This window comes from Planctopirus sp. SH287 (assembly GCF_056500625.1).
Genome location: NZ_CM151403.1, coordinates 4169044 through 4226714, shown reverse-complemented (window position 1 = coordinate 4226714; position 57671 = coordinate 4169044). Strand labels below are relative to the sequence as shown.

Here is a 57671-nt window from a genome sequence, read left to right as displayed (position 1 = left end):
TCAGTGAGTTGGCAGATCCGATGATGCAGGCAGTCGTGTGTGATCGTCAGTGCAATCGAATGGTACGGCCCAACACCTTTGAGGATTTGCGGAAAACGATAATCAGCAAAGACAAGAGTTCCGGGTTGAGAGGCCCGACGGAACTTTCCTGCACCGAAATCAACTTCTAGCTGGCGAGACTGATCACCTTGCACCAGTAATGACAGGAAATACTCCAGGGACGTCGTGCCATCCGAGCAGGCCTCTGCAGCGACAGTCTGATGCAACTTCCAGCCAACACTCGGGTTCTCATAGCTTTCAATCGACATGATCCGGTCACGGATGATGTTCGACCTGGTCGTTGCTTCTGTGAACGTCGAGAAAACAGAAGAAGGAGTGGCCATCTCTTCGAAATTCCTGAGTGCCTCTATCGAAATGACGGCATGTCTGATCGTTAAGACTCATTGCAAAGCACATGATCGCCGGGAATGTCATATGTGCCATAATTCAGTGTGGCAAGACACCATACAACTTAAGAAGAGGCATTAAAAACCGCAAAGCGATGTTTGTCAAAAACAACAAACATCGCACGCAGATTGCTATTTCAGAGAAAAGCGTGTCCAGGCACTCTCTCTGTTGTTGTTATTTATCGACAGGAACTGTTTCTGGCTCCTGGGGTGTCTTCTCCTTCACTTGTTTCGGAGAGGCCGGCTTGAGTATCGACAAGACCTGGGTCGCTTTTTCCTTATCACCGAGTACCATGTAAAGATAAGTCAGCGAGACAACGGAGTTTTGCTTCACATCCCCAGTTAACTTGGGAATCATGGCTTCCAGTGTGGCTGCTAACTTTTCCAGATAGGCCTTGGGGAGCGGACTCTTCTTGTGAACTTTCTGAACCTGGGCACAGAATCGACCCAGTTCCTTCTGGTTGTTTTCGTAACGAACCAGTAATTCTTCGGCCAATTGCGTCGTTTTATCAGAATCGCCCGCTAATGCGACCGTATAGAGGTTCATCTGAATCAGGCTTTCTTTTAACAAATCCCGTGTGTCGGGTTTGTGAGCATAAGTTTCGTCGACCATGGGCAGTGCCTGATCCAGTTCGCCTTTCTTGACCATTTGAGTGACATTGGCCGTGAATTCCTTGAGATGCTGTGCGTCTTCCCATTCGATTTGAAATGCCTGGCGATCCCATGTCCCCGCGACAATAGCCGCCAATGGTTCATCAATCTTGTAAGGGTGACCGATCCATTCAATAAGCCCCGTTTTCCCAACAACGAAAGCCGTCGGAATCGTGTTGAGGTTGGCGGCATCCATATATGAGCTATAGACCGACTCATCAGGATCAGTTGTTAAACTATAAGCGGAGGTCAGTTCCCGGTAGGTCTTGTCGCTATCCTTTTGCGGCAACTTCTTTTCAAGAAACTTGGTGACTTTTTCTAAAGGCTCGTTGCTGACGCTGATGACCTGGACGTTCTTGCCGGCGTATTTGGTTTGAAGTTCCGCCAGGTGAGGCATCATCCCCACACAAGGCAGGCACCATGTGGCCCAGAACTCCACCACATAGACATGGCCTTCTTCAAACTGAGTGATCTCTGTCCGCCCAGGAGCTGCGGGACTGATCCAGTGCTCGATCTCTAATGATGGAGCAGGGCTGGAGATGGTCAGTTTTTGCTGGGAAGAAACTTTCTCTGGAGTCGTCTCAGCGGCAAACACAGAGACCGAGCGAAACGCTGTCATCAGGCAAATGGCGACGATGGGAAAAGACTTCATTCTGGTTCCTGAGTGATGAGCAAGACTGTTGTGGCGATTTGAAGCGGTTCAATGGGGTGAGACAGAATTCTGGAATCCCTCCCCGCTTTTCAGCAACTCATATTCCTTGAGCCGGCGTGGATCGACTGTTTGCTGGTGCCTCAAAGCAGAAGGTGAAACAACGCAACCCATTGATATAGATTGCGTTGAGTGCAGACAACGAGACTGGGTCAGCAAGGGGGGAATTCTGTGAGAATACGAACTGCAGCAAACGTACACGCGAAGAACTTGCGCGCCTGTGCTCATTTCGCAGGATGACACTGCCTATGAAAGAGACGTCTTTCGCTCGCTTCCGGCCATCCCGTCACCAGACAGGCTTTTACTAATAGGGGACGTTCATCGGACTTTACCCCTTGTATTTTGCGCTTTTTTGAGGGGCGTGTGGGGGCGGTTGTTCATTTGCGTTTGGGGATTATGCCGCCAGATTGGTGGTTGTTAAGGGGTTGATTTTAGTGGTTGGTGAAGTGGGTTGCAGGATCCCAGTCGCGTTGGTGCATTGCGCTGCGCTTCATGCACCCTACATCATTACATAAATATTGCTATGGTTGCGGGTTGGCTAGCTCGGGTGGCAGGGGGATTTCCTGAGAGAGGGCGTGGATGACGAGGTTGATTGCCAGTTTTACGGCATCTTCTGGAATATAGCCTTCGCAACTCACTGTCGATTGCCGCTCCAGTGCGCAGCTGATGTCGTATTTACTATAGATCACTGCCAGTCGGCCATCAATTTCAATGGCTTCTAAATAGGGTTCCGCCTCCAGAACTTGCGAACGTAAAGCTTGCCCTGGGACTGAGGAATTGACTCGCCGCCGGAGCTTGGTGATGTCCTGACCGGATTTCGCGGAAAAAACTTCATGAGTCACTGGAATTCGCGTGAGCGGATGACCGGGGAACGCTTTTTTCATCGCGTCACGGAACGATTCATCGAAGCCTTTCGCACCGCAACAGGCATCAGCCAGCAGTACGCCACCCCGTGAAAGATAGGTTCTTAAACCTTCAATCTCTGGAGGTGAAAGCTCAAAAGTTGTCCGTCCGTGCATATAGATTAATGGATACCGATAGAGATTCGGATCAGAGAGTGGCATTTGCCGAATCTTCGGGTTCGTATTGATGCCAGCAGATTTATCTAACGCGGTTAAAAGATTGCGGACTGCAGCCGGGGCGGCATCCCATTGACCCGAGTGCTGGATTCTGGCAATTTGCAGGAACGAACGCTCAATGCGATCGGTTCTTGCCGCTAGCTGGGCCTGCTCTTGAGAATCGAGTTTATTGGGCGGCTCGCGGCCTGTGGCATAGGCAATGACATTGGTGCCGATTTGCGTGGCGCGAATGATGCGTGCTTTGAAATTGGGATTGCGGGTTTTCGCATCATAGCGGCTCCAGAAATGCCAATAGCATCCGACATCTTCCGGGCAAAAAATCACCGGGGTGCGACAACCTGCATCGACGCCCCATAGCTCGACTCCCTCAGGATCGAGTAAAAATTCACTCCGATAGACCGGATGGTCAAACGTCAGTTTTTTTAAGAGACCTTCGCCGGGAGGAAAGAGGCGGGGAGTTAGTTGTCTGAAGCTTTCTTCAAACGGCCCGCTCTGGCAGCCGGCCACGGCAAAAATAAATCCCCCCTGTTCCACATACTCTTTTAATAATTCGACTTCGGCATCAGTGAAGTTAAGACGATCCTGGCCGGTAATATAAAGAACTGGCGCCTGAGCCATCGAAGCGACGCTTTGGGCCGCCACGGCTTTGGAAAGATCCACTTCCTGCGCGATCAGGAGTTTCGGCCAGAGAGGGCGGCCGCTGAGGTATTCGGTCAAATTGCGGGCATCGCGGGGATGTCGGTTCCAGTCGTCGGTGAGAGTATGTCCTGGCTGGTTCGGATCGGGTGGCCCGAATTTCAACTTGTTAATCAGTACGGGTGACAACCCTTTGGAGAGAAACAGGAGCGCAAAGGCTGTGCCGACAGTGGGTTCGGACTCATAGATACCGACGCCGACCCAGGACCCTTTCCATTGATCCTGGATTTTGAGGAGAAGTTCGGCTCCTTCCCGATACCAGTCATGTTGTCCAAAAAAGCGTTGACCACTGAGACGTCCCGCGCGTTCAACGCCATAGAGATAGTAAAGCAGCCATGTGCCCGAATTGGGATTTCGCCGGGTGGTGAAGCGGGTGGCCAGCCAGCGCAGCCCGCGATCCAGGGCTTCATTGGGTTTGGCGGAGTCACAACAAGGGGGCAATCCATCGGGGCCAATTTTCCCGTCGTCAACCAGCATCTGCTCGACAATGGCCAACGTGGCCACACCGGCTACGGTCATGCTGCCTGTGCTTTCTCCGTCGCCGGTGTAATTCCATCCGCCGTCAGGGTTCTGCTGGCTTGACCAGTGTGTCCGAATGCGTTCCCACGTTTTGCGATCAATCTCCACGCCCGCTTCCGCTGCTTCGCGAAGTCCCAGTACGGCGTATTGCGCGTTGCTGCGGTCTCCTCCCAGATTGATTCCCATGCCAGGAGCGCTATAAGTCCACGAGCCGCTATTGCCTTCGCGAATCTGAGAAGATTCCAGCCGGTGTGCCCAGCGTGTGATTCGGGGAAGATCGTTGTTGGAGCTGTCTTTGGCAGCCACCAACGCCATGATCACCAGAGAGATATCGTAAGTTTGTGAAAGCTCGTCATCTGTCAGTTTTCGCAGATATTGAAGGGCTTTTTTCATTTTGGGATGGCTGGCTTCCATACCCGAATTGAGTAACGCCAGCGTGCAAAGTGCAGAGACTCCGGCGCGATGGCTGAGGTTACCACCGGCATCAAACGAACCATCAGCCTTTTGTTTTGACAGCAGAAATTCGCGGCCGGCATCAATCGCTTCAATGACGCGATGAGCAGTCAGTTCCTGAGCTGCCGCCGTTCCTGCCCACCGATTACCGGGAGCAAATAACCCAAGTCCTGCCGCGGCAATCATCAGGAAGATTTTTGTCAACCGTCGATGTCGCACTCCAGGAGGGAGTTTTGCGTGAGAAGGCCACATGACGGAGTTCCTGAACCTGCCTTGGGATGAAACCGTTCGTGGTCACGATAGCGACCTGTTTCCCAGCGCGGCAAACAGCAGTTGCAACAAAATAAACGGAGAGATCCTGATCTGTAGCGACGAAAGGCGTGCGGTTGGCCGCCGAACATTCCCGAAAGAGCAAGCATTCCCGGAAAGGGTCAAGCGGTCGTTTCCGCACGGGGGTGCGGGGTCACCGCGTTATCAAAGAGATGCTGGTAACCTGCTTTTTCCAGTTGATCACATTCGTAGCGGTGGAGTTTGGTCAGCACATAGACCAACGTGCCCACCACAGCCCCAATCATGGTCAGCATGAAGAAAATGCTCAGCATATAGGCGCGGGGCTGCTCGCTCTGCTGTTCGGCCAGCAGTTTACAGGACGGGCACGCCCAGGCCGAGGTCGACAATGTCGAACTCCACCAGGCAATCGTCATGACCAAAATGGCGAGCTTCTGTCCGGAGGCGCGGCTCATTCGCATCCTTTTCCCTTCTTCGGCTAAACTCCTCTTCAAGAGTATAGCTGTGTCAGGCTTCCTCGCGTAGGTCTTCGTTCACTTTGGTGGTCGACTTCCTGCGAGATGCCAAAATTCACCGAAATTGCGAAAGTTTGTTCCATGAAGCTGGTGCTCGTGATTCCCGATGGCTGCGCCGATGAACCACAGCCATGCCTGGATGGTAAAACTCCGCTCCAGGCCGCCCAGGTTCCCCATATGGATGAGGTCGCCCGCCTGGGGGTCGTGGGTGAAGCCGACCATGTCCCGCTGCCGTTGCCATCGGGAAGCGACGTGGGCACGATGAGCCTGTTTGGATATGACCCCCTGTTGTTCCACACAGGCCGGGCACCTCTCGAAGCAGCGGCTCAGGGGATTTCGCTGGAAGCGGAAGACTGGTGCGTGCGCTGCAATCTTGTAACCACCAGCGATGGAGTGATGAAAAGTTTTACTGCGGGACAGATTCCCAGTGAGTTGGCTGCGTCACTGCTCAAAGAGATGCAGGCGGCACTTCCTAAGGATTCCCCCTGGGAGTTTTTTCCCGGCGTCAGTTACCGCAATTTATTGAAGTTTCACGGACAAGGGCGTCCCGCTCCGTTCGATCAGAGCACACAGACCACGCCTCCTCACGATGTGACCGACCAGCCTTTTGCTCCTCACCTTCCTCATAGCAAAGGGGCACAGGAACTCCTGCAACTGATGGAATGGAGCAAATCGTTCTGCCAGCAGCATGCCGGAAATCTGGCGAGGGGAGAATCAGCCGCGACTCAAATCTGGCTCTGGGGACAAGGGCAACGGCCGGCCCTGGAAGCTTTTACTTCCAAGTATGGGCCAAAGGGGGCTGTTATTACCGCGGTGGATCTGCTTCGCGGTATTGGCCGATTGATTGGCTGGGATGTGATTGAAGTGCCGGGTGCGACTGGCTATCTCGATACCGATTACCGTGCCAAAGGCGCCTATGCGATCGACGCCCTGAAGAACGGAATGGAACTGGTTGTTGTGCATGTCGAGGCGACCGATGAGGCGTCTCATGAAGGACACGCCCATGAAAAGGTCAAAGCCCTGGAAGAGATTGACCGGCATATTGTCGGGCCAGTCCATGAGTATTTGAAATCACAGGGCGAGTACCGTTTGCTGGTCTGTCCGGATCATCCGACGTTCCTCCGAACAAAAACACATAGTCATGGCTACTCGCCGTTTGCACTCTGCGGCACCCGGGTTCCCCAGGATTCTGCCAGCACTTATGACGAAATCGAAGCCGCGCAGGTTGGAAAACGACTGGCCCGCGGCTGCGACTTAATGAGCCTGCTCGTTAAAGGCTTACCGTCATCTACGTAGAGGGCATGCCAATGCGCCAGTAATACTGAAGCGCGGATAGTTAAATGCCCCTCACTCCAACCTTTCCCGGAAGCGTGGCCTTCTGGCGGCGTAAGCCCCATGCGTAGATAAACAACTGACTTTCATACGCCGCCCCGAACCCCGCAAGGGGGCCGAGTGAGGGGGGCGTGGCTCTCGGTGAAGGGGAGCACGTTGCTGTCAATGAGGGGTTTTCTATAGTCTGTGGACGTTGTCTGTAGCCTGTAGAGAACGGATGGTTCATAAGACCCTCACCCCGGCCCCCGCCAGCGGGAGAGGGAGTCATCAAACCTTCACCCGGAAGCCTGCTCTCTGGCGGCGTAGCTCTAATGGTTGTAAGATTGTTAGAGCATTGTAGACTCCTCGAATCGCTGGTGCATGACAACACCTGCAAGAATGGACACCTCAAGAACGGATAGAGCACTCGATGAGAAGCCTGCTCCTGCTGATTGCCCTGGTCGGGATGATTCAACCCGTCTGCGCCGAGATTGGAATCGTCTCACCTGAACAGGCCCAGGCGTTAATTGCTCATGCTGACCCGGCAAAACGGCCCATCGTGCTGGATACTCGCGGAGGCTACAAAGATTACTTCCGGGGGCATCTCCCCACAGCGCATCATCTCAATTTCGATACATTGCGCGGAACAGATCGTGGAGTCCCCGTTCAGTACCTGCCAGACGAATTAACCAAAGCATTACTCGTGCGAGCAGGCGTCGATCGCAACCGGACTCATATTATCTATGCTACGGGTGAGCAACTTCCCAATGACGAGATCCTGAGCGCCAGCATGGTGGCGTATGTCCTTGAGAAATTTGGTGTGCAAGACATTCTTATTGTCGATGGTGGTCTTCCCGCCTGGAAGGCAGCCAAGCTTCCCGTCACACAGGAATACTATGGCAACGCCCCTGGAACGTTACCTGAGCAGGGATCCCCGGAGATTGCGTTGAATGTGAACGACGTGCTGGCTCGCAAGGGGCAACCGGGAGTCGTGCTCGTGGATGCCCGTCCGAAGAATGAGTATCTGGGCGACGATGATATCTGGGTGCGAAAGGGGCATATCCCTGGGGCGATCAGCTTCCATTGGGCCAGACTCATGAATGATAGCAACACCCATCAGTTCAAGCCGTTTGCTCAAGTCAAGAGCGAGTTGGAAGCTGCGGGGCTGACTCCCGATAAGGAGATTCTGGTCTACTGCGGCACTTCACGGGAAGGGAGCCTGCTGAGGTTCTATCTCAAACATGTTGCTAAATATCCCAATGTGCGTCTCTATGAAGGTTCATGGAAAGAATATGCGTCGATGAAGCAGCTTCCCGCCGAGTTGCAAGAACATGTGGCAGCGACTCCTGCCGGCAAAAGATAAGCATGACTTGAATCTCTCAGGAAGATCTCATGCTGATGGTGTTGCTGATTCTGGCGGTGGGTTTTGTTGCGTTCACGAATGGTGCGAATGCCAACTTCAAAGGAGTTGCGTCGCTCTATGGGAGCGGCACAACCACTTTGCGTCAGGCTCTCTACTGGGGGACTGCGACGACGTTTGCAGGTTCGATAGCCGCCGCCTTTCTGACGGAAGGCCTGCTCCAATCGTTTAGTGGCAAAGGGATTGTGCCTGATGCGCTGGTGCAGTCGCCGTCGTTTTTAAGTGCCGTTGCTTTGGGGGCTGCCTTGACCAGTTTTCTGGCGACGCGACTGGGATTTCCCGTCTCAACAACTCACGCACTTGTGGGCGCTTTATTTGGGGCGGGGCTGGCGGGAAGTGGCTCGAATGTGCAGTTGGCGGCTCTGGGGAAGAATTTCCTGTACCCGCTGTTTTTCAGTCCAGCCATTGCCATTGTGCTGGGCGGAGCTGTTTATCTGATTCTCAAAAGGATGAGGCTGGCTCCGGATCATCGGACTCGGACGCTGGATTTTCTGCATTTTGCCAGTGCGGGGGCAGCCAGCTTTGCAAGGGGATTAAACGATACTCCCAAAATGGTGGCTTTGCTGCTGATTGTTCCAGGCTTGCATCTTCATTGGGGTTATCTGGGAGTCGGTGTGTTGATGGCCTTGGGTGGGTTACTCGATGCCGATCGCGTGGCAGAAACACTGGGTAAGAAGGTGACGGCAATGAATCCCGGTCAAGGGTTTGCCGCCAGCCTGACGACCGCCGGCCTGGTGACCACTGCCAGCTTTCATCACCTTCCCGTTAGCACGACTCATGTGAGTGTGGGGTCATTACTGGGGATCGGCATAACGACTCACCAGGCACGCTGGCGAACCGTAGGAGAAATCTTACTGGCCTGGATAAGCACGGTTCCAGTGGGGGCACTGCTGGGGGCGTTCGTCTATACGATTCTTTCCCGCTTGTAAGGGGTGCTGGTTGTTGAGACGAATTGACTGCGTGTCTCCATGGGCATGAGTCAACTTCCGGCGAGAATCTGGAACATTCTTGCGAAGCGGGTCTGGAGACGCGCTCTGGAAAGAGTTTCTGGCTACCATGCAGGGTTCGCGGTTTTCATCGCCGTGAATTGTGCCTCTGGTCTTTGGAAATGATTGCGTCTGGAAAATGACTGTGCCTGCTCCTATTGTGCTGGTTCCGACTGTTGTTGATGCGTCTCTTGTTGGACAAACTGTGGCGGCTGGTCTGCGGAAGTTGCTTCCCGATCTGAGCTGGAGTGTGATCCACAAATTGCTGGAACAGCGCCGTGTGCTGACCAATCAATTTCCCTGCATCGATGGTGCCCGCCGACTGTCTGAACGCGATGAAATTGAAGTGTTGATCGTCCCCGCGCCACTAGCTCCCGATGAAAATCATGTGGAGCTGATTTATGTCGATGAGGCACTTGTAGTGGCGTTCAAGCCCTCTGGTATGGTGACGGAACGTCGGCATGATGACTTGCCAAACTCGCCCATGCTTCGCTGGCAGGAATTAACGCTCGATGAAGCGGTCAGTATTAAATTGATGGGAGGTCGACCGTTTTCCGCAGGGGGAGTTCCCCACAATAAAATGCGTCCCGGCCCACGCGGCAACGACCGGCCATTTTCGGGACGCAATGAAGGAAATCGATTTTCATCATCTCGCTCGCAGCCTTCAAAGAAGCCCGCGTTTTCCACCAAGGCGCCCCCTTGTCATGTTCGAGCCGCTCATCGACTTGATCGCCAGACCAGCGGATTAGTGGTGCTCACGAGGACTCCTGAAGCCGCCAGATCGCTATTAATTCAGTTCAAGTCACACGACATCCTGCGCGAGTATGAAGCGCTGGCTTGGGGGCATCTCTCTCCAAGGCGGATGGTGACGGAGCTGGCGCGTGATCGCGGCGACGGGCTTCGTGGCAGTGCCGGCGAAACTCATCCAGAACACCCCTCGCGCCCGATGATCTCCAGCCAGGCGAGTCATCCCACAAGTCAGCGAAAAGGGAAGTCGCAGGTCGCCATCACTAATGTGGTGGCTTGCCAGTCGGGACTGCTCCAGCTTGACGAATCACCTTCACTACCGGCCAGCCGCGTGACGTGCCGATTGGAAACAGGCCGAACGCACCAGATTCGAATTCATCTTTCCGAGGCTGGGCATGCGATTGTGGGAGACTTTGTTTATGGCGAACGTTCTGCGTTTCGTCCGCCTCGGCTGTTTCTTCATTCTCGCCAATTAGGGTTCTTGCATCCGGTCACCAACCGTCATGTGGAGTATATGGCCCCCTGGTCGAATGAGGATCAGGCCTGGATGGAGGCCCATTTCATTCATACGCCAAGGGAGACAGCCGTGGTGACGGAATTGTCGCAAGATTTGTCGTCTGATGTCTCTGGTTCAGGTGTCTCTGGTTCTTCTGCCACCGAATCCTGAACATCGAAATAACAGCGAGCGATAACGACCAGTGGCTCATCATCAGGAGAGATGACGAGCCACCGGGTTTGTTCACAGTCGGTGAAACGTCAGGCGTGATTGGCTGGCTTGTGGGCCAGGCCGCTAATACCAAGTGCCGCTTAGAGGTTCGTGGTAATCGAGCCAGCGAGTTTGGCCTTGGGAACGACGCCAACAAACTTGTCGACGATAATGCCACCCTTGAACACCAGGATGGTGGGGATGGAACTGATCCCGTGCATCGAAGGGACGCGTGGGTTTTCGTCGGTGTTCAGCTTGCCGATCTTGACCTTGCCGGCGTATTCGGTGGCGAGTTCATCAATCGTTGGGCCAAGCATACGGCAAGGGCCGCACCAGGGAGCCCAGAAATCAACGAGGGTCAACGAACCACTGTCCAACACTTCGGATTGGAAGTTCGCATCGGTAATTTCAACTACGTTGTCGCCAGCCATTTCATTCATCCTTTCAGATAACCGGCTGCGTCAAAGCAAACCGGCGTTTCGGCTTTCACATGGGCCGATTTTTCATAACACTCACCTGCCATCGATGACCACATGGAAGGAATCGTCGATCGTGAGAGAGTCTCACACGATGGCGTGCCTTGTGGCCACGTTTCACCAAGTCATCACCTAAAGACCATGACATGGGGCAGAAAGAACAAGTTCACTTATCGTTTTAACATTCTCTGGGGAATAAAGCATTTCCTGCCATCGGCAGGTGCTTTTTCCTCAGAGCCTTGTCAAGTATAGGGTTACCACAAATACTGTCAATTCGCCAACCTTCCCGTCCTTGAAGGGAAATCGCGACTGATCTGAGTCTCTTTCCGATTGGCTCCACTGACTCCACATTATTCAGTACACGTTTGACGGGAAAATCTTACGCATGCCGGCGGCTTCCCCTTCAAAATCTGCGCGTCAGGTGACTGGCCGCCCTACCAGCGATCCGTCGATAACCAGCGACCGGCGAAAAAATGTCGGGCTGGCGATCGTCTGGCTGATTCTTCTGATGGTGTCGATAGCGGCTGGTCTGGATTTTCTGGTGGAGACCTGGCAACCCAACCTGGCACTTCTGCAAGCGGGCCTGCTGCTGATCCTGCCGCTAGTCGTGCAGGTGAGAGAACCGGGGGCAGAGATCACGTCTACTACTGGTCAACGCTTACCAAAAGTCAGCTCAACGGATTCAACAAAAGAGACGCCGCGAAAAGAACTTTCACTGGCGATGAGTCAGGGACTGCTAGCAACCATTGCTTTCGTATTTATTGCCAGCTTTGGCATGCCTCTGTTAGGGACACCTCCTTCTTATCACGATGAATATAGCTATCTCTTTGAAGCCGAGACGATGGCGAAGGGAGCCTGGACGGCACCAGCCGCACCGATCTTTCCGGCACTCTTCGATCAGGTGCATGTCCTCAACGAAGGAACGGCAGACAGCGGGCGAATGGCCAGTCGCTATTATCCGGGAACCAGCCTATGGATGCTTCCCTGGTTAATCACCGGATTGCCAATACTGGGGCATTGGGTCGCTCAGATCTGGCTAGTGCTGGCGATTCATCTGTTGGGCCGTGAATTGAATGTTCCGCGAGCCGGTTTCATGGCGGCACTGCTGCTGGCGATGTCGCCTGGGCTGGCCACTTTCGGCAACCTGCTGTTGTCTCATCATCCCACGCTGGCAGGCTTGGCACTCTTCTGGTTATTTATCTGCCGCTGGCTGAGAAGACTTCATCCTGCGGAGGCCTTTGTGGCCATGACTGGTTTGGCGTTCGCGATGCTATGTCGACCTGCCACCGCGTTCGCCGTGGGGCTGCCTTTTGCCCTGCCGGTTTGTGCCTGGATTGTGTCATCAAAGACATTGCGGATCAGGCCAATGGTTGAACCACTTCCTGCCAGTTTGAGGCAACGATTAATAACTATCGTCGCTTTTACAGGGCCACTAATTCTGGGATGGGGCGTGATGCTGTCATATAATCATGCCACAACGGGGGCATTCTGGCAGTCGCCCTATCAGCTCTATACTTCGGTCTATACCCCGCGGCATGTGTTTGGCTTTGAAAACGGCACTCGGGGTGATCTCTCGACCAGTCCTAAAATCTGGGAAGACTATGACCAGTGGGCCGAGAATTTGACGCTCCCTCTCGCCGTTCAGAATGTGGCCATCCGACTGGCGGCCAGTTTCTTTTGGACGTTTGACCCGCTGATGGCGCTGGCATCGCTCCTGTTGGTCTGGTTCTGGTGGCCAGCCCGTGTCGCGCGCGAGTCGTCTCCAGGTCGAGTATTGAGTGAAGAAGAAAAGTCGTCATCGGTTGACCGTCGGTGGTGGTGGCTGTTCGCAGGGATTTTTACATTACATTTGATGCACTTTCCTTACTGGTATGCGGGGATTATGGGATGGCATTACACCTTTGAAACGGCCCCATTATGGGCGCTGGCGATGGGTTTGATGGTGGTGGCGCTGTGGGATCATTGGGCACGTCTGCATCGACCTGTGGCAAGGCAGTGGTTGTTGGTGATGCTGGTGCTGGCGTGGTTGGGGGCCAATGTTTCTGTTCCGGGAGTGTGGACAGGTCGCCGGGAGTTGGCTTATGGCTCGATTGAATTTCCTAAAGTCCGTGTCTATCAAGCCGTTGACGACTGGTTAGCCCGCTCTCTCCCAGATGAGCCGGCGATCGTGCTTTTCGAGCAGAGTCCGGGTGAAATCGCGATTGACCATGTCACCAACACTCCCGGCTGGACGGATAAAGTCATTCGCGGGAGATACCGCCCCCAGATCTTTGACGCTTCTAATCCGGAGGAGATTAAACGATTAGCAGCTGCATTTCCGGGCCGCAGCCTCTGGTACGCCGATCCTCAAAAGCAAAGACTCATCCCCTTCAGCTCCGAACATCCGCTTGTATTATAGGTGATGAAAAAACGGTCGGTGAGGCTGGTGCGTCATGTACACGCCCGCAAGGGCTAGCCCGGATATCTCACCAGGGCGTGGGGGTGGTGTTTTTTTGCTGGTTGGTAATCGGTTGGAGGGCTGGTGGGGGCCGATCGTTGGGGATTTCGTGATCGCGGAGCGGAATTGCAACGGATTTCCGGCGGGTTCATGGTTTTTTACTCTGCTCAGCGCAGAACTTCTCCCCGCTCTTCGCTGTCGAAACAGGTCTTCGACCGAAGAGGCCTTGGCAAACTCCTGATTTCTAAGCCATAGGCTGGTTACACTCGCAGAGGTGTCCGTTCCTGACGCCGGAGGTTGCCAAGGATCTCTCGGAACAGCGCCTGATACGGATACGCCTGCGACAACGACAGCACCACCCGTCGCACACTCACACTGATTCGTCCACCGATCTTGAGCAGCCTGGCCCGAATCGTGTTGACCTGAGCTGTCGCCAGCGACGTGCCTTTCAGGCCGAACTCCTTGAGCGCTTTATGCAGCACATACGCCATGGTCGAGAACAGCACCCGCAACTGATTACTGCGCATGGCGTGGGTACTCGTGCGGTCGGCGAACAGGAACAACTGCTGTTCTTTAATCCGGTTCTCCATCTCGCCGCGAGCACAATACAGATCCTCGTATAGCGGCCGGGCAGCCATGCGTCTTTCCGGCAGACTCGTCACCACGAACCGGGGGTTGCTCCCTTTCGATAAGTGCTCAGCCTTGCCCACCACCCGGCGGGCCTGCGACCAGCTTTTCCGGGTGCGATACTCAAAGTCTTTGAACACCCGGGAAGAGGCCTGAGTCTGCTCGAACAGAGCTTGCGCCTCGTGCAATTCTTTCCCGATGATGTTCAGCAATCTCTTGTTCTTGGCCAGGCCGAAGACATAATCCACGCGGTTTTGTTCACACCAGTGCAGGATCGCTTCGCGACAGAAGCCGCTGTCGCCACGCACAATGATCCGCACCTGAGGCCAGGCAGCACGCAGCTTGGGAACGATCTTCGCCAAGACCTCCACGGTGCCCGCACAGGCGTCGATATTCGAGGGTTTGAGTAAGGCCAGGAGCGGCCAGCCATCACAAAAACAGTACAGCGGCAGGTAGCAATAATTCTGGTAGTACCCGTGAAAGAACTTGCCAAGCTGATCGCCGTGAATGGGGTTGTCTGTGGCGTCGAAGTCGAGAATCAGTTCTGGCGGTACGCACAGTTTGGCCTTCATCCGAATGAAGATATCGACCAGCGTTTCCTGCAACTGGTCGATGCTGGCGACAATCTTCTTGTAGCGACTTTTCGCACTGGCTCCGGGCGGTGTGAGTTCCAGCCGGTTGAGCGTGCTCTTGCCCGCCAGCGGCTTGCCGTGATCTTGTGGATGGAGGCGATTGTGGCCAGTGATATCCTTTCGTCCACAGAGCAGCGCCAGGAGAGGATCATGGCGAAGTTGTTCGTGATCGTTGAGGTCTTCATACCCCAAAGCCAGCCCCATCACCCGCTGGAGCAGGAGTTCTTCCACGGTGAATTCAATGAGTTCTTCATCGCGATGATCGGTGAAACACCCGGCCAACTGGCGGACGATGCCGAACCGCTCTTCGACTTCGCGGAGTAAGAGCCCCCCGGCATCGGAAGTGATCTTCCCGCCGTCAAAATCAGCGACCACTTCCCGGCGATCGTGGTGCTGAAAGAGCAGCTGCTGCGTGTTACACTCTGTCATGACGAGACGTCCTTGTGCTGGCGTGGTGAGTTGTGTGGTAACAACACTTTACGCAAATCCAGGCGTCTCGTTTATGCTGCGCTGTGAGAAATCCGGGCTAGTCTATTTGTCTAAATAGAATTTATTGCCTCTCAAATGAACGAATTTTGTCCATAAGAAGGTCGAAATCTGTGGAGGGGTTGTGCTCAATGATAAGGCCGCTTTGATTGCTACGCCTTTCCTTCCGATGCTGGCGAGAGTGCTTGATTGCTGTTTCTACTTTCAGGTAAGTCTGAGGGAAAGCATTCATGGATTTTGTGTATGAGGGAATATGCTTTTTCAACTGCTTGACGGCAGCATTTCCGTCAGCAAGCTGTTGCAGATAAGGTTCAAAATGAAGAATGAGCCAGTATTCAAAAGACGGATTGGAAGCCGCGACTTTCATGCCTGATTGCAGGGCGCGATCACAAGCTGCAAGAATATCCTTTCGTCTTTGCCTGTTTTGTGGCCCTTCGGTATCGAAGACCACCCAGATTTCTTCAAATTGGTTTTTGTCGTCATCTGCGCTTTCTTCCAGACGTTTTTCCTGCGCTTTTTTCGCAGCGTCAATCACACTTTTCGGGGACGACCCTTGATGTTCAGCCAGGACAATCATGTTGCGAAGCCGTAAATGATTCTTCCAACCTTGAAGGTAGTCTCGCGCAGACTTCTCGTCTTCCAACGCGATCAGGATCGGGCGGCGCTGCTCGATCATGGGGTTTGGTCGAGTGAACGGCCTTTCTGCCCATTGCTTTTTGGAACTACTTTTTTTGGGCAACTTCTACTCCTGGCTATTCCAAGTCTGAAGGCCAAAATAGTCCTCTGAAAAATAGGGGGCCGCACCATATCGCCCCTTGAGATAGCCTTTCTCAAAGGGATCGTCGTCACGAACATCTTTCACATCTTGAAGTGAATAGAGATTGGTGGCTCCGCCAGGATCTTTCTCTGTGAACCAGATCTGGTCTTTGCGAAAAAGTTTCCCTGATAGCAATGTCGCATCGTGAGTCGAAAAGATGAACTGTGACCCGTTAGGGTTCAGTGCGGGGGCATGGATGATCTTGATTAACTCACGAACGAGTGCAGGGTGGAGTGTTGCACTGAATTCGTCGATCAAGATCAATTCCCCTTTCTGCAAAGCATCATAAAGCGGGAGGAGCATCGAGAAAAAGCGACGAGTTCCTGTCGATTCCTGATGAATGTCAAATTCGATGTTGGTTCCATCAGAGCCGCTATGAATAAATGATGTTTCATAAGACTCTCTAATTGCTACAGCAGGCGAGTTATTGCTATTAGCATCTATGAGATGGCTGGCAGGGTTACGAGAAAAAGGAATTTCTTTTCGAGTCGTCTTCAATCCTGCAATGCCGAAATCTGCGTGCCGAATGACGAGATTACACCAGCCCTGAAATGCTAAATCACTATGTAACCGCCGCGAGGTGTTTTCTTCGATGGCTCGCAGAGATCGTGGCGCAATAGTGGTTCCAATCCTCAGTTGAAAATTTTGAGCCAGCCATTGAGTGACGGGAGCAAGCTGAGGATGCTCCAACACTGCTGCTATAGCCATAAAGGGAGCATCTTCAGACGTTAATCTCTCCAGTACAGCTTTCTGGCCTTTCAGGTATGTCGAATTGAATTTGAAAAGTTGACGATCACGCCGAAATAAGCTTTGTGGTCGACGTTGAGGAAAAGTGATCAACTCTTCCCGAACGATATTTCCATCAACCTCAACGGCAATTTCATAGGCGTACAGGATATCTTCAACGAGAAATCGAACGCGAAAGATTGTTGGCAGACTAGAACATGCGGAATCAAGTTCAAAATAAGGGAGATATTGCCCGGAGGAGAGTCGGCGATTCATGGGAGAATCGAGCAACTCGCTCAGCGAATTCATGGCCTCGAAGAGATTGCTTTTGCCGGAAGCATTGGGACCAAACACGACTGCCGATTTCAATAGCCGAAAATCGTACTTGGGCACCTCAATGGTGTTTTCCATTAAAGCATCTGATTTTGAAGCCACCATGCTGAGGACACGCGGCTCTCGATACGACTTGAAATTTTCGACTGAAAAGTCGACAAGCATGATGAGCCACCCAATTCGACGCTGGTTTTCGAGGAAATCCCCCGAAACAAACACCGAAATTATGAAGCCCAACTCTGTCGCAGCAAGCCCGATTGCCTGCTACGCCTGGGGAATTCGCCAAGAATTACAACATTTCCGGAATAACCAGACAGATTTGCACTTTTTGTCCGGTCTGCAAATGCAGCAGGAATTCATCAAAAAGCGGAGGAAGCGACGGGGGTTAATCGTCGTTTCCTGTGTCCAGCACTGTCAGGAAGGCCTTTTGTGGGATTTCCACGGCGCCGAATTGTTTCATGCGCTTCTTGCCCTCTTTCTGCTTTTCCAGCAGTTTGCGCTTACGGCTGATGTCACCGCCGTAGCATTTGGCGGTCACATCTTTACGCACGGCGGAGATGGTTTCACGGGCAATAATGCGGGCACCCACAGCGGCCTGAATGGGGATCTCGAACTGATGTCGTGAGATCTCTTCCTTGAGCCTTTTGCAGAGTGACCGACCGCGGCGTTCGGCCTGTGAACGGTGGACGATGGTTGAGAGAGCGTCGACACGCTCTCCTTTCACAAGGATGTCCATTTTTACGAGGTCAGCGGCTCGATAGCCAATCACCTCGTAGTTCATTGTCCCATAGCCCTGAGTAATACTTTTCAGCTTGTCGTACATATCGAATACGATTTCTGCCAGCGGCAACTCCCAGACCAATTGGGCACGTTGCGGGCCGAGGAACTCGGTGGTGATATAGACGCCTCGGCGGTCAGCACACATCTGCATGACGACGCCGATCTTGTCGCTGGGCAGAATGAAGGCGACCTTCGCGATCGGCTCGCGGAATTCCTGCACAAAGCCCGCATCAGGGACTTCCTGCGGGTTATCGATAAAGGTTTCTTCGCCGTTCGTGCGAAGGATTTGATAGGTGACGTTGGGAGCCGTCTGGATCAGGTCGACGTTGGCTTCTTTTTCGAGTCGCTGCTGGATGATCTCCATATGGAGCATCCCCAGAAACCCGCAGCGGAAACCGAAGCCGAGAGCCTCGCTGGTATCGGCGGCAAAGCTGAAGCTGGCGTCGTTGAGGCTCATGCGCCCCAGTTCTTCGCGCAAGTGCTCGAAGTCTGAAGCATCGATGGGATACATCCCGCAGAAGACCATCTGCTGTGGAATTTCATACCCTGGCAGCGGCCCCGAAGGACGGCGGAGAAAATCGCAGACGGTATCGCCCACGTGGACGTTGCCCAGCACTTTAATGCCAGTAATGATGTAACCGACCTGCCCAGGCCCCAACTCTTCACAGGGAAGCATATGCGGGCGGAACTGGCCAATTTCAAGAATTTCATGGGCGGTGGCCGCCTTCATGAAGTAGATCTTCTGGCCTTTAGCAATCGTTCCTTCTTTAACGCGGATATAGGTAATCACGCCGCGATAGTGATCGTATTTACTATCGAAGACGAGTGCCCGCAAAGGATCTTCCGGCTTCCCTTTGGGAGCGGGGATCCGTTCAATAATTGCACGAAAGACGTCTTCAATACCGATGCCGGCTTTGGCGGAAACCTTCAGGGCATCGGTTGTATCGAGGCCCACCACGGTCTCGATTTCTTCCATCACTTCAGGAATACGTGTGACGGGTAAGTCGATCTTGTTGAGAACGGGAACAATTTCCAGATCGCAGCCAATGGCTGCATAAGCATTGGCGACGGTCTGAGCCTGGACACCTTGAAAGGCGTCAACCACCAGGAGCGCCCCTTCGCATGCCGCCAGGCTCCGGGAGACTTCGTAGTGAAAGTCCACGTGGCCGGGAGTGTCGATCAGGTTGATCTCGTATTCCTGCCCCTCGAATTGATAGCGAATAGCCACGGCCCGTGCTTTGACGGTGATGCCGCGTTCTCGTTCGACATCGAGATCATCAAGGATCTGCTCACGGAATTCTCGTTGTGTGATGGCCCCGCTCTTGAGCAGGAGTTGATCCGCGAGGGTGCTCTTGCCGTGATCGATGTGGGCGATGATCGAGAAATTACGAATGTTACGCTGGTCGAACATGGACTGCCTGAGCTGATGCGAAGGAAAACTGGACTTATGTGTGCAACCGAATTCACCACAGTGAGTTACGGTATGATTCCCGGAACATTTTCAAATTGTCATGTTGTCTGGGGATGAAATGCCCGGCATGCGATCACGACTCTTCTCTGTTCTTATCTGTTTAGAAGTGTCGCGAGCGCATGACGTGGGGTCAAGCCGTAGCCCTGCGGCAGAGCGCGCATTGCCGTAGAGGCCAGTAATCTCCTCTGTTGAAAGTGGAAAAGGCGAACTTGAGTGATGGATTAAAAACAAGATCCAGAGACGGGAGCCTCTGGATCTTGTTGATCGAAATAACGTATCAATACTTGCATTGCTGTTCGGCGTCATCAGAGCCATTCAGCAGATTCATGGAAAAGTCGATTGACTGTCTACTCGACGTTATTGGCAGGAACCAGTTCGGTCTGGTTACCGTTGAGTTTGCTTTCTGCTCCAACGGTTGTGGCAATTCCTTTGAGTGGGGCACGCTCCTGGTTGGCAATGGCGGTTGATGGCTGGCCTGAGCGTTGACGCAGGATGGTGCGGGCCACAGCTCGCAGATCATCGCCTTCCAATCGCTTCAGGTTGCCCAATTCCAGGAGAGGAGACAGAATTTGGAGTGATTCCGTCACCGATTTTTCAAGGCTGGCAAATTCGATAAACTGTTGACGCATGGCACCCAGGCTTTGAACATGACGACCGATTTCCAGCTCGAAATCGGTGATCAATTCCAGGTTTTCCGCAGCATCTGCCAGCAATTCGGTGCGGCCGGCCATTTCACCGGAGAGACGATCCAATCGTTCGGCGTTGGTTTCCGCTTGGGTGAGGGTCTCCAGTTCATGGATTTTTCTGGAAACAGCCACCAGACGCTGAGCTTCTTTCAGGGATGTTTCGCCGGAAACGGGGAGATTCGCAATTGTTGACTCAAGGTCGATGAGAGTCGTGCTGATTCGCTGTGCCACATCAATCTGGCTGGCGGCATCGAGCAAACCGGTGTTCAACTGGGCGACTTCCTGAGCGATCACTTGTGACTTCTCAAGCTGCTCACTCTGAGAAATGAGATCCTGATTTAATCGAGCCTGCTTTTTTAACACGCCTTCAGTGGCTACCAATTGGTCTTTTTGTGCGATTGTCCAATTCTGGATGGATTCATAGCGTTCCAGCACGCCTGCGGCCGCTGACGTGTTGCGGCCCAGTTGCACCATATCGTTCTGGAGGGTGGCTCCCTGCTGGAAAGCGACCTGAGCTTCTTTAGTCACAGGAGCCAATCCAGCCAGTTCATTGGTTAGTGAGGTCAATTGTGAGAGGCTGTGGTGAGCCGCATCAAATTGACGAGATTCTGTCATCACAGAGCTGTGAAGTTCATTCCACTGACGAAGAGCCAGTTTGGCCGCTGTCAGGTGTTCACGCTGTGCCTTGAGTTCTGTCAGCAGGCTGGTCGTGTATCCGGTGTCGACGGATTCGTTTGTCAGAGTTTCGACCTGGCTTTGGACGGTTTGCAGGCTCCGCTTCAGAGACCCGACTTCCAGTTGCATGGGGCGCGCGACCAGAAAGTGCATTCCGGCCAGACCTGCCACCACTCCCACAATCAACATGGCCCATGCCAGCCGTTGCTGATCCTGAATCTGCTGTTCCATGGCCCGTAATTTACCTTGTTCAGACATATACACAATCACATCTCCGTTGATTAAGAATGAAGACGGACGACTGGGAAGCACAGACCAGTGTCGCCGCTATTGAGGTTGACGGAGGATGTATCGGCAGTTTCTGCCACTGCGGTTGACCGTTTGGCAGATATGCTGAAAGATTAACAATTAGAATGGATGGGTAATTTTGGTCGACTTTGAAAACAGGGTGAGTTTTGTGATATCCGATAGGCGTTAAACTCTGGAAAAAAAGGACTTAGCAATGAACGCGGGATGCGGCTCCCTTGAAGTGCGGCGGGCTGTCCCTGCCGATACGGAAGTGATCGTTCGTTTTAATTTGGCCATGGCCAGGGAGTCTGAATCGCGTCTGCTTGACCCTGAAAGGCTCAAACAGGGAGTTCAGCGAATGATTGGAGAACCCGCACGAGGAGACTACTTCGTGGCTCAGAGACCTGAGGGGGAAGTGGTTGGGCAGTTGATGTGCACGCGCGAATGGAGTGACTGGCGCAATGGTGATTTCTGGTGGGTTCAGAGCGTTTATGTCGTGCCGGAATACCGCCAGCAGGGTGTTTTCCGCGAGCTTTTCAATGCCGTGAGCGAAGCGGCCAGGTCATCACCGCATTGCATCGGATTGCGACTCTATGTCGAGCGGGACAATGCGGTGGCGCAGGCGGTTTATAAAAAGCTGGGCTGGGAAACAACAGATTATCTGATGCTTGAACAGGATTGGTCGAATCAGGATTGTCAGGCTTAGAGGCTATCCGAAAACGCTCAAATCCTTCTCCCTGAGGGAGAAGGTGGCCGCAGGCCGGATGAGGGGATTGGTATTGGCTTTGGAAACACGGCTGGTTCATCAGACCCTCACCCCGGCCCTCTCCCGCAGGCGGGAGAGGGAGTAGTTCCGGATTGCCAAGCTTAGTCTCGCTGGGGACTACTGCATCGTTAAGCCCCAAGATAAAACCGTGACTGGACAGAACCGGGGTTTGGAGAGGCATCCACCAATCAAAATTAACCAAAGCTGTCCGAACCGACGGCCATCATTTCCCGGCTATCATCGCGCCGCTTGGGGCGGTTGCCGGGTAGATCGATTCCTGAATCTTCACCATGATCATTTTGAGCAAACAGATCATTGAAGAGGGGTGGAGAATCGACTTCAAGCGGGGGAAGCGACTTGTCGTCGCGAGATTTCTTCGGGAGAGAGGGGCCGCGAGGCGTGGGATGGAGATTTTCTGCGAAATTCGTGATTTCGACATCACTCTCAGGCATCGACAGCGGGAGTTCCGAACTGACTGGTGATGTTGCAGACGCACGCAATGGAGACGGGATGAGGCCGGCTGTCTGCACTTGTTTGTGATCAACCAGTTGCGGGCGATTGTGCAGCTTGAACCGCACGTCCCCGATCATCACTTCGTCGCCCAATCGCAGGCGATGCTCTTTGCGAATGCGAGCGCCGTTAATCGCGACGCCATTCGTGCTGCCCAGATCACGAATGATCCAGCGATCGTTGACCTGAGCAAAGCAGCAGTGTTTTCGGGACACTTTGCGGCTGTGCGTCAAGACAACGTCACAATCGGCCTGACGACCGACAAGAACAATCGCTTTCTCGAGCGGAACGACAGAACCGCCTTGGTCGAGTGGAATCAGGAAAGCCGGCATGGCATTACCTTAAGCCAACAGGTCAAAACTCCGAGTTGCCCGCCTTGGCACCATATTAAGTTCTAGCGCATCAGGATTCGCTGTGACAGTGGAAATTGGTATTGATTCAAGAAATCCACAGATCTTTCACCGAATGCTCCGCGCATTCATCCCGACAGAAGCATGGCATTTTTACGACAGAATGTCACCTTCTGCGACACACATTCCCTTAGCAATCTGAATGCCAATTGCATCATATCTGACTTGGGAGTCGTTCGTCATCAGGAAAACGGTCACTTCTCTTGTGAAATCTGTGAGAAGTGGACAGGCGGCAACGGCAGATTTGGTTGACCCTGTTGTGAAAGAGCAGTTATTCCCCTCCGATCAATGGCGATTCAAACAGATGCCTCAATCCCTGTTGCCGGCTGGGAGGTGGGGGGCAGGGATCTCATAGAGGCGACTGAGAGCTTGCGTCACAATCCCTTTCCTCTTAATGGATTGTGTTTTTTCTTTATCACCACCTAGCGAGTGACCGAGTCCGCGGAGCGGAATTGAAAGTTCTCCCGAGGGGATCGCGATAGAGGCAATGAACTGCTCCCATCCTGCCTGGAGAATCGATGATAGTCGGCTTCCCTGTCTCTCCAGACTGTCGGCAAAATCATCTACACGTTCACCGTCATAACCCCAATCAATCGCCGTTTCCCGTTTCTTCGAGGAGTTGGCGATCATAACGTCTGTCCAGCGTTCAAGTTGCTGGCGGTAATGATTCACCTGCGTAAAGGTCAGTTTTCGAGTCTCTGGCAGGACATCGGCGACAAAATCGTCAGAATTCGCCTGTTCCATTTGATTTTGGAGGGTTCGATACGTCCAGGTCATCAATTGTTGCTGCGATCTCCATGAGGAGACAATCAGTCGCTCGACCGCGATCAGATCGTCGGTCATCGCTGACTGATGATCGGCCAATGTGGTGGCTGCCCAGACACGCAGCACGGCATCAGTTATGAGAATGTGGGCTGCCAACTCTGCCGGATGTGATTGATCATCCTTTGCGGCAATGGCAGTGACGCGGACGATTTCCGCTTGCCAGGATTTCTGGCAGGCTCGCATCGCCATCCAGACCTGGTCTGTCTGTAATGTCCGCTCGCCCGAAGGCAACAGCGTCCAACGAAGCAGACTGTTCAATAATATGCGATGGCTACTCGCCCGTGCTGAGTCGCTTCCGTTCAACGCATCCCCCTCCTTTCGTTTAGTTCAGAGCTGTTTTTCACTGGATTGTGACGCTTTGCCCTGATGTCGTTTTCGGTTCCATCGCTTTCTACTACGGCGACGACCTGCGTCAGGAAGCTGACACGATCGACGAATCTGTACATTATGGAACCACATTAAGCACTATTGAGAATGCTTGAGAGTCATTGCAATTGCCAGAAAAAAGTAGGCATTCATCAAATATTTGATGTTGACAAATGGCCACAAATCCTCCGCTTCGATTTCATCTTCCGGATGATCAAAGCCCACCGGGCGGATGTTGCCGGGCTGACGAAATTTAGCGAAACCGAGGAGCAAATTTTCATGCTGCACAAAGGGGTTTGACCAAAAAGAGTTTGGTGAGTAGCTTGCCGCGATAGATGCAGGAAATTTGTTCACCACGCATGAAAGGGCTGAAGCATGTTTGATCTGAATTTCGCTTTGTTGGCACAAAACGACGCGGGGGGGCAAGAAGCCGCGGCGGCAGTTGGAATGGTCTTTTCGCTGGTTTACCTGGTCATTCTCGTCTTAATGATTATTGGCCTCTGGAAGGTCTTCGTTAAAGCGGGCAAGCCCGGTTGGGCAGCGATTATTCCGATCTATAACGGGATCGTGCTACTGGAAATTGTGGGGCGCCCCATTTGGTGGATACTGCTGATGCTCATCCCATGCGTGAACATCATTTTCAGCGTGATTGTCTGTATTGATCTTGCAAAAGCCTTTGGAAAAGACGTGGCGTGGGCGATTGGAATCATTCTCCTGCCATTCGTCTTCATCCCGCTGCTGGGCTTTGGTGATGCGAAATATGTCGGGCCAGTTGCCCGCTAAATCGCTCGAGTTATTTACCTGATCGATCCCGTCCAAAAAAACAGCCAGCTGATGATCGACTGATCGTCAGCTGGCTGTTTTTGTCAGGCCCAATGGTTGTTGCAGCAGAACCAGGGATTGTCGCAGAAAACCCCGTCAGTGCGCACACTCAAGATAAGAGGCAACGTCACTCATACCGGGATAGAACAATGGCGATGGAGGGACTCGAACCCACGACACACGGCTTATGAAGCCGCTGCTCTAACCGACTGAGCTACATCGCCAAACGCACTTCAGGAGCAGCGAAAACGATCAAGAAAATCCTCTTCCGCCCTGAGTTGTCAGTGAGAATGGTATTCCAAGTGCCCTACGCCTCGCAAGGCAGCCAAGGGTGACTCATGCTGATCCAGAAATTGTTTCTCAACTCAAGATGTTACAATGACTTAGGATTCGTAAGCTGAGAAAATTGATGTCAGTAAATGCTTTTCCTCTCTCCGGACAATGACAAACAGCCTGCGGTTCACCTGAGGGACTGCTGAAAAACTGGTAAGTTGCCGCACCATCTGGCGGCGCTCAAGTGAGACCGGCTTAAGTGTTCTGGACATGGATCTCGAAATGAATTCAGAGGAGTGAATGAGGACTGATGATGGCTCCCCTTTACTTTGCCTATGGTTCAAACCTCAATCTTGCGGATCTGGCAATCTGGTCGCATGAGCAACAGCGACCGCTTGGCCAGATGAGACCGGTGGGGAGAGCCTGGCTTCCTGATCATCGGCTGGCCTTCAGCATACACTCTTCTCGTCGACAAGGAGGTGTGCTTGATATCCAGCCGCTGGTGGGAAGCGTCGTTCCCGGCATGCTCTATGAAATGGATCACGTTGCGTGGGAAGCGATTGACCGCAAAGAAGGGGTGAATACTTCGGGAACTGGCCTGTACGAGCGGTTCCCTGTGACCGTCATTGACGAGGCCGGTTTGTTACAGACGGTGGAAACTTATGGAGCCAATCCGCTCCATCGGAAACTTTTTGTTAAGCCGCATGCCTCTTACGTTGATGTGGTGCTGAAAGGTTATGACGACTTCTGTTTGAATGATGTATTCTCTCAAGGAATATGGACTGAGCGACTGCGCCGTGTGGCGGAAACCGGGGAGCCGATGAGTCATGTGGCTGACCTGTTCATCTATGGCACCTTGATGGCGGGAGAATGCCGGCGATGTTTTCTGGATGAGGTCGGCTGTCTTTCTGTTGGTAATGGACAGGTTCGCGGTCAACTGGTCAATCTGGGGACGTTTCCTGCTCTCAAGCTGCCGGCGATGAATTCGGAAAACGCGCTGAACTCAGGTGTTGTTCCCGGTGAGATGGTGCAGATTCTTCACCCGGAAAAGGCGTGGCCGGTGCTTGATGCAGTCGAAGATTTTCCAGGCTATGACGCCGTTCGTAATGGCCAGCGGGCGATGTATCACCGCACGCTGGTTTTCGTCGATCTGCCGGTGGCAAGCCCGGAAGATCCTTCAACGAGCCGCCGTCTGGCCTGGACTTATGCCTTGGCTGATGAATCGTTGAAATCAACTCCCATTTCTTCCAATTCCTGGCGAGAGCACACCGGGTCGTCTGTTTGAAAACACCATTCCTCTCGTGGGTGTGGGCCGCCAGCCGGATGAGGTCAAGCCTCATTTCGTGGAGAAATAAGGGCACCACAAGTTCTGGTCAACAAGTCTTTCCTGCGGAGTTGTCACGGGGCGAGTTGAAAGAACAAGCTCCTTGATGACCGCTCAGAGGAAGAGACTCATGGCAAATCACTCCCTAACCCGGATATCTCACCAGGGCGTGGGGGTGGTGTTTTTTTGCTGGTTGGTAATCGGTTGGAGGGCTGGTGGGGGCCGATCGTTGGGGATTTCGTGATCGCGGAGCGGAATTGCAACGGATTTCCGGCGGGTTCATGGTTTTTTACTCTGCTCAGCGCAGAACTTCTCCCCGCTCTTCGCTGTCGAAACAGGTCTTCGACCGAAGAGGACTTGGCAAACTCCCGATTTCTGAGCCATAGGCTGGTTACACTCGCAGAGGTGTCCGTTCCTGACGCCGGAGGTTGCCAAGGATCTCTCGGAACAGCGCCTGATACGGATACGCCTGCGACAACGACAGCACCACCCGTCGCACACTCACGCTGATGCGTCCACCGATCTTGAGCAGCCTGGCCCGAATCGTGTTGACTTGAGCTGTCGCCAGCGACGTGCCTTTCAGGCCGAACTCCTTGAGCGCTTTATGCAGTACATACGCCATGGTCGAGAACAGCACCCGCAACTGATTACTGCGCATGGCGTGGGTACTCGTGCGGTCGGCGAACAGGAACAACTGCTGTTCTTTAATCCGGTTCTCCATCTCGCCGCGAGCACAATACAGATCCTCGTATAGCGGCCGGGCAGCCATGCGTCTTTCCGGCAGACTCGTCACCACGAACCGGGGGTTGCTCCCTTTCGATAAGTGCTCAGCCTTGCCCACCACCCGGCGGGCCTGCGACCAGCTTTTCCGGGTGCGATACTCAAAGTCTTTGAACACCCGGGAAGAGGCCTGAGTCTGCTCGAACAGAGCTTGCGCCTCGTGCAATTCTTTCCCGATGATGTTCAGCAATCTCTTGTTCTTGGCCAGGCCGAAGACATAATCCACGCGGTTTTGTTCACACCAGTGCAGGATCGCTTCGCGACAGAAGCCGCTGTCGCCACGCACAATGATCCGCACCTGAGGCCAGGCAGCACGCAGCTTGGGAACGATCTTCGCCAAGACCTCCACGGTGCCCGCACAGGCGTCGATATTCGAGGGTTTGAGTAAGGCCAGGAGCGGCCAGCCATCACAAAAACAGTACAGCGGCAGGTAGCAATAATTCTGGTAGTACCCGTGAAAGAACTTGCCAAGCTGATCGCCGTGAATGGGGTTGTCTGTGGCGTCGAAGTCGAGAATCAGTTCTGGCGGTACGCACAGTTTGGCCTTCATCCGAATGAAGATATCGACCAGCGTTTCCTGCAACTGGTCGATGCTGGCGACAATCTTCTTGTAGCGACTTTTCGCACTGGCTCCGGGCGGTGTGAGTTCCAGCCGGTTGAGCGTGCTCTTGCCCGCCAGCGGCTTGCCGTGATCTTGTGGATGGAGGCGATTGTGGCCAGTGATATCCTTTCGTCCACAGAGCAGCGCCAGGAGAGGATCATGGCGAAGTTGTTCGTGATCGTTGAGGTCTTCATACCCCAAAGCCAGCCCCATCACCCGCTGGAGCAGGAGTTCTTCCACGGTGAATTCAATGAGTTCTTCATCGCGATGATCGGTGAAACACCCGGCCAACTGGCGGACGATGCCGAACCGCTCTTCGACTTCGCGGAGTAAGAGCCCCCCGGCATCGGAAGTGATCTTCCCGCCGTCAAAATCAGCGACCACTTCCCGGCGATCGTGGTGCTGAAAGAGCAGCTGCTGCGTGTTACACTCTGTCATGACGAGACGTCCTTGTGCTGGCGTGGTGAGTTGTGTGGTAACAACACTTTACGCAAATCCAGGCGTCTCGTTTATGCTGCGCTGTGAGAAATCCGGGCTAAAACCACCGGTGGAACCAGAGACTGGCAAGTTCCTTGAATCATTGGCCGGTGAGTCGCCTCTTCATTCTTTACCCGATGATAGCGCCCCTGTTGTGCTCACTGATCTTCAGGCAAAGCCGATTGATCTTCTCAAAGCGGTGATCGCGGAGGCATCGATGGCAGAACTTCTATCGAACTGCAATTGCTAAATTCAGGGTTATAAGCCGCTTCGCACGGGTGTCGCGGGAACAAGTCCCCTGGTTGATTGCCTGCCACATTTCGCCCACACGCGTAATTCAAATCGCCGAAAAACCGAGCATGCCTGTGCAATTATTGTGCGTTGTATTGGCAGGAAAAATTATTGAGTTGGTTGGATTTCGGAGAGAGACCCCTGAGGTGATTCGTGCTTATGGTTATGTGTGTGTTGTTTTTTGCACAAATCTGTAAATGTGAATATCGACGCAATGATATATTAGTAAATAAGATACGGCAATATGATTGAAAAATCGGTTATTTTTTATTGTGCATTCAAAAACAAAATGGCATGCTCCTTGCTTGGAAGTGTCTTCCGAATCCCTTTTTTCTCCTTTTGTTTTCGTGGAGTGCCTGTATGTTTTTATCTGCTCGTTCACTGCGTCGAGGATTTACCCTGATCGAATTACTGGTTGTTATTGCGATCATTGCGATTTTGATTGCGCTGCTCCTTCCGGCCGTGCAGCAGGCTCGAGAAGCCGCTCGCCGTACCCAATGCCGCAATAACCTCAAACAACTGGGTCTGGCAATTCACAACTACGCTGATGTTCACGGCTGTTTTCCTTCAAACTTGCGTAAAAATAGCCAGAACTATTCCCAGCGGTCATGGCTTTGTGCTCTGTTGCCTCAGGTAGACCAGGCGGCTGCCTACAACTCCCTCACATTTGCGGGAACAGATTTCGATAATCGCTCGGACGGGGGGCCTAACCTCAACTGGTCGATCACTTCCCGGCTTCGCGTTCCCGGCATAAATTGCCCGAGTAGCCCTTTGCCGATCACTTACAACGCCACTCCCAGCGCCGGAACCACGACTGCCGGTGCGACAGGGCCGTATCCGTTTCAGGTTGCTGACTATGCCGGAATTTCCGGGGCATTCTATGTTCCCGGGACAACGACCCTCACTTCGCCTGCCGTTGAAGGGAACGGCATCAAAAATGATTCCGGGATCATCACGCATGTGGTGAATGCCACAACTTATTGGACAGGTGCTCGTGGAGCAGTGCGATTTTCTGATGTGACCGATGGTATGTCGAACACCGTCATGGTGGGGGAAGTCTCCAACTTCTTACGTTCGGCGGCCGGTGATCAGTGGGATGTCCGGCCCAGTATTCAAGCTGTCGGGTTTGCCTATAACTCATCCTGCGGTTATGGAGCGACAACTGGCGTCTACAGTGGCGGCATGATGTCCTCTGGTCGTTTTTCTGGCACGGCCAATAACAGCGACGAGGTCACTCACAATCTGGTGATTCCACGAGTGCCCATCAATGACACGATCAACACCAACTGGTGGCAGTGTCTCTCCATCGTCAATAATGGTGCCCTGCGTTCAGCCCACACGGGTGGTGCCCATGTTCTTCTGGGGGATGGCGGTGTGCGGTTTCTCTCGCAAAACATCGATTTCAACCGAACTTTCATGGCTCTGATGGGCAAGAGCGACGCCGCTGTTGTCGGCGAGTTCTAATGCCGTGTCACGGCTTTGTCTTCGGGTTGATGTCGCCGCAACGTCCTCCGTTGTCGGACTTAACAATCTGTTCAACTCCGCTTTTAAGCTTTGATAATGCACTCGTGGAGCTTCAATCCTGATTTTTACAGGTTGAACAAATGCCACGAGCAGGCCAACGAGCCTGCGGTCAAGCCCAACAACCTGTCAGAACAGAGTGTCGCATCACCAGAAACAACGGTGATCCTTTTCAATTGGCAGCTCCTGATGCCTTCTTCGGCGTCGGGAGCTTTTTGTTCGACCTCGCGTTTATCTCATACATGGATTCAATTCGGAACAGATCATGTCCTCTTCAGTCCTTAGTTTCCGCCATTTCTTTGATGTCACTCTCATTATGGGAGCGATGATGATTACCGGGTGTGGCGGCGGAAGCAAGATGCCACCACTCGCACCAGTAACCGGTGTGGTTTCAAAGAATAATAAGCCTATCGCGGGAGCGGTTGTTTCGTTCTTGCCCATGGCCGGTGGACGCCCTTCATCAGCCACGACTCAGGCCGATGGCAGCTTCTCTCTGCTATATCTCGCAAATACATCCGGAGCCGTACTTGGCCTACATACGGTGACCATCGAACTGCCTCCTCCCCCTGTTTCTGATCGGCCCAATGCGGCTCCGTCCGTTCCCAGCCCTCCCGTCACCTGGCCGGAAAAAGTGGAAGTTCAATCAGGTGAGAACACTTTTCAGTTCACCCTGACGAAGTGAAAGACGTCGTTCTGCGCTTTGCCTCGTGCATCTGACACAATGGCCTGACGAGAGAAGCCTCCTGTATCACTCGGCAGTCTTGGCAAAAGTGGCTCAAAACTGGCGATTCGATGCCGTGGAGATGAGTTTTGTTCGTGACCTGTGTTATGCGCACGCGGCACCGGGCTGTGTGAACTCGACCGGGTCGTCGAGAAGTCGAACTTAGTGGGGGTTTCGCTCCACGAAGCCAATTTCTTGAAGTGGTTTCCCGGAACCCAGTTTTTGCCGGGAGACAACTTCTACCACCTGCATCAGGTCGCCGTAGTGAAGCGTGCGATCAGAAGCAATTTGTACTTGATGGAAAGGGGAATCCTCGTTTCCGAAAATTTCATGGAGCCGTTCTTTGAGCAAGGCGGCATTCTGAGCATTCCATCGTCCCATAAAGACCGGCTGGTCTTCCAGAGTGACCCCGGCAAGCTGGCCCTCTGCGTCAGCCAATAAACCAAGATGGACGGCCTGGAGGTTTTCCAGTGCTTCTTCGGGATCGGCCACGTTTGTCAGGTTTTCTGGCCTGGTTTGTGCCACAGGCGGTGGCAAGCGAAGAGCAAACTGCCCTTCAATCGGTGTCGGTGCGAACGTCAGAATGAAGAAAGCCAGAAGCTGGAAGGCCATGTCGAGCATGGCGGCCATATTCAGCTCGACATTTCCATGGGAAAAGCGATTGCGGTGCCTCATGGGTGGAGTTTCCCGAGAGGCTGGTTGGAATCTAGAGCCGCAGGCTGAACTTGGGGGGCGGGGGCAGGCAAGGCGGAGGCCGTTGCGCTGAAGGCCAGATCCTGAAATCCGTTTTCCCGACAGAGTGTCATCAGGTCGTTAATTTGAAAAAATGGGACATCGCGATCTGCCCGCAGGATGACGGGCGAACGAGCAGCCGGCTGTCCCGGCTTAACCGATTGATCCCTCTTCTGCGCGAGTGAAGGGAAGAATTCGGCGGGGTCGACGATCTCGCCGTAAACCTGGACGGTTCCGTCGTCTCGCAGGTTCAGGACGATGGGTTCAACACCCTTTTTCCATTCAATTGGCCTGGCAGAACCAAGAACCGGGAGCTTCAGGCTCATGTCCAGCGCAGCTCCTTTGAAGTTGATTACCAGCATAAAAAAGGTAATCAACTGGAAGACAAGATCCAGCAACGGAGTCAGATTGGGTTCCAGTTGTCCCTCGGAACCATGGGAGTGTCGCTGGATCGGCATGGAATAGGTCTTCTGGAGAACTCCGGTCAATCGTTGGCAATGCCGTTCTGAAAAGCCATGCTTTGAGGCTTAAAACAATCAAGATCGTGAGGCGGTAGAGAGGGGCGGAGTTTGCTCAGGCCGAGTTTTTTGCTGCCAGATAAACACGTTTGACGATATCGTCAGCCGTATTTTGAACGGCCATTGTCAGGTTAGCGACGCGGTTTCGGAAGAAGGCAAAGAAGTAGATTGCGGGAACGGAAAGAGCGACTCCTTCAAAGGTCAGAATGAGCGCTTCTGAAATCCCGCCAGCCACCTGACTGGCCTTCATTTGTTGGTCAGACAAAGCAATCACGCTGAAGCTGGAAATCATCCCTTTCAGAGTTCCCAGGAGACCGATCATTGGCCCCAGTGACCCGATGACCGCCAGCATGCTGATTTTGGTTTCCAGGTTTACGGCTAACGTATCGGCCCCACGATCCACCGCTTCCCGGGCTTCGGCAATCCCGATCGATAAGCCGGAGAAGGCCGTTGCCAGCACTCGGCCAATTTCCGACTCTTCCGCTTTTGCGGCAATGAGCAGTGCCGAGAATTCACGATTGGCAATGTGCTGATTGCACTTCGCCAGAAAAGCGGGAGAAATCATCACTGACTCGCGAAGTTCCAGAAAGCACTGGGTGATTTTGGCAACGAAATAAAGCGAGATCACCAGCAGAGCAAAGCCGATCCAGCCAGATGTTTCAATGATCCACCAGAAGGCTGATCGGGGTGCTGACTCGGGGTCGGCTGTGGGAGGATCGGTTGCTTGAACGACCGGCTGCGCCGCATCCTGCGCCATCGCAAAATCAGTACGAACCACCACACAGAGAACCAGCAGCAGCGCACACGCTGCATAGCTCTTGAGAGTGAGTGGAAAATAAGAACGCATCGGAGCACACCTTTCCGAATTGTCTCATCCGGCTCAGGGAATCAATATCGTCAGGATTTTTTGAGTCATGATCAATGAGTTTCCCGGCTTGAGGAATCAGTGATCTTTCCTGAGAACTATGAATCCAAACAGAATTTCCCACAACCCGAGTTCTTTGCCCCAGGTTTTCTCTTCAAGCTTTTTTGAATCGAGGGATGCCGCTGGTGGTGTGTGGAGGGGCTTTATTCACCCGATGGTTTTACCCCTCATACTGCCGGGATGCAGAACTGCGAGAGGATGATTCTTCGTCGCGAGTTTCAGGCTTTATCCATCAACTGATCGATTTTCGTGGCCAGGATGAAATCGTTTTCAGAGAGACCACCAATGGCGTGCGTCCAGATTTCAACCGTCACATCCCGGTAGTTGGTCAGATGAAAATCGGGATGATGACCTTCTTCCTCTGCCAGCGACGTGATCTGCTGCAATTGTTCCATGGCTTGCACAAAATTTTTGGCACGCCATGACCGACGAATCTGTAAGCCGGTGGGAACTAATTCCCAATGAGGTGTTGCTGCCAGACCAGTCGCAATCTCCGCTTGAGTCAACAGGGGCACGCCTCCTTCACAGGGGACACATTTTTTGGCTCGAAGCGTTTGGCCGGTCATGTGGCATGAATCGTCGGTGGACGTCTGAGATAATGTGGATGACGATGCTGGTGGTGTCTTGGTCATGATTGTCGCTCCCGGCGGGTTCGATTCAGGCTTGCTGAAAGTGGCGGTCTCATACAAGAGATCCCTTTCATCAAGCCATGGCTTTCCCCTTACAGGATACCAACGCCAAAGCGGAAATCGGCACAAAAACAGCCTGTCATCTCACACGAGATAAAACGCCCAGATGCGATTACGTGCTCGCTGGCGGATTTTTGGCGAGGCGCAGCAGAACTTCCACGCCTCGTTCGAGGGTTTTGTCATCCGTGGCAAAAGAAATCCGGAAGTGGGTGTCGCGCTGGCTGAAGACATTGCCGGGAATGATGAGCAGTTCATTTTGAATGGCTTCTGCAACGAACGTGGTGCCTGTTCCCCAGGGGGCTTTAACAAAGAGATAAAATGCTCCTTGAGCACTATGGATTTCAAAGTAGGGACTCAACTCCTTCAGCATGTAATCCCGTTTGCGTTTGTAATCCGCCACACGATCAAAAACGTCGGTCGTCCAGGCTTCAACGCCCGCCCATTGCACCGGTTGCGGCGCACAGACAAACGTAAACTGCTGGAGCTTGATCATCTGTTGAATAATGGCCTTTGGCCCATGTGCAAACCCCAGACGCAAGCCCGTCATTGAATGAGACTTGCTGAAACCATCAATCACTATGGTGTCCGGGTTCCATTTCGCCGGGCTGACGAAAGGTTCGTCGTATTGAAAGGCGCGATAAATTTCGTCACTGAGCAGGGCAATATTGTGGCGGGCCGCCAGTTTGGCCAACCCTTCCAATTCTGCAGCGCTGGCAACGGCTCCTGTGGGGTTTCCCGGCGAATTGCAGATAATCACTTTGGTTTGAGGAGTAATTGCCGCTTCGACTTTATTCAGGTCGATACGGAAGTCCGGGTAGGTATCGATCAATTTCGCGACACCACCGCAGAGCGTGACGATGTGCTTATACATCACGAAGTAAGGGTCAAAGATCAGGACTTCTTCGCCCGGATTGACCAGCGTCATCAGTGTCAGCATCAGGCCGCCGCTGGTGCCGCTGGTGACGAAAACTTCCCGGTTCGCATCCTGATATTCCTGCTGAATGCTGGCGTTGAGAACCTCCAGCAAAGGTTTGATCCCCTGCGATTGGCTATAGACATTCCGTCCGGCATCGACAGCCGCCTTGAGAGCCGTCTTTACGCTTTCGTGAGTATCAAAATGAGGTTGACCAATACTCAGATTGATCGGATTTTTCATGGTCGCTGCGAGATCAAATACCTTACGAATGCCCGAGGCATCAATTTGGCGCAGGCGGTCGGAAATCCACTGTTCGCTCATCATAGAACTTTAATTTGTGGGATGAAAATGGAGATAAAAAAACAGACGGGCATCGGCCTTCAGGCCACGGGGGCGCCTGGGAACAGATGATAAAGCATGAAGTAGATCACCACGCCTGTCACACTGACATAGAGCCAGATGGGAAAGGTGATGACTGCGATCTGACGATGTTTTTCCCACTGACCGCGCAGTCCCCGGCTGATGGTAATAATTGCCAGTACCGGCACAAGGGCTGCCAGCGCGACGTGCGTGACCAGAATGGCAAAATAGATCGGACGGATCAGCCCCACACCCTGGAACTTACGACCGCTGGAACCAGTGTAGGTATGTAGCCCCCAGTGGTAAGCCAGATAGCAGACCAGGAAGAAAATGGAAGTCATGAAGGCGGAAAGCATCACCTGCCGATGAGCCTCACGGTGGCCCATTTTAATCAACAGATAGCCCACGATCAGCATTAATGTCGCCAGTCCGTTCAGAGCGGCATTGATTGCTGGCAGCGTGGCGACCCATCGGGGAAGGTTGTCCTCGGGTGTTAACAGAGTGACATTTCGGCCCAGCGGAAGCATTTTCTCTTCGGGAAGTGGCGCAGGCTCAACGCCAGTGGCCAGCGTGATCAGATGCCGCCTTAAGATGGCCATTTCGGCGGGATTGGTCGACGTGTATTTCCCACGGACTTTTCCTTCGGCATCCACCAGCATGACATTGGTTGTATGGACGAACTCATTCCCCAGTTCTCGCTCGGGGCCTTTATCTTCTTCCACCGGCATCAGGAAGCTTCCCATGATCAAGGGGAAAACAGCCTGTTGTGGGCCGGTCAGAAAATGCCAGCGCGACGTATCAGCTCCGAACGTTTTTGCGTATTCACGGAGAACTTCGGGCGTATCGCGTTCGGGATCAATCGAAAGGGAAACCAGATTCACATCATGCTTGGCCACACGATCTGCCAGTTCACGCATGGCCCCTGTGACCATCGGACAAGGGCCGCGACACTGGGTGAAAATGAATGAAATCGCGTAAGGCTTCCCTTTGAGCGTCTCGTTGGTGACCTTGTTGCCGTCCTGATCAATCAGTTCAAACGGAGCCACCCCTTCTTTGGGCCAGATGGTGAATTGGCCCGTGACAGGATCTTTGGGAATCGGCTTCCCATCCTGATCGGTCATCACGTCGTGCGGGGATTTCGCCAGCGCCGACGTATCGATGATAGTGGTTTGTCCGGGTTGAACTTTCAGTAGTGCCCCCGATGACTCCTGCTCCTGAGCCAGCCCTGGCGTTGTCACCATTCCCACGACAACGCCAAGAATCATGCCAACTTTCACGAAATGAACGAACCGACGACGGAGAGTTCGTGATGAGGCTCTGTCATTCAGAGATTTGACATCCAGAGTGACGGTTTGTGAGAAGACAGGTGTCATGGCCGGAACCAGTGGGGATAGAAGTTTGCAGAGAGAAACGAGAGAGGCCCCTGGGGATCTCAGCGAACATTTCGGGCTGACCGCTGGCTGGTTTGCCAGCAGGCAATCACCACGCAGGTCGTTGCAAAGAGTATGGTCACGCTCAGGCAAATTGGCCACGATGGCAAGTCGGTGGCTGTTTCGGGCCTGAGAATCTGGCGAAGGCCTGCGACGCCGTAAGTGAGAGGATTGGCAGCCACAACCCACTGAAGCCAGCCTTCTTTTGCAGGAAAGAACGCTCCGCTGAGCAACCACATGGGCATCAGGAAAATGCTCATGATGGCATGGAAGCCATGGGTGGAGGTCATTTGCCACGCAATCATGTAGCCCAGCCCGGTCAATGCGAACGCCAGAAGTGTCAGAAATCCCAACACCGGGAAAAAGTTCGTCCAGGTCAACCCCATTGAAACGCTTTGCGTCAGGCCAATGGTCGATAAGAGCGGCCCAAAAGTGAGAAAGAGGATCGCCTGCGAAATGGCCAGAATGGATCCCCCGATCAGTTTTCCCAACACAATTGCCAGGCGCGAGACCGGCGCTGCGAGGACACCTTGAAGAAAACCTTCACGCCGGTCTTCAATGATGGAAATGGTGGAGAAGATCGCTGTAAACAGCACGATCATGACCGCGATGCCGGGAAGAAAATATTCCTGGAAGGATTCCCCGCTCGACGACTGAAATGACCCTCGCAAACCGGCTCCAAACAGCACCCAGAACAAGATTGGCTGCACCAGAGCGCCAATCAGCCGCGATCTCTGACGGAGAAATCGCGTTACCTCGCGCTGGGCGAGCGTGATCACGGCGGGCCAGAAAACCGGAGCCGGCGAGGATGTCAGGGGGAACGATGTTGTCATGGAAAAATTATATCACGCGACAACTCACTTCGCTTACCCGGCCATTGTCACAAATTAAGCACGAAACAAAGCGTCATCAACTCTCAACCCTCAGTTCCCAACCTTCACCTGACTCCGAGCATCCGGAGTCGAAGCATGTTCAGAGCCGCTTTCGCCGTCCGGCTTTTTGCAATGGCGGGATCACCAAAGTGCGTGACTTCCTGAAACACCAGATCCCGTTTTGATGCCAACGCAATGAAGGAAGAGGGAACAGCGCGGGTGGGGTCATCAGCCGTAAAGCTGGGCCACTCGGTGACAGCCAGGGCGTAGTCCGATCCAAAGCGAGTCCGGCAACCGCTGGCCATCGCCATGGCAGTCTGAGGACTGATCGCTCCGTAGTGCTGCATCACACGAGGGTCGACATCGAGCATGGCCAGGCGGGCCGCCGTGGTGGGCAGGACATAACCTCCGCCATAGTTGGCTTCAAACCCTTTGACTCCCGTCAGTCGATCGGCGAGCAGTCCACCCGTTCCCGATTCCACCGTCGATAGCGTTTTTCGCTGCTGGCCCAGAAGTCGAATGACCGCGTGTTCCAACTCCTCGTCTTCTTCGCCAAAGACCAGTGTGCCCAACCGGTTGAGAATGATTTCCCGCGTTGTGCTGATCTTCTGATCGCATTCGAGCAGGCTGCTTCCTGTGGCGACGATTCGTAACGTGATGGTCGCTTCATGAACTGTGATTCCCACTTCCGGATCACGACCACGGGCTGTCAGATCGCCGAGAAGTTGCTCAGCGGCCGATTCCCCTACACCAAAACAGTTAATCCGTGCCCGGCGGATGACATTCACGCCCGTTTCCAGTCGTGGCACCACCTGCTCGCGAAACATCGGTTTCATTTCGCTGGGAACACCGGGAAGTGCCGCGATGCGACATGGTGGCCGGCCCTCGCGAGGAATTTCCATCCAGAAGCCGGGAGCTGTTCCGCGCGTGTTGGGAATCGGCTCGGCCCCTTGGGGGAACTGGGCCTGAATGACATTCCGTTCGGGCATGACACGCTGCCGGCGTGTGAACATCGCCTGGATCTGCGACAGCGAATGAGGATCAAGCACCAGCGGGACTCTGGCAAAGCGGGCCACCGCCTCACGGGTCAGGTCATCCAAAGTCGGCCCCAGGCCGCCACTGATGATCACGACATCAGCGCGAGCGACAGCCGCATTCAATGCTGCCACCATCCAGTCCAGCTCATCGGCGACTGTGGTGTGGAACAGCACCGGAATGCCCATGTCAGCCAGGGCAAGGCTCAGCCATTGGCTGTTGGTATCAAGCTTGGCCCCTGTGGTCAGTTCAGACCCGACAGCCAGAATTTCGGCGTTCATAAACAGTTTTCAAAAAAATGAGGCAGGTCAGGCGTCATTTCCATCCGGGCGTGGCGTCTCTGGAGGAGCAGCATCATGAGAGATCTGACTGATCAGCAGTCGATCAACACGAGGCCCATCCATATCGACGATTTCAAATCGTAACTGACTCCACACCACGGTATCGGCAATCTTGGGAGGACGCTTCAGTAGCGCCACAACAAGCCCGGAGACAGTCGCAATCCCGCGCGGAGGAGGCTCACTCCATTTCACAATGTCAAGAACTTCCTGCAACTCATGCAGGTTAAGTGAGGCGTCAGCCAGCAGGCTTCCATCGTCTCGTTGCGCAACCCGCTGTTCTTCATCTTGCCGGTGCTCGTCATGGATGGAGCCGACCAGAATTTCCATCACATCTTCTAATGTGACCATCCCTTCGGTGCCGCCATATTCATCAAGCACAATGGCCAGTTGAGTTCGCTCCTGCTGAAAAAGTTCCAGCAGCCGGGAAATTGTGACCGTTTTGGGGATGAAAAGGGGTGCCCTCATGATGCGGCGGATGTCGAGCGTGCGTCCCAGATAATTTTCGAGAAAGACATCCTTGATGTATACAAACCCGACAATCTGATCGATGCCCCCTTCACAGACAGGAACTCTGGAAAAGCCAGACATGGCAATGGCGCCCAGGACTTCTTCTGGAGGTGTATCAACATCAATGGCGTCGATATCGATCCGCGGCCGCAGGATTTCGGCAACCGTTCGTTCACGCATCCGCAGTGCCTGCTGCGCCATCTGCTGTTCGGCTTCCTGCAAAACTCCTGCTTCATGTCCCGCATTGATCAGGTGCTGGATATCTTCCACCGAGACGTTGTCCTGGATCTCACTTTTCTGGCCAAGAATCAGCAGCGCAGACTTTGTGCATAGCCTGAGAACCCAGACAAATGGCTGGGCAATCGTTTGCAGTAACTGCATCGGTATGGCGACCCATCGGGCCATGAACTCGGCGTTCTGCAATGCCACCCGCTTGGGAACCAGTTCGCCCAGAATTAACGAAAAGAAGGCGATTCCAATGGAAATGAGGCCCAGTGAAATGGTGGCGCTGCGTTCCTGAATCCAGCTAATGGGAATCAGATCGACCATGGCCGAGACTTTGGTGATGAAGCTGGCACCACCAAACGCGGCGGCAAAGGTTCCCACGAGAGTAATCCCGACCTGCACGGTGGGGAGAAAGCGGTCAGCATCGGCAGAAAGTTTGAGAGCCGACTTAGCGCCCCGGTCACCTTGTTGAGCAAACTGCTCCAGTCGTCCCCGTTTGGCCGTGAGGATGGCGATTTCCGCGCCTGCAAAAAAACCATTCAGCAGAATCAGCAAGAGGATTAACGCCATCTCGCCGAAGAGTCCCCACTCCACCCTTGTCTCCAAACATGTGAATTAACGGCACTGCCAAGAAGTTCAGCAGTTGCCCCTGCGAACGATTGGTACGCCGGGCATAGCACTATGTCGACAGCTTGTGCCGTTGTCCATGCCCAATTCGGCAGGATCGATTATTCATTGGACTGGGTCGCAAGCGACTGGCGAATTCTGTCCATCAGGCCGCGAACTCCCTGCTGGCGTGTCATTCCCAATGCCGTCGCCAGGTGAAGTTTCGCTAGAAGGTCATCAGGAAGATCAGCCAGATCGTGTACCGGGCGACCATCAAGAGATGTCACGACCAGTGCCACCAACCCTCGCACAATGGGCGACTTTCTGGGAACATCCGCCTCCAGTCGCAATTTCCCCTCTTGAACGTCAGCGAAGAGATAGACGGGGGTCTGGCATTCCTGCACCCGGCACGATTCCGGCAAGGGCGAGGCCTGCCGTTGTGACGACAGAGGGGGCAACGTCTCTGCCAGCTCGACAATCGTTTCCATCCGATCACGGTCATCCAGATCCGCGAGTTCATCTGCCCAGTCATCAAGTGTCATCGCCTTGGCCATCCTCTGTCTCAATTCCATCCTGCGGGAAAATTTAACCCCTGCGTGCCAGTACAGTTTAACTGATGGAGTTCCCATTCGCGGCCAGGCGGCCAATTTCTCGACAAAGAATTGTGATCCTCAGGAGACTCAAATTGAGTATAGACCTGATTCCAGGCAGCCAACGCCCCAAAGGGACAATCCGATCAATTGCACAGCTTCTGGCGATCGTTCGACAAGTCCGGAAAAAAACTCCTTGCGACAGAGCGAACCGATGTGGTTAGAGTGTATGCGTTGAAAAATCAGCGTGAACTGCGGACACGGCGGAAGTGTCGGCAATCTCGCTGAAAAGTCTCTGGTTGGACACGGCTGGCGGTGGCCGAATCGAAGGGCGTGTGAAAACGACGCGGAATAAGAAATCCCGTGTGTTTCACAGATCTTCGTCGCGGCCCTCGCCACTCTTGTCGGCCTCGACCTTCAACATTCGGTGTGTACCAGAAAAAACCTCTGGTCGCAGGTCTGAGGTAAAACCGCAGCGACGCTTGATGAATTCCTGGATGTTCCGGATTCATCAGCCGACAGGAGCACATATGCATGATGACGCCAGACCATCGTACATCGATGAGTGCGAACGACTGCTGGGCTATCGTTTTCAATCTCTCCAGTTTCTGACGCAGGCCCTCTCCCACGCTTCGGCCGCCAAAACGCGGCTCGATTCCAACGAGCGGCTGGAATTTCTCGGAGACTCCATTCTTGGGGCCGCTGTCTGCGACCTTCTCTTTCAAAAATATCCCAAGTCGACCGAAGGGGAATTAACGCGAATCAAGTCGTTCGTCGTCAGCCGACATGTCTGCGCCCTGTTGGCGAAGGAACTGGAACTTGATCGATTCGTCATCATTGGCAAGGGCCTGAGCGGAAGCCCCACTGTGCCACATTCTATCCTGTCGGCAACATTTGAATCCGTCATCGCGGCCGTCTATCTGGATGGCGGATTCACATCGGCTCGTGCCCTGATTGTCCGGCTGATTGAACCCCATATCGAACAGATGGTGGGAGCCGAGTACGGTCGAAACTACAAGAGTGTCTTGCAGCAATACTCACAAAAAACCTTCGGGCAAACTCCCCGTTATGACTTGCTGGAAGAACACGGGCCGGATCATCTCAAGTATTTCAAAGTGAGCGCTGCGCTGGGCGAAACAATCTATGCGGCAGCTTGGGGGATCAACAAAAAAGAGGCCGAACAGAAGGCGGCAGCCAATGCCCTTTCTGAGTTAGAAGGTCGACCGGCTCCGCACATTGCCACGCCTTTGCCGCCCACAACAGACACTCATTCTGAAGGTCTGGAAGATCGCGACGACACTCACAGCCATCACGAACATTCGGTAGAAGATCACGATTAAAGCGCGATCGCCGGAACAGGCTGCCTGGGTGATTTACAGCACATTTCTGAATTCAACGGATATCTATCATGATGGGAGAATGGGATGCAACCCTGTGGTTTCCTCTACCGGTCGTGCAGATCAAGGTTTGTGGAAAGCATCGCGCATCATTTCTGCAAAACTTCTGCACGAACGATGTTTTGAATCTGACTGAGGGGACGGGGCGGGAAGTTTTTTTTCCGAATGTCAAAGGCCGCATTATCGGGCACGGGTGGATCTATGCCCTCGAGAAGGAAATGCTGCTGACTGTGGCAGCCGGAAGTTGTGAAGCCTTACTGGCGCATCTCGAACGCTACGTGATCACTGAAGATGTGAGTTTTGAACAGATCAAACCATCGGCTGCCGGCCTGGCCATAGGGAACGAGGCCATGGCACAGTTGGAATCATTGATTCAAACGACAATCCCTTCTCTGAGCAACGCGACGCTCTCGCCTCATCGAATGATCATGGGCGAGGGTTGGAATCTGTCCAGTTTGCCGGGATGGGGGATGCCTGCAACCGCCGTCATTCTGAGCCATTCGCATCTTGACAGTTCAGCAGAACAGGCGAAGCTGCGGTCGGAACTGGATGAAATCATTACTGGCTTATCTCGCACGCGAGCCGATTTTGACACGCTGCGCGCACGCGTCGGCATGGGCTGGATGGGGGTGGACTTCAGTGATGCGAACCTGGCGCAGGAAGCGGGGCGAACTGAGCAGGCGATATCGTTTCGTAAAGGGTGTTACCTCGGCCAGGAACCCATTGCCCGGCTCGATGCTATGGGACATACCAATCGGGAACTCATCCGGCTGGAAGCAGAATTTATCGAAGGACATCCTCCCGCAATCGATTGTTGCCATGCAGAACTCTATGCCGAAGGGGAGTCGAAAAGCGTGGGGAGCCTCACCACCTTTGCGCTGGATGAAAGCCGCCAGCAGTGGGTGGGTCTGGGTTATGTTCGCACCAAATGGCAGGTTGAGGGCACGTTGCTCCAATGTGGATCGCCAGAAGGTGCCAAAGTCACCGTCCGTCACCCTCTGATCCCCGTATGAACCCATTAAGATGTTTTAAGCAGGTCGAGTAGATCGTCTTTCCGTAGCTATTATCACCAGCAATGCTGGTGGGTTGCGCAAAGCCTTAATCCACCCTACATAGATGCTATATGGTTTGGCTCAGTTGGGTGTATACTATATAGGCCGATTACCAGATTTCGTCATATTCCAGTTGCGTGGTCTTGTGGCGGATCAGATATTCCAGGACGGCGATGAACGAGAGGGGGCGTTCGACTTCAAAATCCAGCGTTCTTTCCGTCCGGGAGACGAGAGTCCGCGAAGGCTGCACAAAGGGGTGAATCGCGGCCCATGAAGGGAAATCGATCGCGCGGATTCGATTTTCACCGGGTGCGCCCAGGCCTGTGAGATTGGAGTAAGCCGTTAGTTGTGGCCATAAGCTGGCAAGTTGTTTGATCACTTGAGGGCTGTCCATCCAGGCAAAGACCATGACGTTGACGCTCTTTGGTAAGGCTTTATCGGCTGTCATTGACTGAGAAAAATTCGGGCCGCCCTCCTGAATGAATCGAAGATGAGCTTTAATCATCTGCGGCTGCGGCGCCACCAGCAGATGACGATCTGTCAGGCAGAAGGCCCATGCCGTCCGATGCTCATCATATTGCGATTGCTCGATGGTATAGATGGTTCGATCCATGAATTCGGTCTGGCGCACTACGGTGGATTCATCGATACTCACGCTGTTTGTGAGCACCTTCATCAACTCGGCAAAGACGGCGACCGCTTTTCGGGGATCACGGACTTCCCAACAACCCAGCAGATGTCCTTTTAGCAGTGATCCCTGCCCGCTGGTTGAAGTGAGGACAAAAGTGTCTCCAAAGGCCGAAAAGAGATCCTGTTCGATGGTCACCCCCAGTTCCGTATCGACCTGACGAAGTGTGTCATCAAACTGCCTGGAACCATCGGGGACGCTGGTTGATACGAACTTGCGGAATGATTTCATCCACAGCATGGGGCTGAGCTTCCCTGCGATGACGAGTTCGGCATCAGCGGGAATTCTTTCAAAATCTCGCGGGGTGAGCGATGGTGTTTCCAGGGCCTCCCAAAAGCCGGTGGGCTTTTCGTTGAATGTCAACTGGCCTTTGATCACGAGCTTGCCATTGGCCACGCCGGTGGCTGTGGCCAGAGTGTCTATCGACTTCAAGCCAGCGAGATCCGCCAGAAGCAATAATTCATGGGGTTGAGCGGAAGGTGTGCCAGTAAGACCCGCTCTCAGCCCTTGAAAATCAATGAACTGAGTCATGCCAACACGAGTGACGCCCAGTGAACTGACGGCTTTCTGATAGCGAGACGGCGTCACGGGGATTGATTTCGGAGTTTCCGCCAGAGTGGCCTGTGAACGCTCAATGGCTTGTCGCAGCGCCTGTTCGCCAATGGCCAGCCAGAGGTTGTTTTTTTCACGGTGAAAGATGATTTCCCTGTTGAGCAAGCGGGATCTGGAGAACGAGTCGCTGGTGGCATCCGTTTCTTCAGTGAGCGAGAGGCAGGTTCGCAGAATCTTTTCCAGAAAATCCGCGTCATCCTCGGCCCGCATCAGCATGACCATTGAAAACTTCTTCCAGAAATGAGGGATCATCTCTGGATGGGGCAGGGCTTCCTCTTTGCCGGTGATGACGGGACGCGCTGTCTCGTCAAAAGCTGGCTGGGGTTCGATCCAGATGCTCCCCGCATGGCGCAGTACGACGTGCCGTGCCAGTTTGACACGAAACAGCAGGCTTTCCGGGTTTTGCCATTCGTGGAAGGTCTCGGCCAGATCGTTGAGTGATTCGTTCGTCTGATCGCGATGGGAACGATGGAATGTTTCGAGGAAGGAACGGATTTCGACATCGCCGAAAAGTCCTTCGATGCCCGGTGCCCCGTGATCGCCTGTGCCGGGCGCTGTCCAGTCACAGCGAATGACTGCATTGTTCGCAACGGCCCGGGTCACAACCTGATCGGGAGGGCCAGGGGGGAGTCCCGGTTGATCCACGCCAAACAGCAACATCAGGAGTTCTAACAACACCATTGTCGGTGACTCGAATTCCATCGGCAAATTTCCCTGGAGATGTTCATCCCATTGGGCAGTGGCAGGATGCCAGCATTTTCCCCTCGATGACGATCATTCCCATTTGAAATCGTACTTCGTTGCCAACCCTCCCGCCAATTGTAGTTTGCAGTTTGCGAGTTGAACGTGCTTCATTCAAACATGGTTGTCGCCAATGGCAGGCGGGTGTGGCAGACTCTACTGGTACGACCACTTTGTCCCGATATGTTGTTGAACTCGTCCGCAGGCTCGCTGGCCTGCTCATCACCCACTGCTTAATCTGTCAAATCAGAATTGAAGCTCCACTACGCTGCATTCACCGACTGATGACTGTTTTGTCGGCTGCCAATGCTCCAGAGTCTGTGATGATCACCTTTTGAATTTCCCTTTGATTTTCTCTTTGATATTGCAGAGGTTCCCATGCTTGCCCGCGATACTCTCGTTTGCCGACCCACGATTCAGAGCTTGATGGTTGTTTTCAGCATGCTGGGGTTTGCTATGGCGTCTCCTGGTATGGCGGATGAACCGGTTGGTTTGTCACCGGTTGATTTTTCTCAGTCGCCTGCTGCGGGGAAGCAGGTTGCCCAGAAGCTGGAACTCAAGGATCTGCCGGCCAAGTCCATTTCGTACTGGCTTTATCTTCCGAAAGATTATGTGGCGGAAAATGCCAAAAAAAAGTGGCCCGTCATGTTGTTTCTGCATGGAGCCGGTGAGAGTGGTCAGGATCTGCAGAAAGTAAAGAAGCATGGCCCGTCGAAATTGGTCGGAACCAAGCCGGAACTGGATCAATTCATTGTCATTTCTCCCCAGGCGAGTGAGGTGGGTCGGCCGATCTTTGACCGCTGGAATGCCGACGAATTGAACGCCTTGCTGGAACATGTGATGTCAACGACTCAGGCTGATCCTGCCCGTGTTTATCTGACAGGCCTGAGTATGGGAGGCTTTGGTTCGTGGCGGATGGCGGCGAAATATCCGGGGAAATTTGCCGCTGTCGTGCCGATTTGTGGCGGGGGGAAAGCCGAATACGCGGAAGCCCTCAAATCGTTGCCGATCTGGGCTTTTCATGGAGATGCTGACCGTGTGGTGGCCCTTAGGGCTTCGACCGACATGATTGATACCATTAAGGCTGCTGGAGGAACACCCAAGCTCACTGTGTATCCCGGAGTGGCACACGATAGCTGGACTGCCACGTATGACAACCCCGAGCTTTATCAATGGCTTCTTGAACAGCATCGTTAATGGGCCTGCCGGGTGGCAACTGGCTTCTGTCTGGTTCTGGACTTTTTACCGCCGAAGGATCGCCCGGTGTTACAGCCGCACTCTTTCCTGATGGATCAATCCGCTGAGCAGGAAGATTCTCTGGTGACTTTCAACGCTGGGTGCCCGGATGATGGCCAGAGCAGTCAATTGGACGCGGCACGGGAGCTTTTAAGAAAGCTCTGGGGGTATCGTGATTTTCGGCCTCTTCAGGGGCAGATTATTGAGTCGCTGCTGGCGGGCGAAGAGAGTGTGGTGGTGCTGCCCACAGGGGGCGGAAAATCATTGTGCTATCAGATCCCGGCGCTACTTCAGCCGGGACTGGCGATTGTGCTTTCTCCGCTGATTTCCTTGATGCAGGATCAGGTGGCATCGCTTCAGGAATTGGGCGTCGCCGCGGCGGCTGTGCATAGTGGATCAAGCCCTCAAGAGCGCCAGCGGATTGCCCAGCAGATCCGTGCCGGGGAATTGAAACTGCTTTATCTGTCGCCCGAACGTCTGATGTCGTCCCGGATGCTGGATTTTCTGGAGCAAGTGCCGGTCACGCTGGTGGCGATTGATGAAGCTCATTGCATCAGTGATTGGGGGCACGATTTCCGGCCTGAATACCGCATGCTGAGTGAATTGAAAGACCGCTTTCCCAAAGTGGCACTGCATGCGTTTACAGCCACCGCGACGGATGCCGTGCGTCGTGATATTGCGGCTCAGCTTCAATTAACCTCACCCCGGTATCATGTCGGTTCGTTCGATCGTCCCAATTTGATCTACCGGGTGATTCCCCGCACGGATCGTGATCAGCAGATACTTAATGTCATTAAACGTCATCCGGGTGAGTCGGGTGTAATCTATTGTCCTCGTCGTAAAGATGTGGATGACGTGACGGCCTATTTATGTCAGAAAGGATTCAAAGCGCTGCCTTATCATGCAGGGCTACCGGATGTTGACCGGCAGGAGAATCAGTCGGCGTTTCTGAATGATCGCGTGGATATCATTGTGGCGACGGTGGCTTTTGGGATGGGGATCGACAAGTCGGATGTTCGTTATGTTATTCATGCGGGGGCGCCCAAATCGCTGGAAGCTTATCAGCAGGAAAGTGGCCGGGCGGGACGTGATGGTCTGGATGCGGAATGCTGGCTGTTTCATTCGCCGGCAGATTTTGTTCTCTGGCGAAAATTTCAAAACGATTTACCGTTAGAGGCTCAGCAGACGGCCGCGCAGGTTCTGGCCGGGATCGAGCGATTCTGCCAATCAGCGACATGCCGACATCGGAGCATTGTCGAGTATTTTGGCGAGGCTGGCAGTGAAGAATCCTGCAATGCCTGTGACCTGTGTCTGGGGGAAGTTCAGCGTGTGGCTGATCCATTGGTGATATCGCAGAAGATTCTTTCGTGTGTGGTGCGATGCGAGCAGAATTATGGAGCCGACCATATCAGCAAGGTCTTGGTGGGGTCGCGTTCAGAGCGGATCATTTCGCGTGGCCATCATCAGTTGAGTACCTTTGGACTTCTCAAAGGGACGGATGTCAAAACGATTCGGCTCTGGATCGAGCAACTTGTCGGGCAGCAGTTTCTCGCGAAGTCGGGTGAATATAGCGTGCTGCAACTGACGCCTTCAGGGCGTCAGGTTTTGAAGGGTGAAATCATCCCTCAATTATTTGCGGCGGAAACGGATGTTCCTCACAAGTCCAAAGTGACGGAAGTCTCGTGGGCAGGAGTCCATCGCGGGTTGTTTGAGGCATTAAGGGAACTGAGAAAGACTCTGGCGACCGAGCGTGGCGTCCCACCGTTCATTGTCTTCGGCGACGCTCCGTTGCGCGAGATGGCCCGAGTGAGGCCAATGACTTTGGATGCGTTCCGGGCGATTGCGGGAGTGGGTGAGAAGAAGACGGCTCACTATGGCGAGACCTTTATTGAAGCGATTGGCAGTTATTGCCGAGAGCATGAGGTTTGAGATGGTTTTTTCTTTGGGAGTTGTTGCGGTGTGGAGTGCGGGGGCATTGGGCTTGAAGAAAGTTTTTGTGAAACCGGATAATCCTGCGAAAAAATGAAAAACTGATCTTTGCACCGGCGAAATCTTCCGATACACCCCGCCTTGCCGTCGGTGATGTTCCCCGCAAAGCCGCGGTCAGGTTCGTTGAGGTTGATCCAGAAAGATTCCTTTCTGGTGACTCCCGCTTCGCTCCTGTTGTCATATCCGCACTGTGATTTCCACACATCGCGTGGTCGCTGTCCTTTGACCACCAGCATCAGTTCACAATCCCCTCTCAGGCCTGGGCCGATGGCCTTTTGGCCAACCCCTATCTCCCCCTCGTTCGATCCTAAGGAAAACGTCCATGTTGAATCGTATGGCCTTGGCACTGGCTGGTCTGGCGATCGCTGTTTCTGCTGCGGGTTGCTGCTGCGGAGCCAATCGTTGCTCGCCTTGTGGCGCAGCTCCTTCACCCTGCTCGACAGGCAACTGCTCACCCAGTTTCTATCCACCCGCTGGTGGTGGCGGCGGTGGTGGTCAGTTCTATCAGGGAGCTGATGCTTCCGGGATGAACTTTGGCGGTGCAGGCTCAATGGCCTCTACCCAACCCATGGGCTACCCTGCCACTGCCATGGCACCTACCGCACTACTGCCAAACTAATGCCGCACAGCGGCTCTGTCTTGGCAGGTTATGGAACTCGTCCGCAGGCTCGTTGGCCTGCTCGCTATTTACTGCTTAACATGCCGAGCAAGAATGTAGGTTTCATGAGTTGGTTGTTCCATGGCGTCTTCTTATTGGATGAGAAGGCCGCGATGATCTGGCGCAACCATGTTTGTCTGATGTTTTCTCTGAACGAGCCGGGATGATTCGTCATCGAATGACAAGGTTCCCGCGGGCCAAACCTTGAAACGGTTTCAATGCAGGTTCAGGCATGTTGCCTGACTTCGCAAAAATTGTCGCACTCACATACCGCTTCAGGTGATGTGCCCTGATTTCTGTGTCTTGAGCTGATTCCCTTTGTGGCTGGCTCATTCATGGAGATGGCATTTCTTTTTTTGTGATCGGTTTTTTGAGCATGTCTCATCACTTCATGTCAACGACCTCGGTCTATTCACTTGAGCATCGCCATCGATCGAACCTTGGCCGGTTCTCGACATATGGCATGACATTTCTCTGGATTTTTGCCGCCGGGATTGGTGTCTGGCTGGCGAGTTGCGGGCCATTACAAGTTCTTCAAGCCGAGACGGTCAAAGCCAAGGCGCCACGCCTGTATGAACTGCGAACCTATACGGCTCTGCCCGGAAAGCTGGATGCACTTCACCAGCGATTCCGTGATCACACGGTGAAACTCTTTGCCAAACATGGCATGGTGAACGTGGTCTATCTCACTCCTGTGAAGACCGAGAACAAGCTGGTCTATCTTCTGAGTCACGAGAATGAAGCCGCTGCTGCTGCCTCATGGAAAGCCTTCCGTGAAGATCCGGACTGGCAGACGGCGCGTGAAGCCTCGGAAGCTGATGGGAAGATTGTGGAGAAGGTCGAGTCGGTCTTTTTCACTCCCACTGACTACTCGCCCATGCAATAAAATCGTCTGTACGGTTGTGCGTCCACTCTTGTTTTTGCCTGAAGCCCGGCCAGTCTTCTCAAGACTTCCGGGCTATTTTTATTATCTTCTGGCAAATGACGCCCCGGAATACGTATCAAATGCTTGTGATGGGTTTGGCGGTCAGGGTAATCTCAAAGGTGTGAGTTGCAGCCAGGATAATTTCTGGTGTGGCACTCGTGTTTTTTTGTTCCGGGGTCTGTCAGAAAATCATCCGATCCTTCTGCCTTTGGAGAGAAGGTGGCCGCAGGCCTGGATGTTGGCGGTGGAGATATTGGTGATTGATTGCCCCTCACCCCGGCCCTCTCCCTGAGGGAGAGGGAGTTTGGAAGAGAGAACCTTGACAGCTGAGATTTGAAACGACTTGAGACCCTAACCGCCTGAAACACCTCGTATCGACTCCTTCCTCAACGCTACTAAGGATTGACCGTATGTCGCTGCCGCCGTCTTCATTGACCACCGATCAGAGTCCCTCTCACGTTTCCCGCCGTGATATTTTGAAGTCGACCGGGGCATTGGCCACGGCTTCCGTACTGGCCAATATGGCCATTCCTCAGAATGTTTATGCGGGAGAAAACAACACGATCAACGTGGCCCTGGTGGGTTGCGGCGGTCGTGGTACGGGTGCGGCATCGAATGCCCTCTCAGTCAAGAACAACGGCCCGATCAAGCTGGTCGCTATGGCCGATGTCTTTGAAGATCGGATTACTAATGCTTATGAAAACCTGAAGGGTCGCCATAAGGATCAGATGGATGTTCCTGCTGAACGCCGCTTCACGGGATTTGATGCGTATCAGAAGGCGATGGACTGCCTGAATGCAGGCGACGTGGTGATTCTGGCGACTCCTCCCGCGTTCCGCTGGCCCCAGTTTACTTATGCGATTAACAAAGATCTGAACACGTTCATGGAAAAGCCGGTGACGGTGGATGGCCCGTCCACTCGCCGGATGCTCCAGTTGGCGGAAGAGTCAGAAAAGAAGAATCTGAAGGTCGGTGTGGGCCTGATGTGCCGTCATTGCGATGCCCGCGGCGAGCTTCATAAGCAGATTCAGGATGGAGCCATTGGCGATATTCTGCTGTTGCGTGCCTACCGTGTGGTGGGGCCTACTGGAAGTGCCTTCGCTCCCAAGCGAAAAGAAGGCATTGAAGAAGTGATGTACCAGATCAAGAACTTCCACGGGTTCCTCTGGGCGTCGGGCGGGGCATACAGCGACTTCCTGATTCACAACATCGATGAATGCTGCTGGATGAAGAATGCGTGGCCTGTCGAAGCTCAGGCTCTGGGTGGTCGCCATTACCGTGGTGACAACGTGGATCAGAACTTTGACTCATACGCTGTGGAGTACACCTTTGCCGACGGCACCAAGATGCTTTTGGAAGGCCGGACGATGGCTGGGTGTCATCAGGAGTTTGCCAGCTACGCGCATGGCACCAAGGGGTCAGCGGTCATTTCCACGGCCTCACACACTCCTGCCAAGCCCCGTATTTACAAGGGGCAGAACATGTCTGACAAGAATGACATTGTCTGGCAGTATGGCAAGAAAGAGCCGAACCCGTATCAGCTCGAATGGGATCATCTGATTGAAGCCATTCGTAAGGATCAGCCTTACAATGAAGTTCGCCGGGGAGCGGAAGCCAGCCTTGTCACGAGCATGGGCCGCATGGCTGCTCATACCGGTCAGGTGGTTACGTATGATGCCATGCTGAATTGCGAGCATGAATTCGCGCCTAATGTCGATACCTTGACGGCTAATGGGCCAGCTCCGGTTGTGGCCGATGCCAACGGGAAGTACCCCATCCCAATGCCAGGCCTGAAGCCGACCCGCGAATATTAATCGTCGTGTCTGGCAAATGCTGAATTGATGAGTCTGAACGAATAAAAGAGTCAGGGCCGTGGTGAGTTCTCTCAACCACGGCCCTGATTCTATTTATACAATACTATATGATGCGGTCTTTTACTGCTGGGCAGCGGCTCGCTTAATGTGGCCACTGGCGGCTGAATCGAGCACAGGAGCGGGAGGAAGAATATCTCCTGCGGGTGGAACCGGAACTGGTTGCAGTCCGCTACCGTCAATGGGAGTCGGCATGGCGCCATTGGTTGATGGTGTCATTACGGGAGTGGTGGAGTCGATGATGTATCCGCCCGAAGATCCATCAACAAACTGTGCCTGGTTTGCGTGCATGCGGTGATGGTTTGTTGAATAAACCACCGGTGCATGAATATGCCACTGTGAAGGAATTGGCCGGGCAGGCAGCATGTTGGGATTTGGCCGCCAGAACGGAACGTGCTGGTAATAGAAGCCCAACTGAGTGGTATCCGTCGGTGTATAAACCATGGGATAGGCTTGTTGATATGTCAGGCCAGCCCCGTACCACTGCTGTGGGAAGTAGGTATCATATTCGACCCCACGGCGTTGTAGTGGTGATTTCGCAGGGACCGAATAGCCATGGTCAGGTGGTAAGTGCATTCGCCAGACTTTATGGCCAGGGACACCGCCTTGACCGTTGCCGTAGCAGTTGGGGCAGTTAGGATCGAATGATCCGCTGTCGGTGGTCATCACGGGGCCATGTGCCAGATGGCCATGACCGACGGTGGTGGCCTGAACTGACCGGGAACGATCAGAGATGCGAACCATCCCGACCTCCTGAGCCATGGCCGACGAACCGACCAGATCGCAGGTCAATCCGACAGCAGTAGTCAGGGCTGCTGCAGCCAGCCACCGGGTGTCCCTATGATTCATGGCTCGATCCTCTTTGCGATGGCCAGGCAGAGGCCGCTGAGTTCCGTGTGATGTCTATTGTCAGCAAATCATTGTCAGAACAAACAGAACGTCTGACGTTGCTGACATGTAACCGGCGTTGCGTCGATCTCGGAATTTTACCTGTGTCATGACCACTTTGTTCTGACAGGTCTTGATTTCACCTGACTGAATCAGAGAGGGCCCGCCACAGGTTGATATCTCACTTTAGTTCGCAGGGTGAGAAATCGGAGTCAGGCGGCTGGAAGGAATTCCCCAGCCATAATTGTATTGATGAGAAACGACTGGGGCTAAAGGAACCGCTACCGGCACGCCATAGCCCTGGGCCGAATAGAGCTGCCCATCTCTCTGATCGAAGTAAGCGGGATCCTGAGGATAGACGCGGTGGTATTTTCCGAAGATCGGTGTGCCCGTGCCGCCGTTGCCGGTGGGGATGAAATAACCAAACTTGTATCTCAGCCAATCATGGAAGTCGTGCTTCTTGCCATGGCAACGGCCATCAGGACAGTCACTATAGACCACATCCCCAGTTGTCGCTGGATAGTTTTGAACTTCTACAGGGTAGGATTGAGCATAGCCGGCACCACCATAAGTCGTGGGCTGAGCCTGGTAGTAGTTTTGTGTCATGGCGGCGGGCTGAGCGGGAGTCTGGAATCGCTCCATCCCTTCTTCAATCGCGTCACGGAAACCCACCGGTGCCACGGGTTGTGCGACAGCTGCGGGGGTTGCCGACACTGATCGTTCTTTACGAATGCGAACGACACCAGCAGCATTCCCTGTGGCGGAAGCCGCAACGACGGGCGTAGGAGCCGTGTTGGCAGGTTCGCTGGCGGAACTGCCCGGAAGCTCACAAGCACTACATAATGCGAGTGCAAGAGCAAGCCTGGTTGTAGGATGTTTGAGTGCGTTCATGACGAATCAGTTCCTGTGGGACATCCGAAACAGTGGCAGTCGTAAGGACATTCCAGTTTGTGGTGCCGTCGATTTCATATCACCCGGTCACTTCCGGGATTCCGTACCGATGACTCCGCTTCGCAGGCGTGGCACGGGAATTTCAGTCAGAATTATCATTTCACGTCAAAGAAACGTTACCGCCAGGGGCCTTTGTTTTGTGGTGTGTGTGGCCGGGCAAAACCTGGGAGCAATGGGTAATGACTGTGATAGTTCACTTCGACCATTGTGCCCTGGAGTTCCCAGCGCTCATGCGACTTCACGCCAAACGGAGTGAGCAGCCAGTGCCCTTTCACCCGGTGGTAGTAAGGGGGATAGAGAGCTTTATATTTATGAGCATAGAGCATTTCATGAGGAGCAAATGCCTGGTTGGTAATCATGCTACCCCCCGTCCAGATCGGGGTATTGGGTGATGGCGAAGGATACATGGGAGCACCCAGGCGGACATAACCACCCTGTGGAGCACCTGTCACAACATTGCCTTGAATTTCAGGAGCCATCGTGACACCGGGCTGGGCGACCTGACGGGTCATCACAGGCTGGTGCATGGCTGGCTGGCGGAGAACAGGGGAGTACCCTGAATCAACGGCTGTGGTCATCGCGTTGATCGGAGCTGGTGCGGGTGGGATGTTGTCTGTTGGTGAGCCAACAGAAGGCATGCCGCCGTCAACGATAAATTGTGAAGGAGGTGCCACGACTTCGGCTGGCAGATAGATAGTGTCGTTGGCAATTGCCGAGTAGCACAAGACAGTGGGCAGGAGCAGGACGGCTGCGCCTTGCACACGGGAGGTTTTCATCAGCAAGCCCAGGAGAGCAGTGCCGGTTGCCGTAACTTGGCAGAAGGATGGTCGGATCGAAGGCATTTCATCCCCTCCATGGGACGGATTTCGTGACGCAAATTCTGGTTCGTGATTGTGGGCATGGTGATCCACAGCCTTCGTGGCCATGATGAAAACCAAACCTTCACACGCTCAGCCTTCTGTTTCGGATGTTCAACCGCTGAGGATTAAATGAATCCCGTCCCGGCAGGATGACTTCTGAAAACCGTCAAGATGTTGGCAGTTCATGCCTTACGGCGAGTTGCAAAACTGCTGTGACTGCTGTATTTCCGCTTATCGGTGCATTCGGATTATCTGGAAAATCTTGCCAGGAAGGAATTCTCGAGGCAGGTTCTGGCAACGGGAGTTACTAGCCGATAACAGGCGTATTCCTTGTTATTGACGCACAAATTCTCTCAAGTGGCAGAGATCAATCAAACAATTGGTGTTTTCCGGCAGAGATACCAATTGATGGAGAACATGGCATGCCTGAAATACCGAATGGCCATGTTCTCTCCGAAATTAGAAGGTAACTGTTGTGGTGAAAAAAAGCGGAACTGGTTCTGAGTTAACGACTTCCGGCGAACAGGAAGACCGCATTCAGTTTCGGGAGATTTCGGCAGAAACTCGCCGGCGGTATCTGAATTATGCTATGTCAGTCATCCAATCGCGTGCGTTGCCGGATGTCCGGGATGGGCTGAAGCCCGTTCAACGCCGCATTCTTTATGTGATGTATGAAGAACTGCGACTGACGGCAGATGCGAAAACCCGTAAGTGCGCGAAAATCTCGGGCGATACCACGGGAAATTATCATCCGCACGGTAATCAATCCGTGTACGACACACTTGTCCGGTTGGCCCAGGACTTTACGCTTCGCTATCCGCTGGTCGATGGGCAGGGAAATTTTGGTTCAATTATGGGCCTGCCAGCGGCAGCCGAACGGTATACCGAAGCCCGGTTGACTGGCATTGCCGAACAACTGATGAGCGAGTTGCGGTTCGATACCGTCGATATGCGGCCCAATTATGACGGCACGCGAAAGGAACCGGTCGTTCTGCCCACGCGGTTTCCTAATCTTCTGGTCAATGGGACTGCGGGGATTGCTGTGGGGATGGCGACCAATATGCCACCTCATAATCTTAAAGAGGTGCTTGATGCCTGTATTCATCTGATCGCACAACCGGGGGCATCAACGAAAGATCTGCTCAAGTACATTAAGGGGCCGGACTTCCCACTTGGCGGGCGAATGATCACTGACCGTAAAGCGATGCTGCCTATTTATGAAGAGGGGCGAGGGGCGTTCAAAGTCCGGGCGGAATGGAAGCTTGATAAAGAAAAACGGACTGAAGTCGATGATCGTATTGTCGTGTATTCCGTCCCCTATGGAGTTGAAACGGGGCCATTGCTCACGGAAATTGGTAACGTCATCGCCAGTCGCAAGTTGCCTCAACTGATCAATGCTGCGGACGAAACTGATGATCAGCACGGGTTGCGTGTAGTGCTGGAATTGAAAAAGGGGAGTGATCCCGAATCTGTAATGGCGTTCCTCTATAAGAAGACGCCGCTTGAACAGAACTTTAATTACAACAGTACCGTGCTCGTTCCAGATGATCATGGGGTTCTCACTCCGGCGCGTTTGCCACTGAATCAGCTATTGAAAGAGTTTCTCAAGTTCCGCTTTCAAGTCGTCCAGCGGCGTTTCCGCTATCAATTGGCTCAGCTTGAAGCAAGGATTCATATACTCCGCGGTTTAGAAATTATCTTTAACGGGATTGATAAGGCCATCAAAATCATCCGGGGTAGCAACGGAAAACGGGATGCCTGCGACAAACTAATGGCGGCTTTTCCTTTGGATGAACCGCAAACGATGGCGATTCTGGAAATGCAGCTCTATCGGATTTCCCAGTTGGAAATTGATACCGTGCTGGCCGAGTTAAATGCCAAGCGTAAAGAGGCGGATCGTATTTCAAGGATTCTTGCCAAAGACGATCGCGTCTGGAATGTGATCGAAGGGGAGTTGCGTGAGCTTGGCGATCAGTTTGGCGATAAACGTCGAACGACGCTCGGGTCAGCTGATGAAGTGGCCGAGTTTGATGAGTCGCACTATATCGTTCGAGAAAACACAAACGTTGTCTTAAGTAAGGATGGCTGGATCAAGCGTGTTGGCCGTCTGCAAAGTATTGAGTCGACTCGCGTTCGTGAAGGGGATCGCGTGCTGGATGTGCTTCCCGGCAGCACGGTTGACCATATTATCTTTTTCGCCAGTGATGGTATTGCTTATACCATGCCGATTTCGCAAGTTCCGATTTCATCAGGATATGGCGAGCCGCTGACGAAGCACTATAAATTCAAAGACGGTGTTCAAGTCATAGCTGCTATTACGACTGATCCTCGTTTTACTGATGTCGCTCAGGAAGTGGAGGAGGGGGCCGAGCCTTCACCGCCTCATGTCTTTGTGACGACGGTTCAAGGGCAGGTCATGCGGGTGCCGCTCCAGCCATTTCGAACGACCAGCACACGGGCCGGACGTAAATACTGTAAGCTGCAGGACGGGGATACGGTGTCGCAAGTTTCACTGGTCACCAATCAGACGAGTGTCTTCCTGGCGACACGGGAAGCCCGGCTTATTCACTTCTCTTTAGAGGAAGTGCCCGTTCTTTCAGGGGCCGGAAAAGGTGTCCGGGGGATCCGACTGGACGAAAAGGACAATGATATTGTTCTGGGGGCGGCTCTCATGTCTCGACCGAGCGATACTTTGAGGCTCAAGCTGACCAGCGAAAAAGAGCTGACTTGTGGCCAAATGAAATATGCTCAGACGACTCGGGGAGGCAAAGGGATTCGTGTGAGCCACCGAAATAGTGTGAGTGAAGTGATTAAACCGGAAATTGTGCTCGTGGACTGGAACACGATCGGCGATTAATCGCGATAGACCTTCAAGCTGATTTATGTGAATTGATCAAAGAGATTATTAAATCATTTTCCGTCAGTCGACTGACGCAGAGAATTGATAGAGACAGGAAGCGACATGGCAACGGCCTATACCGCATCAGATATTGAAGTGATTGAAGGTCTGGAAGCCGTTCGACGCCGGCCCAGTATGTATATTGGTGGTGTTGATATTCGTGGCCTGCATCATCTGCTGTGGGAAATAGTCGACAACAGCGTCGATGAGTGTCTGGCGGGCGAGGCGACTGAAATTACCGTCACACTTCATAAAGATGGCGAGTCGTGCACGGTGTCGGATAATGGGCGTGGGATCCCGGTTGACATGCATCCGAAAACCAAGAAGTCGGCGCTGGAGACTATTCTCACGACGCTTCATTCTGGTGGGAAATTCGGCAAAGGCGCGTATGCTCGTAGTGGTGGTTTACATGGGGTTGGTTCCTCGGTCGTGAATGCTTTGTCTGAAGAAATGGTAGCGGTCATTCACCGTGATGGATTTGAATGGCAGCAGCGTTTTAAGCGAGGCAAGC

48 protein-coding genes and 1 tRNA gene (2 of these 49 only partly in view) are annotated in these 57671 nt (G+C 53.5%); 20 read left to right on the top strand and 29 right to left on the bottom strand.

Annotation, left to right across the window (positions count from 1 at the left end; all coding sequences use genetic code 11):
* From SH287x_RS15710 to SH287x_RS15695, 4 genes are all read right to left on the bottom strand, one after another.
* Positions 1–383: the 5' portion of a helix-turn-helix domain-containing protein gene (locus tag SH287x_RS15710; protein ID WP_479515328.1), read on the bottom strand. The gene continues 595 nt to the left of window position 1, outside the view; the window shows 383 of its 978 coding nt (coding positions 1–383); its start codon is at positions 381–383; its stop codon lies off the left edge, out of view.
* A gap of 238 nt (positions 384–621) precedes the next feature.
* The gene (locus tag SH287x_RS15705) at positions 622–1749 is read right to left on the bottom strand and encodes a peroxiredoxin family protein (RefSeq protein ID WP_479515327.1); all 1128 of its coding nucleotides are present in this window, start codon (positions 1747–1749) and stop codon (positions 622–624) included.
* A 578-nt stretch (positions 1750–2327) separates the two neighbouring features.
* Positions 2328–4805 carry a DUF4159 domain-containing protein gene (locus tag SH287x_RS15700; protein WP_479515326.1) on the bottom strand — a complete coding sequence of 826 codons (2478 nt, stop codon included), beginning with the start codon at positions 4803–4805 and terminating at the stop codon, positions 2328–2330.
* 179 nt (positions 4806–4984) lie between these two features.
* A complete protein-coding gene (locus tag SH287x_RS15695) occupies positions 4985–5296 on the bottom strand; it encodes a hypothetical protein (RefSeq protein WP_479515325.1) in 312 nt (103 codons plus the stop codon).
* A 141-nt stretch (positions 5297–5437) separates the two neighbouring features.
* Here SH287x_RS15695 and SH287x_RS15690 point away from each other — a divergent pair, with 141 nt between their 5' ends.
* The 4 genes from SH287x_RS15690 (at position 5438) to SH287x_RS15675 (ending at position 10487) form a co-directional block, all read left to right on the top strand.
* Positions 5438–6652 (top strand): cofactor-independent phosphoglycerate mutase, encoded by a 1215-nt coding sequence (locus SH287x_RS15690; RefSeq protein WP_479515324.1) that lies wholly within the window; start codon positions 5438–5440, stop codon positions 6650–6652.
* A 445-nt stretch (positions 6653–7097) separates the two neighbouring features.
* On the top strand, positions 7098–8030 hold the full coding sequence (locus SH287x_RS15685) for a sulfurtransferase (RefSeq protein ID WP_479515323.1): 933 nt from the start codon (positions 7098–7100) through the stop codon (positions 8028–8030).
* Positions 8031–8059: 29 nt separating this feature from the next.
* Positions 8060–9016 (top strand): inorganic phosphate transporter, encoded by a 957-nt coding sequence (locus tag SH287x_RS15680; protein ID WP_479515322.1) that lies wholly within the window; start codon positions 8060–8062, stop codon positions 9014–9016.
* A 202-nt stretch (positions 9017–9218) separates the two neighbouring features.
* On the top strand, positions 9219–10487 hold the full coding sequence (locus SH287x_RS15675; protein WP_479515321.1) for an RluA family pseudouridine synthase: 1269 nt from the start codon (positions 9219–9221) through the stop codon (positions 10485–10487).
* A 140-nt stretch (positions 10488–10627) separates the two neighbouring features.
* Here the strand turns inward: SH287x_RS15675 and trxA are convergent, their stop codons facing one another.
* Complete coding sequence (gene trxA / locus SH287x_RS15670) at positions 10628–10957, bottom strand: thioredoxin (protein ID WP_479515320.1); 330 nt, start codon at positions 10955–10957, stop codon at positions 10628–10630.
* Between the two features lie 430 nt (positions 10958–11387).
* Between trxA and SH287x_RS15665 the strand changes: the two genes are divergently transcribed.
* Positions 11388–13400 carry a hypothetical protein gene (locus SH287x_RS15665; protein WP_479515319.1) on the top strand — a complete coding sequence of 671 codons (2013 nt, stop codon included), beginning with the start codon at positions 11388–11390 and terminating at the stop codon, positions 13398–13400.
* Between the two features lie 299 nt (positions 13401–13699).
* Here the strand turns inward: SH287x_RS15665 and SH287x_RS15660 are convergent, their stop codons facing one another.
* From SH287x_RS15660 to SH287x_RS15640, 5 genes are all read right to left on the bottom strand, one after another.
* Positions 13700–15127, bottom strand: coding sequence for an IS1380 family transposase (locus tag SH287x_RS15660; RefSeq protein ID WP_479514981.1), 1428 nt, complete (start codon positions 15125–15127; stop codon positions 13700–13702).
* 121 nt (positions 15128–15248) lie between these two features.
* On the bottom strand, positions 15249–15860 hold the full coding sequence (locus SH287x_RS15655; protein WP_479518715.1) for an RloB family protein: 612 nt from the start codon (positions 15858–15860) through the stop codon (positions 15249–15251).
* A gap of 66 nt (positions 15861–15926) precedes the next feature.
* The gene (locus SH287x_RS15650) at positions 15927–17225 is read right to left on the bottom strand and encodes an AAA family ATPase (RefSeq protein WP_479515318.1); all 1299 of its coding nucleotides are present in this window, start codon (positions 17223–17225) and stop codon (positions 15927–15929) included.
* Between the two features lie 220 nt (positions 17226–17445).
* A complete protein-coding gene (gene lepA / locus SH287x_RS15645) occupies positions 17446–19251 on the bottom strand; it encodes a translation elongation factor 4 (protein WP_479515317.1) in 1806 nt (601 codons plus the stop codon).
* Between the two features lie 407 nt (positions 19252–19658).
* On the bottom strand, positions 19659–20903 hold the full coding sequence (locus SH287x_RS15640) for a hypothetical protein (RefSeq protein ID WP_479515316.1): 1245 nt from the start codon (positions 20901–20903) through the stop codon (positions 19659–19661).
* Between the two features lie 271 nt (positions 20904–21174).
* Between SH287x_RS15640 and SH287x_RS15635 the strand changes: the two genes are divergently transcribed.
* Complete coding sequence (locus tag SH287x_RS15635) at positions 21175–21666, top strand: GNAT family N-acetyltransferase (protein WP_479515315.1); 492 nt, start codon at positions 21175–21177, stop codon at positions 21664–21666.
* Between the two features lie 254 nt (positions 21667–21920).
* On the opposite strand, the gene SH287x_RS15630 is transcribed toward SH287x_RS15635, so the two are convergent.
* The 3 genes from SH287x_RS15630 to SH287x_RS15620 form a co-directional block, all read right to left on the bottom strand.
* Positions 21921–22568, bottom strand: a complete 648-nt coding sequence (locus SH287x_RS15630) for an FHA domain-containing protein (protein ID WP_479515314.1) — start codon at positions 22566–22568, stop codon at positions 21921–21923.
* Between the two features lie 387 nt (positions 22569–22955).
* Positions 22956–23774, bottom strand: a complete 819-nt coding sequence (locus tag SH287x_RS15625; RefSeq protein WP_479515313.1) for a hypothetical protein — start codon at positions 23772–23774, stop codon at positions 22956–22958.
* A gap of 162 nt (positions 23775–23936) precedes the next feature.
* Entirely contained in the window at positions 23937–24194 is a 258-nt protein-coding gene (locus tag SH287x_RS15620; protein WP_479515312.1) for a hypothetical protein, read from the bottom strand.
* Between the two features lie 18 nt (positions 24195–24212).
* On the opposite strand from SH287x_RS15620, the gene SH287x_RS15615 reads away from it, so the two are divergent.
* Positions 24213–24620, top strand: coding sequence for a DUF5684 domain-containing protein (locus SH287x_RS15615; RefSeq protein WP_479515311.1), 408 nt, complete (start codon positions 24213–24215; stop codon positions 24618–24620).
* A 189-nt stretch (positions 24621–24809) separates the two neighbouring features.
* Here SH287x_RS15615 and SH287x_RS15610 read toward each other — a convergent pair.
* Positions 24810–24883, bottom strand: a tRNA-Met gene (locus tag SH287x_RS15610).
* A gap of 359 nt (positions 24884–25242) precedes the next feature.
* Here SH287x_RS15610 and SH287x_RS15605 point away from each other — a divergent pair.
* A complete protein-coding gene (locus SH287x_RS15605; protein ID WP_479515310.1) occupies positions 25243–26217 on the top strand; it encodes a gamma-glutamylcyclotransferase in 975 nt (324 codons plus the stop codon).
* Between the two features lie 430 nt (positions 26218–26647).
* On the opposite strand, the gene SH287x_RS15600 is transcribed toward SH287x_RS15605, so the two are convergent.
* Positions 26648–28075 (bottom strand): IS1380 family transposase, encoded by a 1428-nt coding sequence (locus SH287x_RS15600; RefSeq protein WP_479514981.1) that lies wholly within the window; start codon positions 28073–28075, stop codon positions 26648–26650.
* A gap of 73 nt (positions 28076–28148) precedes the next feature.
* Here SH287x_RS15600 and SH287x_RS15595 point away from each other — a divergent pair, with 73 nt between their 5' ends.
* From SH287x_RS15595 to SH287x_RS15585, 3 genes are all read left to right on the top strand, one after another.
* A complete protein-coding gene (locus SH287x_RS15595; protein ID WP_479515309.1) occupies positions 28149–28364 on the top strand; it encodes a hypothetical protein in 216 nt (71 codons plus the stop codon).
* A gap of 401 nt (positions 28365–28765) precedes the next feature.
* Entirely contained in the window at positions 28766–29869 is a 1104-nt protein-coding gene (locus SH287x_RS15590; RefSeq protein ID WP_479515308.1) for a DUF1559 domain-containing protein, read from the top strand.
* A 322-nt stretch (positions 29870–30191) separates the two neighbouring features.
* On the top strand, positions 30192–30608 hold the full coding sequence (locus SH287x_RS15585) for a carboxypeptidase-like regulatory domain-containing protein (protein WP_479515306.1): 417 nt from the start codon (positions 30192–30194) through the stop codon (positions 30606–30608).
* Positions 30609–30809: 201 nt separating this feature from the next.
* Here SH287x_RS15585 and SH287x_RS15580 read toward each other — a convergent pair whose 3' ends face one another.
* The 10 genes from SH287x_RS15580 to SH287x_RS15535 form a co-directional block, all read right to left on the bottom strand.
* Entirely contained in the window at positions 30810–31322 is a 513-nt protein-coding gene (locus SH287x_RS15580) for an ExbD/TolR family protein (protein ID WP_479515305.1), read from the bottom strand.
* Positions 31319–31837, bottom strand: coding sequence for an ExbD/TolR family protein (locus SH287x_RS15575; RefSeq protein ID WP_479515303.1), 519 nt, complete (start codon positions 31835–31837; stop codon positions 31319–31321). Before SH287x_RS15575 ends, SH287x_RS15580 begins: the two co-directional genes overlap by 4 nt.
* 115 nt (positions 31838–31952) lie before the next feature.
* A complete protein-coding gene (locus SH287x_RS15570) occupies positions 31953–32744 on the bottom strand; it encodes a MotA/TolQ/ExbB proton channel family protein (RefSeq protein ID WP_479515301.1) in 792 nt (263 codons plus the stop codon).
* Between the two features lie 296 nt (positions 32745–33040).
* Complete coding sequence (locus SH287x_RS15565; protein WP_479515299.1) at positions 33041–33454, bottom strand: 4a-hydroxytetrahydrobiopterin dehydratase; 414 nt, start codon at positions 33452–33454, stop codon at positions 33041–33043.
* Between the two features lie 169 nt (positions 33455–33623).
* On the bottom strand, positions 33624–34748 hold the full coding sequence (locus SH287x_RS15560; RefSeq protein ID WP_479518714.1) for a pyridoxal phosphate-dependent aminotransferase: 1125 nt from the start codon (positions 34746–34748) through the stop codon (positions 33624–33626).
* Between the two features lie 59 nt (positions 34749–34807).
* Positions 34808–36160, bottom strand: a complete 1353-nt coding sequence (locus SH287x_RS15555) for a DUF420 domain-containing protein (protein ID WP_479515297.1) — start codon at positions 36158–36160, stop codon at positions 34808–34810.
* 59 nt (positions 36161–36219) lie between these two features.
* The gene (locus SH287x_RS15550; protein ID WP_479515295.1) at positions 36220–37050 is read right to left on the bottom strand and encodes an ABC transporter permease; all 831 of its coding nucleotides are present in this window, start codon (positions 37048–37050) and stop codon (positions 36220–36222) included.
* Between the two features lie 104 nt (positions 37051–37154).
* Positions 37155–38405, bottom strand: a complete 1251-nt coding sequence (locus tag SH287x_RS15545) for a CinA family nicotinamide mononucleotide deamidase-related protein (protein ID WP_479515294.1) — start codon at positions 38403–38405, stop codon at positions 37155–37157.
* A gap of 27 nt (positions 38406–38432) precedes the next feature.
* A complete protein-coding gene (locus SH287x_RS15540; protein ID WP_479515293.1) occupies positions 38433–39767 on the bottom strand; it encodes a hemolysin family protein in 1335 nt (444 codons plus the stop codon).
* Between the two features lie 158 nt (positions 39768–39925).
* Complete coding sequence (locus tag SH287x_RS15535; protein ID WP_479515291.1) at positions 39926–40345, bottom strand: SufE family protein; 420 nt, start codon at positions 40343–40345, stop codon at positions 39926–39928.
* A 578-nt stretch (positions 40346–40923) separates the two neighbouring features.
* Here SH287x_RS15535 and rnc point away from each other — a divergent pair.
* Positions 40924–41733, top strand: coding sequence for a ribonuclease III (gene rnc, locus SH287x_RS15530; RefSeq protein WP_479515289.1), 810 nt, complete (start codon positions 40924–40926; stop codon positions 41731–41733).
* A gap of 68 nt (positions 41734–41801) precedes the next feature.
* Positions 41802–42803: a CAF17-like 4Fe-4S cluster assembly/insertion protein YgfZ gene (gene ygfZ / locus SH287x_RS15525; RefSeq protein ID WP_479515288.1), complete on the top strand. Its 1002-nt coding sequence runs from the start codon at positions 41802–41804 to the stop codon at positions 42801–42803.
* A 148-nt stretch (positions 42804–42951) separates the two neighbouring features.
* On the opposite strand, the gene SH287x_RS15520 is transcribed toward ygfZ, so the two are convergent.
* Positions 42952–44844, bottom strand: a complete 1893-nt coding sequence (locus SH287x_RS15520) for a DUF3352 domain-containing protein (RefSeq protein WP_479515287.1) — start codon at positions 44842–44844, stop codon at positions 42952–42954.
* A gap of 417 nt (positions 44845–45261) precedes the next feature.
* On the opposite strand from SH287x_RS15520, the gene SH287x_RS15515 reads away from it, so the two are divergent.
* The 5 genes from SH287x_RS15515 to SH287x_RS15495 all read left to right on the top strand — a co-directional run bounded on the left by SH287x_RS15515 (position 45262) and on the right by SH287x_RS15495 (position 51505).
* Positions 45262–46080: a carboxylesterase family protein gene (locus tag SH287x_RS15515; RefSeq protein ID WP_479515286.1), complete on the top strand. Its 819-nt coding sequence runs from the start codon at positions 45262–45264 to the stop codon at positions 46078–46080.
* Positions 46081–46146: 66 nt separating this feature from the next.
* Positions 46147–48048 (top strand): DNA helicase RecQ, encoded by a 1902-nt coding sequence (gene recQ / locus SH287x_RS15510; RefSeq protein WP_479515285.1) that lies wholly within the window; start codon positions 46147–46149, stop codon positions 48046–48048.
* Positions 48049–48430: 382 nt separating this feature from the next.
* Positions 48431–48727: a hypothetical protein gene (locus SH287x_RS15505; protein WP_479515284.1), complete on the top strand. Its 297-nt coding sequence runs from the start codon at positions 48431–48433 to the stop codon at positions 48725–48727.
* 415 nt (positions 48728–49142) lie between these two features.
* Positions 49143–49652: an NIPSNAP family protein gene (locus tag SH287x_RS15500; protein WP_479515283.1), complete on the top strand. Its 510-nt coding sequence runs from the start codon at positions 49143–49145 to the stop codon at positions 49650–49652.
* A 449-nt stretch (positions 49653–50101) separates the two neighbouring features.
* Positions 50102–51505, top strand: a complete 1404-nt coding sequence (locus SH287x_RS15495; protein WP_479515281.1) for a Gfo/Idh/MocA family protein — start codon at positions 50102–50104, stop codon at positions 51503–51505.
* Positions 51506–51625: 120 nt separating this feature from the next.
* On the opposite strand, the gene SH287x_RS15490 is transcribed toward SH287x_RS15495, so the two are convergent.
* From SH287x_RS15490 to SH287x_RS15480, 3 genes are all read right to left on the bottom strand, one after another.
* Positions 51626–52411, bottom strand: a complete 786-nt coding sequence (locus SH287x_RS15490; RefSeq protein ID WP_479515280.1) for a hypothetical protein — start codon at positions 52409–52411, stop codon at positions 51626–51628.
* 225 nt (positions 52412–52636) lie between these two features.
* Positions 52637–53341, bottom strand: a complete 705-nt coding sequence (locus tag SH287x_RS15485; RefSeq protein ID WP_479515279.1) for a hypothetical protein — start codon at positions 53339–53341, stop codon at positions 52637–52639.
* A 176-nt stretch (positions 53342–53517) separates the two neighbouring features.
* Entirely contained in the window at positions 53518–54327 is an 810-nt protein-coding gene (locus SH287x_RS15480; protein ID WP_479515278.1) for a hypothetical protein, read from the bottom strand.
* 409 nt (positions 54328–54736) lie between these two features.
* Here SH287x_RS15480 and SH287x_RS15475 point away from each other — a divergent pair, with 409 nt between their 5' ends.
* Together SH287x_RS15475 and SH287x_RS15470 are read left to right on the top strand one after the other, a co-directional pair.
* Positions 54737–57118, top strand: a complete 2382-nt coding sequence (locus SH287x_RS15475) for a DNA gyrase/topoisomerase IV subunit A (RefSeq protein WP_479515277.1) — start codon at positions 54737–54739, stop codon at positions 57116–57118.
* Positions 57119–57223: 105 nt separating this feature from the next.
* Positions 57224–57671 carry the 5' end (the start) of a DNA gyrase/topoisomerase IV subunit B gene (locus tag SH287x_RS15470; RefSeq protein ID WP_479515275.1) on the top strand. Its footprint extends 1460 nt past the window's final position, so the window shows 448 of its 1908 coding nt (coding positions 1–448); it begins with the start codon at positions 57224–57226; its stop codon lies off the right edge, out of view.

Coding starts and splice junctions, on each gene's coding strand:
- SH287x_RS15685 (WP_479515323.1), top strand. CDS start 7,098: ATGAGAAGCCTGCTCCTGCTGATTGCCCTGGTCGGGATGATTCAACCC.
- SH287x_RS15635 (WP_479515315.1), top strand. CDS start 21,175: ATGAACGCGGGATGCGGCTCCCTTGAAGTGCGGCGGGCTGTCCCTGCC.
- SH287x_RS15695 (WP_479515325.1), bottom strand. CDS start 5,296: ATGAGCCGCGCCTCCGGACAGAAGCTCGCCATTTTGGTCATGACGATT.
- SH287x_RS15585 (WP_479515306.1), top strand. CDS start 30,192: ATGTCCTCTTCAGTCCTTAGTTTCCGCCATTTCTTTGATGTCACTCTC.
- SH287x_RS15520 (WP_479515287.1), bottom strand. CDS start 44,844: ATGGAATTCGAGTCACCGACAATGGTGTTGTTAGAACTCCTGATGTTG.
- SH287x_RS15630 (WP_479515314.1), bottom strand. CDS start 22,568: ATGCCGGCTTTCCTGATTCCACTCGACCAAGGCGGTTCTGTCGTTCCG.
- SH287x_RS15660 (WP_479514981.1), bottom strand. CDS start 15,127: ATGACAGAGTGTAACACGCAGCAGCTGCTCTTTCAGCACCACGATCGC.
- SH287x_RS15590 (WP_479515308.1), top strand. CDS start 28,766: ATGTTTTTATCTGCTCGTTCACTGCGTCGAGGATTTACCCTGATCGAA.
- SH287x_RS15575 (WP_479515303.1), bottom strand. CDS start 31,837: ATGCCGATCCAGCGACACTCCCATGGTTCCGAGGGACAACTGGAACCC.
- SH287x_RS15690 (WP_479515324.1), top strand. CDS start 5,438: ATGAAGCTGGTGCTCGTGATTCCCGATGGCTGCGCCGATGAACCACAG.
- SH287x_RS15495 (WP_479515281.1), top strand. CDS start 50,102: ATGTCGCTGCCGCCGTCTTCATTGACCACCGATCAGAGTCCCTCTCAC.
- SH287x_RS15550 (WP_479515295.1), bottom strand. CDS start 37,050: ATGACAACATCGTTCCCCCTGACATCCTCGCCGGCTCCGGTTTTCTGG.
- ygfZ (WP_479515288.1), top strand. CDS start 41,802: ATGATGGGAGAATGGGATGCAACCCTGTGGTTTCCTCTACCGGTCGTG.
- SH287x_RS15665 (WP_479515319.1), top strand. CDS start 11,388: ATGCCGGCGGCTTCCCCTTCAAAATCTGCGCGTCAGGTGACTGGCCGC.
- SH287x_RS15650 (WP_479515318.1), bottom strand. CDS start 17,225: ATGCTTGTCGACTTTTCAGTCGAAAATTTCAAGTCGTATCGAGAGCCG.
- SH287x_RS15705 (WP_479515327.1), bottom strand. CDS start 1,749: ATGAAGTCTTTTCCCATCGTCGCCATTTGCCTGATGACAGCGTTTCGC.
- SH287x_RS15595 (WP_479515309.1), top strand. CDS start 28,149: ATGCTGCGCTGTGAGAAATCCGGGCTAAAACCACCGGTGGAACCAGAG.
- SH287x_RS15485 (WP_479515279.1), bottom strand. CDS start 53,341: ATGAACGCACTCAAACATCCTACAACCAGGCTTGCTCTTGCACTCGCA.
- SH287x_RS15480 (WP_479515278.1), bottom strand. CDS start 54,327: ATGGCCACGAAGGCTGTGGATCACCATGCCCACAATCACGAACCAGAA.
- SH287x_RS15615 (WP_479515311.1), top strand. CDS start 24,213: ATGTTTGATCTGAATTTCGCTTTGTTGGCACAAAACGACGCGGGGGGG.
- SH287x_RS15565 (WP_479515299.1), bottom strand. CDS start 33,454: ATGACCAAGACACCACCAGCATCGTCATCCACATTATCTCAGACGTCC.
- SH287x_RS15540 (WP_479515293.1), bottom strand. CDS start 39,767: ATGGCGTTAATCCTCTTGCTGATTCTGCTGAATGGTTTTTTTGCAGGC.
- SH287x_RS15505 (WP_479515284.1), top strand. CDS start 48,431: ATGTTGAATCGTATGGCCTTGGCACTGGCTGGTCTGGCGATCGCTGTT.
- rnc (WP_479515289.1), top strand. CDS start 40,924: ATGCATGATGACGCCAGACCATCGTACATCGATGAGTGCGAACGACTG.
- SH287x_RS15600 (WP_479514981.1), bottom strand. CDS start 28,075: ATGACAGAGTGTAACACGCAGCAGCTGCTCTTTCAGCACCACGATCGC.
- SH287x_RS15555 (WP_479515297.1), bottom strand. CDS start 36,160: ATGACACCTGTCTTCTCACAAACCGTCACTCTGGATGTCAAATCTCTG.
- SH287x_RS15605 (WP_479515310.1), top strand. CDS start 25,243: ATGATGGCTCCCCTTTACTTTGCCTATGGTTCAAACCTCAATCTTGCG.
- SH287x_RS15680 (WP_479515322.1), top strand. CDS start 8,060: ATGCTGATGGTGTTGCTGATTCTGGCGGTGGGTTTTGTTGCGTTCACG.
- SH287x_RS15500 (WP_479515283.1), top strand. CDS start 49,143: ATGTCTCATCACTTCATGTCAACGACCTCGGTCTATTCACTTGAGCAT.
- SH287x_RS15515 (WP_479515286.1), top strand. CDS start 45,262: ATGCTTGCCCGCGATACTCTCGTTTGCCGACCCACGATTCAGAGCTTG.
- SH287x_RS15640 (WP_479515316.1), bottom strand. CDS start 20,903: ATGGAACAGCAGATTCAGGATCAGCAACGGCTGGCATGGGCCATGTTG.
- lepA (WP_479515317.1), bottom strand. CDS start 19,251: ATGTTCGACCAGCGTAACATTCGTAATTTCTCGATCATCGCCCACATC.
- SH287x_RS15655 (WP_479518715.1), bottom strand. CDS start 15,860: ATGATCGAGCAGCGCCGCCCGATCCTGATCGCGTTGGAAGACGAGAAG.
- SH287x_RS15545 (WP_479515294.1), bottom strand. CDS start 38,405: ATGAACGCCGAAATTCTGGCTGTCGGGTCTGAACTGACCACAGGGGCC.
- SH287x_RS15700 (WP_479515326.1), bottom strand. CDS start 4,805: ATGTGGCCTTCTCACGCAAAACTCCCTCCTGGAGTGCGACATCGACGG.
- SH287x_RS15490 (WP_479515280.1), bottom strand. CDS start 52,411: ATGAATCATAGGGACACCCGGTGGCTGGCTGCAGCAGCCCTGACTACT.
- SH287x_RS15580 (WP_479515305.1), bottom strand. CDS start 31,322: ATGAGGCACCGCAATCGCTTTTCCCATGGAAATGTCGAGCTGAATATG.
- trxA (WP_479515320.1), bottom strand. CDS start 10,957: ATGGCTGGCGACAACGTAGTTGAAATTACCGATGCGAACTTCCAATCC.
- SH287x_RS15535 (WP_479515291.1), bottom strand. CDS start 40,345: ATGACACTTGATGACTGGGCAGATGAACTCGCGGATCTGGATGACCGT.
- SH287x_RS15560 (WP_479518714.1), bottom strand. CDS start 34,748: ATGAGCGAACAGTGGATTTCCGACCGCCTGCGCCAAATTGATGCCTCG.
- SH287x_RS15570 (WP_479515301.1), bottom strand. CDS start 32,744: ATGCGTTCTTATTTTCCACTCACTCTCAAGAGCTATGCAGCGTGTGCG.